At 71.5% G+C, this 55767-nt stretch carries 53 protein-coding genes and 1 pseudogene; 15 read left to right on the top strand and 39 right to left on the bottom strand.

Going from position 1 to position 55767, the window contains the following annotated elements:
- The first annotated feature begins 627 nt into the window (after positions 1-627).
- Positions 628-1272 (top strand): DNA alkylation repair protein, encoded by a 645-nt coding sequence (locus ABZ860_RS35725; protein WP_357229128.1) that lies wholly within the window; start codon positions 628-630, stop codon positions 1270-1272.
- 38 nt (positions 1273-1310) lie between these two features.
- Here the strand turns inward: ABZ860_RS35725 and ABZ860_RS35720 are convergent, their stop codons facing one another.
- From ABZ860_RS35720 to ABZ860_RS35705, 4 genes are all read right to left on the bottom strand, one after another.
- Positions 1311-5273 (bottom strand): trypsin-like peptidase domain-containing protein, encoded by a 3963-nt coding sequence (locus tag ABZ860_RS35720; protein WP_357229074.1) that lies wholly within the window; start codon positions 5271-5273, stop codon positions 1311-1313.
- On the bottom strand, positions 5260-5607 hold the full coding sequence (locus ABZ860_RS35715) for a CU044_2847 family protein (protein ID WP_357229071.1): 348 nt from the start codon (positions 5605-5607) through the stop codon (positions 5260-5262). The genes ABZ860_RS35720 and ABZ860_RS35715 overlap by 14 nt, the downstream gene beginning before the upstream one ends.
- A gap of 97 nt (positions 5608-5704) precedes the next feature.
- On the bottom strand, positions 5705-7132 hold the full coding sequence (locus ABZ860_RS35710; RefSeq protein ID WP_357229125.1) for a benzaldehyde dehydrogenase: 1428 nt from the start codon (positions 7130-7132) through the stop codon (positions 5705-5707).
- Between the two features lie 287 nt (positions 7133-7419).
- A complete protein-coding gene (locus ABZ860_RS35705) occupies positions 7420-8259 on the bottom strand; it encodes an IclR family transcriptional regulator (protein WP_357229068.1) in 840 nt (279 codons plus the stop codon).
- Positions 8260-8373: 114 nt separating this feature from the next.
- On the opposite strand from ABZ860_RS35705, the gene ABZ860_RS35700 reads away from it, so the two are divergent.
- Positions 8374-9864, top strand: coding sequence for an aldehyde dehydrogenase family protein (locus tag ABZ860_RS35700; RefSeq protein WP_357229065.1), 1491 nt, complete (start codon positions 8374-8376; stop codon positions 9862-9864).
- 107 nt (positions 9865-9971) lie between these two features.
- Here ABZ860_RS35700 and ABZ860_RS35695 read toward each other — a convergent pair whose 3' ends face one another.
- Positions 9972-10367: a RidA family protein gene (locus ABZ860_RS35695; RefSeq protein ID WP_357229122.1), complete on the bottom strand. Its 396-nt coding sequence runs from the start codon at positions 10365-10367 to the stop codon at positions 9972-9974.
- A gap of 133 nt (positions 10368-10500) precedes the next feature.
- On the opposite strand from ABZ860_RS35695, the gene ABZ860_RS35690 reads away from it, so the two are divergent.
- Positions 10501-11475 (top strand): WYL domain-containing protein, encoded by a 975-nt coding sequence (locus tag ABZ860_RS35690; protein ID WP_357229062.1) that lies wholly within the window; start codon positions 10501-10503, stop codon positions 11473-11475.
- Between the two features lie 52 nt (positions 11476-11527).
- On the opposite strand, the gene ABZ860_RS35685 is transcribed toward ABZ860_RS35690, so the two are convergent.
- The gene (locus tag ABZ860_RS35685) at positions 11528-12064 is read right to left on the bottom strand and encodes a TetR family transcriptional regulator (protein WP_357229059.1); all 537 of its coding nucleotides are present in this window, start codon (positions 12062-12064) and stop codon (positions 11528-11530) included.
- Positions 12065-12150: 86 nt separating this feature from the next.
- On the opposite strand from ABZ860_RS35685, the gene ABZ860_RS35680 reads away from it, so the two are divergent.
- The gene (locus ABZ860_RS35680; RefSeq protein ID WP_357229056.1) at positions 12151-13296 is read left to right on the top strand and encodes an FAD-dependent monooxygenase; all 1146 of its coding nucleotides are present in this window, start codon (positions 12151-12153) and stop codon (positions 13294-13296) included.
- A gap of 53 nt (positions 13297-13349) precedes the next feature.
- Here the strand turns inward: ABZ860_RS35680 and ABZ860_RS35675 are convergent, their stop codons facing one another.
- From ABZ860_RS35675 to ABZ860_RS35645, 7 genes are all read right to left on the bottom strand, one after another.
- Positions 13350-14918 carry a multicopper oxidase domain-containing protein gene (locus ABZ860_RS35675; RefSeq protein ID WP_357229053.1) on the bottom strand — a complete coding sequence of 523 codons (1569 nt, stop codon included), beginning with the start codon at positions 14916-14918 and terminating at the stop codon, positions 13350-13352.
- Complete coding sequence (locus tag ABZ860_RS35670; RefSeq protein ID WP_357229051.1) at positions 14915-15286, bottom strand: hypothetical protein; 372 nt, start codon at positions 15284-15286, stop codon at positions 14915-14917. Before ABZ860_RS35670 ends, ABZ860_RS35675 begins: the two co-directional genes overlap by 4 nt.
- Positions 15286-15843: a hypothetical protein gene (locus ABZ860_RS35665; RefSeq protein ID WP_357229048.1), complete on the bottom strand. Its 558-nt coding sequence runs from the start codon at positions 15841-15843 to the stop codon at positions 15286-15288. Before ABZ860_RS35665 ends, ABZ860_RS35670 begins: the two co-directional genes overlap by 1 nt.
- Positions 15844-15907: 64 nt before the next feature.
- Positions 15908-17254, bottom strand: a complete 1347-nt coding sequence (locus ABZ860_RS35660) for a carotenoid oxygenase family protein (RefSeq protein ID WP_357229045.1) — start codon at positions 17252-17254, stop codon at positions 15908-15910.
- A gap of 58 nt (positions 17255-17312) precedes the next feature.
- Positions 17313-19151, bottom strand: a complete 1839-nt coding sequence (locus ABZ860_RS35655; RefSeq protein WP_357229042.1) for an MFS transporter — start codon at positions 19149-19151, stop codon at positions 17313-17315.
- A gap of 149 nt (positions 19152-19300) precedes the next feature.
- A complete protein-coding gene (locus tag ABZ860_RS35650) occupies positions 19301-20728 on the bottom strand; it encodes an FAD-dependent oxidoreductase (protein ID WP_357229040.1) in 1428 nt (475 codons plus the stop codon).
- Positions 20729-20838: 110 nt separating this feature from the next.
- Positions 20839-22887 carry an AAA family ATPase gene (locus ABZ860_RS35645; RefSeq protein WP_357229037.1) on the bottom strand — a complete coding sequence of 683 codons (2049 nt, stop codon included), beginning with the start codon at positions 22885-22887 and terminating at the stop codon, positions 20839-20841.
- A 180-nt stretch (positions 22888-23067) separates the two neighbouring features.
- On the opposite strand from ABZ860_RS35645, the gene ABZ860_RS35640 reads away from it, so the two are divergent.
- The 3 genes from ABZ860_RS35640 (at position 23068) to ABZ860_RS35630 (ending at position 25455) form a co-directional block, all read left to right on the top strand.
- Complete coding sequence (locus ABZ860_RS35640; RefSeq protein ID WP_357229035.1) at positions 23068-23490, top strand: helix-turn-helix domain-containing protein; 423 nt, start codon at positions 23068-23070, stop codon at positions 23488-23490.
- Positions 23491-23629: 139 nt separating this feature from the next.
- A complete protein-coding gene (locus tag ABZ860_RS35635; protein ID WP_357229033.1) occupies positions 23630-24715 on the top strand; it encodes an LLM class flavin-dependent oxidoreductase in 1086 nt (361 codons plus the stop codon).
- Between the two features lie 23 nt (positions 24716-24738).
- On the top strand, positions 24739-25455 hold the full coding sequence (locus ABZ860_RS35630; RefSeq protein WP_357229031.1) for an NAD(P)-binding domain-containing protein: 717 nt from the start codon (positions 24739-24741) through the stop codon (positions 25453-25455).
- Positions 25456-25635: 180 nt separating this feature from the next.
- Here ABZ860_RS35630 and ABZ860_RS35625 read toward each other — a convergent pair whose 3' ends face one another.
- Positions 25636-27105: an MFS transporter gene (locus ABZ860_RS35625; protein WP_357229028.1), complete on the bottom strand. Its 1470-nt coding sequence runs from the start codon at positions 27103-27105 to the stop codon at positions 25636-25638.
- A gap of 128 nt (positions 27106-27233) precedes the next feature.
- On the opposite strand from ABZ860_RS35625, the gene ABZ860_RS35620 reads away from it, so the two are divergent.
- On the top strand, positions 27234-27590 hold the full coding sequence (locus ABZ860_RS35620; protein ID WP_357229025.1) for a helix-turn-helix domain-containing protein: 357 nt from the start codon (positions 27234-27236) through the stop codon (positions 27588-27590).
- 53 nt (positions 27591-27643) lie between these two features.
- On the opposite strand, the gene ABZ860_RS35615 is transcribed toward ABZ860_RS35620, so the two are convergent.
- The 8 genes from ABZ860_RS35615 to ABZ860_RS35580 all read right to left on the bottom strand — a co-directional run bounded on the left by ABZ860_RS35615 (position 27644) and on the right by ABZ860_RS35580 (position 33627).
- Positions 27644-27925 carry a hypothetical protein gene (locus ABZ860_RS35615; RefSeq protein ID WP_357229022.1) on the bottom strand — a complete coding sequence of 94 codons (282 nt, stop codon included), beginning with the start codon at positions 27923-27925 and terminating at the stop codon, positions 27644-27646.
- Positions 27926-28233: 308 nt separating this feature from the next.
- Positions 28234-28713 (bottom strand): hypothetical protein, encoded by a 480-nt coding sequence (locus ABZ860_RS35610; RefSeq protein WP_357229020.1) that lies wholly within the window; start codon positions 28711-28713, stop codon positions 28234-28236.
- 306 nt (positions 28714-29019) lie between these two features.
- Positions 29020-30114, bottom strand: a complete 1095-nt coding sequence (locus ABZ860_RS35605) for a glycoside hydrolase family 11 protein (protein ID WP_357229018.1) — start codon at positions 30112-30114, stop codon at positions 29020-29022.
- Positions 30115-30747: 633 nt separating this feature from the next.
- Entirely contained in the window at positions 30748-31269 is a 522-nt protein-coding gene (locus ABZ860_RS35600) for a GNAT family N-acetyltransferase (RefSeq protein WP_357229016.1), read from the bottom strand.
- 10 nt (positions 31270-31279) lie between these two features.
- Entirely contained in the window at positions 31280-32296 is a 1017-nt protein-coding gene (locus ABZ860_RS35595) for a sigma-70 family RNA polymerase sigma factor (RefSeq protein ID WP_357229014.1), read from the bottom strand.
- Positions 32293-32481: a hypothetical protein gene (locus tag ABZ860_RS35590; protein WP_357229012.1), complete on the bottom strand. Its 189-nt coding sequence runs from the start codon at positions 32479-32481 to the stop codon at positions 32293-32295. Before ABZ860_RS35590 ends, ABZ860_RS35595 begins: the two co-directional genes overlap by 4 nt.
- A gap of 76 nt (positions 32482-32557) precedes the next feature.
- Positions 32558-33295, bottom strand: a complete 738-nt coding sequence (locus ABZ860_RS35585) for a DUF899 domain-containing protein (RefSeq protein WP_357229009.1) — start codon at positions 33293-33295, stop codon at positions 32558-32560.
- Between the two features lie 26 nt (positions 33296-33321).
- Positions 33322-33627, bottom strand: a complete 306-nt coding sequence (locus ABZ860_RS35580) for a hypothetical protein (RefSeq protein ID WP_357229007.1) — start codon at positions 33625-33627, stop codon at positions 33322-33324.
- Positions 33628-34363: 736 nt separating this feature from the next.
- On the opposite strand from ABZ860_RS35580, the gene ABZ860_RS35575 reads away from it, so the two are divergent.
- Positions 34364-36091, top strand: a complete 1728-nt coding sequence (locus ABZ860_RS35575; protein ID WP_357229004.1) for an RICIN domain-containing protein — start codon at positions 34364-34366, stop codon at positions 36089-36091.
- Positions 36092-36235: 144 nt separating this feature from the next.
- On the opposite strand, the gene ABZ860_RS35570 is transcribed toward ABZ860_RS35575, so the two are convergent.
- Positions 36236-37369, bottom strand: coding sequence for a haloalkane dehalogenase (locus tag ABZ860_RS35570; protein ID WP_357229002.1), 1134 nt, complete (start codon positions 37367-37369; stop codon positions 36236-36238).
- Positions 37370-37679: 310 nt separating this feature from the next.
- Between ABZ860_RS35570 and ABZ860_RS35565 the strand changes: the two genes are divergently transcribed.
- The 3 genes from ABZ860_RS35565 (at position 37680) to ABZ860_RS35555 (ending at position 41073) form a co-directional block, all read left to right on the top strand.
- The gene (locus ABZ860_RS35565; RefSeq protein ID WP_357229000.1) at positions 37680-38330 is read left to right on the top strand and encodes a TetR/AcrR family transcriptional regulator; all 651 of its coding nucleotides are present in this window, start codon (positions 37680-37682) and stop codon (positions 38328-38330) included.
- Between the two features lie 410 nt (positions 38331-38740).
- On the top strand, positions 38741-39454 hold the full coding sequence (locus ABZ860_RS35560) for a hypothetical protein (RefSeq protein WP_357228998.1): 714 nt from the start codon (positions 38741-38743) through the stop codon (positions 39452-39454).
- Between the two features lie 338 nt (positions 39455-39792).
- Positions 39793-41073 carry an MFS transporter gene (locus tag ABZ860_RS35555; protein ID WP_357228996.1) on the top strand — a complete coding sequence of 427 codons (1281 nt, stop codon included), beginning with the start codon at positions 39793-39795 and terminating at the stop codon, positions 41071-41073.
- A gap of 47 nt (positions 41074-41120) precedes the next feature.
- Here the strand turns inward: ABZ860_RS35555 and ABZ860_RS35550 are convergent.
- From ABZ860_RS35550 to ABZ860_RS35480, 15 genes and pseudogenes are all read right to left on the bottom strand, one after another.
- Positions 41121-41231 (bottom strand): annotated as a pseudogene (locus ABZ860_RS35550) (SDR family NAD(P)-dependent oxidoreductase); the annotation flags it as partial.
- 48 nt (positions 41232-41279) lie between these two features.
- Positions 41280-42335: an alcohol dehydrogenase catalytic domain-containing protein gene (locus ABZ860_RS35545; RefSeq protein ID WP_357228994.1), complete on the bottom strand. Its 1056-nt coding sequence runs from the start codon at positions 42333-42335 to the stop codon at positions 41280-41282.
- Complete coding sequence (locus ABZ860_RS35540; protein ID WP_357228991.1) at positions 42332-42592, bottom strand: hypothetical protein; 261 nt, start codon at positions 42590-42592, stop codon at positions 42332-42334. Before ABZ860_RS35540 ends, ABZ860_RS35545 begins: the two co-directional genes overlap by 4 nt.
- Positions 42593-42654: 62 nt before the next feature.
- On the bottom strand, positions 42655-43026 hold the full coding sequence (locus ABZ860_RS35535) for an SgcJ/EcaC family oxidoreductase (protein WP_357228988.1): 372 nt from the start codon (positions 43024-43026) through the stop codon (positions 42655-42657).
- Positions 43027-43033: 7 nt separating this feature from the next.
- On the bottom strand, positions 43034-43750 hold the full coding sequence (locus tag ABZ860_RS35530) for an SDR family oxidoreductase (RefSeq protein ID WP_357228986.1): 717 nt from the start codon (positions 43748-43750) through the stop codon (positions 43034-43036).
- A gap of 178 nt (positions 43751-43928) precedes the next feature.
- Positions 43929-44840, bottom strand: a complete 912-nt coding sequence (locus ABZ860_RS35525; protein WP_357228983.1) for a LysR family transcriptional regulator — start codon at positions 44838-44840, stop codon at positions 43929-43931.
- Between the two features lie 51 nt (positions 44841-44891).
- Positions 44892-45518 (bottom strand): TetR/AcrR family transcriptional regulator, encoded by a 627-nt coding sequence (locus tag ABZ860_RS35520; RefSeq protein WP_357228980.1) that lies wholly within the window; start codon positions 45516-45518, stop codon positions 44892-44894.
- A gap of 170 nt (positions 45519-45688) precedes the next feature.
- A complete protein-coding gene (locus tag ABZ860_RS35515) occupies positions 45689-46543 on the bottom strand; it encodes an amidohydrolase family protein (protein WP_357228978.1) in 855 nt (284 codons plus the stop codon).
- Positions 46540-47655, bottom strand: a complete 1116-nt coding sequence (gene larC / locus ABZ860_RS35510; protein WP_357228976.1) for a nickel pincer cofactor biosynthesis protein LarC — start codon at positions 47653-47655, stop codon at positions 46540-46542. The genes ABZ860_RS35515 and larC overlap by 4 nt, the downstream gene beginning before the upstream one ends.
- Positions 47652-48317, bottom strand: coding sequence for a nickel pincer cofactor biosynthesis protein LarB (gene larB, locus ABZ860_RS35505; RefSeq protein WP_357228974.1), 666 nt, complete (start codon positions 48315-48317; stop codon positions 47652-47654). Before larB ends, larC begins: the two co-directional genes overlap by 4 nt.
- Positions 48314-48736 (bottom strand): RbsD/FucU family protein, encoded by a 423-nt coding sequence (locus tag ABZ860_RS35500; protein WP_357228972.1) that lies wholly within the window; start codon positions 48734-48736, stop codon positions 48314-48316. The genes larB and ABZ860_RS35500 overlap by 4 nt, the downstream gene beginning before the upstream one ends.
- Positions 48737-48738: 2 nt before the next feature.
- Entirely contained in the window at positions 48739-49995 is a 1257-nt protein-coding gene (gene larA / locus ABZ860_RS35495) for a nickel-dependent lactate racemase (protein WP_357228970.1), read from the bottom strand.
- On the bottom strand, positions 49985-50899 hold the full coding sequence (locus ABZ860_RS35490; RefSeq protein ID WP_357228968.1) for an aldo/keto reductase: 915 nt from the start codon (positions 50897-50899) through the stop codon (positions 49985-49987). Before ABZ860_RS35490 ends, larA begins: the two co-directional genes overlap by 11 nt.
- Entirely contained in the window at positions 50896-51633 is a 738-nt protein-coding gene (locus tag ABZ860_RS35485) for an SDR family oxidoreductase (protein WP_357228966.1), read from the bottom strand. The genes ABZ860_RS35490 and ABZ860_RS35485 overlap by 4 nt, the downstream gene beginning before the upstream one ends.
- Positions 51630-52478: a fumarylacetoacetate hydrolase family protein gene (locus tag ABZ860_RS35480; protein ID WP_357228963.1), complete on the bottom strand. Its 849-nt coding sequence runs from the start codon at positions 52476-52478 to the stop codon at positions 51630-51632. Before ABZ860_RS35480 ends, ABZ860_RS35485 begins: the two co-directional genes overlap by 4 nt.
- A gap of 163 nt (positions 52479-52641) precedes the next feature.
- On the opposite strand from ABZ860_RS35480, the gene ABZ860_RS35475 reads away from it, so the two are divergent.
- Genes ABZ860_RS35475 through larE form a run of 3 tightly spaced genes read left to right on the top strand, consistent with a single transcriptional unit; the run spans position 52642 to position 55514 of the window.
- Complete coding sequence (locus ABZ860_RS35475; RefSeq protein WP_357228961.1) at positions 52642-53934, top strand: L-fuconate dehydratase; 1293 nt, start codon at positions 52642-52644, stop codon at positions 53932-53934.
- Between the two features lies 1 nt (position 53935).
- Positions 53936-54646, top strand: coding sequence for a FadR/GntR family transcriptional regulator (locus ABZ860_RS35470; protein ID WP_357228958.1), 711 nt, complete (start codon positions 53936-53938; stop codon positions 54644-54646).
- Entirely contained in the window at positions 54639-55514 is an 876-nt protein-coding gene (larE, locus tag ABZ860_RS35465; RefSeq protein WP_357228955.1) for an ATP-dependent sacrificial sulfur transferase LarE, read from the top strand. The genes ABZ860_RS35470 and larE overlap by 8 nt, the downstream gene beginning before the upstream one ends.
- A gap of 120 nt (positions 55515-55634) precedes the next feature.
- Here the strand turns inward: larE and ABZ860_RS35460 are convergent, their stop codons facing one another.
- On the bottom strand, positions 55635-55757 hold the full coding sequence (locus tag ABZ860_RS35460) for an RICIN domain-containing protein (RefSeq protein ID WP_357229119.1): 123 nt from the start codon (positions 55755-55757) through the stop codon (positions 55635-55637).
- Positions 55758-55767 lie beyond the last annotated feature (10 nt).

The following is a 55767-nucleotide window of genomic DNA, read 5'->3' as shown; positions in this document are numbered from 1 at the left end:
CCAGTGGTGATTCGGATGCTGTCTGCGGATAAGGCACGCGGGCACGGGGACAAGGCCGGTGGCCTGTGGCAGCCGACGCGGAGCGGCGCGGCGACCCCAGCGGGACGCGAACGCCGGGAAAGGCCTTCAGCCGAGATGGGGACGGGCGCCGCCGCGGACGGCCTCCGGGCATCGGCAGTGGCCCGCCTCCCCCGATCGTCCCGCGGCGCTTCCGCGGCCGGATTCCGGCTCCGGGCCCGTGCGACGACGGATTGTTAGCGCTAACAATTTCCTTCCCGACGCTCCCTCAGCCCGATGGTGGTGAGCGGAGCAAATACGACACGCGCCGGCCGGTCAAGAACGCCGCGTTGCTCTCCCCGCAAGAGCTCCGCCTCACGCCCCGCCCAATCACCGCATACTCGTCCCGTCCCCCTTCGTACGCGCGCACCCGTCGCTGAAACGTTCAGCACCCGCGTCTCCGCGACGACCGTCGGCCAGGAACGCCGTACCGCACCGGGCAGATCAAGGAACCGACGGCCTACGAAGCCAAGCCCGGTCATCGAGTGCTCGTAGGCTGATCCCGCACCTGATGGACAGGAGGTTGACGTGGCCGAGACGACGCCGACCGAGATGTTGGCGGCCGAGGTGATGACCGAGCTGGCCGAGCTCGCGGACCCGAAGGCACGCGAGGTGAACGAGAGACACGGCGACGATCACGGGGTGAACCTCGGCAGGCTGCGCGCGCTCGCGAAGCGGCTGAAGACGCAGCAGGAACTCGCATGCCGGCTCTGGGCGACCGATGACACCGCCGCCCGGCTGCTGGCGATCCTGATCTGCCGTCCGAAGGCGTTCGAGCGTGACGAGTTGGACGTCATGCTGCGCGAGGCGCGCGCACCCAAGGTGCACGACTGGCTCGTGAACTACGTGGTGAAGAAGAACCCGCACTCCGAAGAGCTGCGCCTGGCCTGGTCCGCCGATCCCGACCCGGTGGTCGCGAGTGCCGGCTGGGCGCTGACCGCCGAACGCGTGACGAAGAAGCCTGAGGGCCTCGACCTCGCAGGACTGCTCGACGTCATCGAGGCGGAGATGAAGGACGCCCCGGACCGCCTGCAGTGGGCGATGAACCACTGCCTGGCTCAGATCGGGATCGAGCACGCCGAGCACCGCGCCCGCGCGATCGACATCGGTGAGCGCCTGGAGGTGCTCAAGGACTACCCGACCTCCCCGGGCTGCACGTCTCCGTTCGCGCCCGTATGGATCAGGGAGATGGTGCGCCGGCAGCACGACAAGTAGGAACGCGAACGTGCCCGCACCGCCGCGGCCGTGTGGAGTCAGGGGAGATCGTGGCGGAACTTCTGATAGGGCGTGCCGGGCATGTAGCGTTCCCACTCCTGCGGGGTCAGGTTCCTCGTCAGCCGGGCCCGCGCCTGCTCGATCAGCGTCTCCGCCCGCAGATCCCACACCCGGACCGTGTGGTCGCTGCAGCCCGTGGCCAGCCGGACCCCGCCGGGGTCGAACGCCACCGCGTACACCGCGTTCCCGTGGTAGAGCCGATGGGTCTCCTCAAGGGTCCTCAGGTCCCACACCCGGGCGGTGCCGTCGACGTTGCCGGTGGCGAGCCGGGCGCCGTGCGCGTCGATCGCCACCGCGTACGGGTCGACGCCCACGACCAGCCGGTACGCCTCCGTCCCCGTCTCCAGGTCCCAGACGCGGACGACGCCGTCCTTGCAGGCGGTGGCCAGCGAGCCGCCCCCGGGGTGGAACGCGACATCCTGCACACCCCGGGGATGGATGAACCGGCGGATCTCCCGGCCTTCGGGCACCTGCCACACGCGCACCACGTTGTGGCTGGTGCCCGTGGCGAGGCGGGCGCCGCGGCCGTCGAAGGCGAGCGAGGTCACGGTGGTCTCGGGCGTGCCGTCGTCGTCGCGGACCCAGGACTCGTCGCCGTGCACCAGGCGCACGACCTCCTGCCCCGTCCCGAGGTCCCACACCCGGGTGGTGCCGTCACTGGAGCAGCTGGCCAGCCACCCTCCGCCGGGGTGGAAGGCCACGCCGAGGACGATGCTGTCGTGGGGGAAGCGGTGCGTCTCACGCCCGGTCTCCAGGTCCCACACGGACGCGGCCCGCGTGCCGACGGCCAGGCGCGTGCCTGTGGGGTCGAACGCGACGGCCATCCCCTCGCCCGCGATCCTGCGTACCTCCGCCGCGGTCGCGAGGTCCCAGACCGGGACCGAGGTCTGGGCGGCCGCCGCCAGCCTGGCGCCGCCGGGGTGGAAGGCGACGTCGCTCACCCAGCGGTCCTCGACCGCGACGAACGTCTCCGGGCGCGCGGCGAGGTCCCACAGGCTGATCGTCCCCTCGTCGTCGCCGCTGGCCAGGCGCTGTCCCTCGGGGTCGAACGCCACGGCGTACACGGGGCTGTCGTGAACGAGGCGGTGCAACTCCTCGCCGGTGGACAGCTCCCACACCCGCGCCGTCCTGTCGGTGCTCGCGGTGGCGACGCCGACGCCGTCGGGGTCGAACGCCATGCTGAAGCTCACGGAGGCGTCGAAGGCGAGGCGGTGCAGCTCCTCCCCCGTGTTCAGGTCCCACACCCGGCTCACGCAGTCCGGACGGCCGTGCGTGTCGGCGCTGGTGGTCGCCAGGCGGTCGCCTCCCGGATGGAAGGCGACGTCGGTCACGGAGTTCTCGTGTTCCAGGCGGTGGCGCATGTCGCCGGTGGCCACGTCCCAGACCTGGGCCGTGCGGTCGAGCCCTCCGGTCGCGAGCAGGGTGCCGTCCGGACTGAAGGCGACGGCGTGGACCCGGTGAGGAATCTCCCTGACCTTCCTCGCCCGTGCCCCGCTCAGGTCCCACAGCGCCACGACGTGCTCGCTGCCGACGGCAAGCAGGTCGCCGCCGGGCTGGAAGGCCAGCGCCGTGACCTCTCCGAAGTGCGGGAGCCGGTGCAGCAGCCCTCCGGTGGCGAGGTCCCGCACCTCGGTGTCGTGGCCCATGGTGAAACCGACGGCGAGGCGGGCCCCGGCGGCGTCGAACGCGAGCCTCCTGACCTCCGGCATGCCCCTGCCCCTGCCCTTGCCGGTGAACCGGTGCAGCTCCCGGCCCATGCTGAGGTCCCACACCCGGGCGGTGCCGTCGGCGCCCCCGGCCGCCAGGATGTTCGCCCGCGGATGGAAGGTCAGCGCGCTCACGTAATCATCCAGGCCCTTGAAGCGGGAGAGCAGAACGGTGGACGCGGCCACCCTGCGGTGCAGCGCACGCTCGGCCTCGACGGTCGGGAAGCGGCGCAGCGAACAGATGTCGAGCAGCAACGCCTCCTCCATGCCGAGGTCCGAAGTGGCCACGGCCAGCTCGGCGCGGGCCGACAGGTGCAGGGCCTCGGCGCGGGCGGTCAGCTCCCGCCGGCGCCGTTCCTCTGCGTCCTGGGCGCGGCGGCTCTCCTCCACGAACGGGCGCACCCGCCGGGTGTCGTCAGGGTGAGAGGAGACCATCTCCTCCGCCCGGGCCAGCACCGGCCCGCGCAGCAGCAGGCTGGGATCCCGCCCGTTCTCCTGCCAGGCGGCCTGGAGCAGGGCGGTGGAGTGGCGCCATTCGCGGAACTCGTGGTCGTCGAGCAGCCATTCGCGCAGCCTGTCCCAGCCGCGCAGCAGCGCCTCGTGGGCGATCTCGACCGTCGGCTCCGCGCCCTGCCGGTTGACGGCGACGAGACGGTCGTGTTCCAGGCGCTCCACGACGGGCCAGTCCCCGGCACGCAGCTCGCCGCGGGCGACCGGACGGCCGACGTCCTCGGTGCCGGGCAGGACGAGGCCGGTCAGGACGCGGCGGGCCGCGGCCAGCTCGGCATCGGACAGGAGCGCGATGCGTTCGTCGGCGTACAGGGCCAGCGCGCCGGTGCCGCCGATGGTCTGGTACGACTCCAGCGTCAGCTCGCCGTCGCGCTGCGCCTCCCACAGCCGGGTCAGCGCGAACTGCAGCAGGGGGAGCTCACCGGGCCGGCCGCGGAAGTCGGCGCAGAGCCTGTCGACCAGCGACGGCCGGATCGTCACGCGCGGCGGTCCGGTCCGCAGCAACGGGCGGGTGATCGCCGCGCGCAGTTCGGGCTCCGACATCTGCCGCAGCGTCCGCGCGTGCCGGCGGACGTAGTCGCCGACCCGTTCGTGCGCCACGATGAGCGGGCCGAAGTAGTCGGCGCGGATGCTCATAGCGACCACCAGGCCGGGGCGCGGCTCTGGCTCCGCGAGCTCGGCGAGCAGGTCGAGGAAGCCCTCCTCGCTCGCGCGGGTCACCAGTTCCTCTCCCTGGTCGACGACGACGAGACAGCGGGCGAGCCCGGCCTGCCGCCGATGATCGCCGACGCAGCGGCGCAGCCCGAGCGTGCGGAGCCGGGCCGCCCCCTCGTCGGGGTCCTCGGACGGCCACAGCGCCCAGGCCAGCGCCCGCACGGGATGCCGTCCCGGCCGCATCCGCACCACTCCCGTGCCGCCCCCGGCCGTGAGCCTGGGCACCAGCCCGGCGTCGACGACCGACGACTTGCCGCTGCCCGACGGCCCCATCACGACGACGAGAGGCAGCCGTTCCGCGTCGGCGGCCAGCGCGCCGACGAACTCCTCACGGCCGAAGAACACCACCCGGTCGTCCGCCCCGAAGGCCCGCAGTCCGACGTACGGCGAGGGCGGCGGGCGGAAGAGCACGTCGGGCCACGAGCGTACGAGGACCTCGGGCCTGATGACGTACACGTCCTCGCGGCCGACGGCCTGGAGCATGCCGGCCACCTGGCCCGTCGCCCGGATCCAGACCGGGCCGCCGCTGAACCCCGCGCGGGCCGAGAACACCCCGCCGACCCGCTGGTCCACCTGCAGGCGCACCGCGTCGACCGCGCCCATCAGCTCGCCGGTCACGTGGCCGCCGGTCTCGCGCAGCGGCGAGGGTCCCCACATCTGCACGTCGGTGGGGGCGCTGCCCTCGTCCGCGAACGTCAGCGGCGTGACCGGTTCCGGCATGGGCTCGGGCAGCACCAGCCCGCACACGTCGGCGAGCTCGAAGTCCTCATCCGGGCGCGGAGCCCAGGCGGCGACCCGGGCGAGACGCACCACCTCGTCACCCGAGAAGGGGAAGCGCAGCCAGACGGGCCGGGCCGGGGGCGGCGCGACCTCGCGCTGATCGCGGCCCAGGGCGGTGTTGACCACGTGGGCGCAGGTCACCACCTGCCTGCTGCCGACGGCGAAGCCGAGCCCGATGGCGTGCTGGCCGCCGTCGAGGATCTGGACGATGGCGTGCTCAGGCCGGGGCATCGCCGTCCGCGGTCTCCTCCCACCGGGCGGTGACCGTGAAGGACGCCTCCGCCGTGCCCTTGGTGAAGATCACGCCGAGCTCGCCTCCCAGTGTCAGGCCGAACTCGATCTCCACCTCCTTCGGCGCGCGGAGCTGGGAGCGGAGCCTGGTCACGATGACGTCGAGCGCGGGACCCACCCGGTCGAACGCCTCCGCCAGCGACCAGCCCGCTTCCTGCAGCCTGCCGGCGGAGGCGAGCGTGACACCCGGACCCGGCTCGATCTCGGCTTCGATGAAGTGCTGCCGGCCGTCGGCGGCCGAATCCACCGGGATCCTGACGCGGACAGAGTCCATGCGGTGCGCCCTTCGGTTTTTAGGCGAACGCTAACGCAGACCGCCGGGACGCGACAGGCCTTCCTCCGGCCGGGTCCGCCTGCCCCGCGCGAGGCCGTCAGAAGGGATAACGCGCGGGCTCTCCTCGCATGGTGATCCAGCGGGTCTCGGTGAACGCCTCGATGTTCGCCGCGGCGCCCCCGAACCGGGACCCGGTGCCGGACGCCCGCACGCCGCCGAACGGCGCGTTGGCCTCGTCGTTCACCGTCTGGTCGTTGATGTGCACGATGCCGGTGGGGATGCGTTCCGCGACGGCGAGGCCGTGCATCACGTCGCGTGTCACGATGCCCAGCGAGAGCCCGTACTCGCTCGCCGCGGCCAGTTCTGCGGCTTCCTCGGGTGAGGACACACGGGTGACCGGCGCGACGGGACCGAACACCTCCTCGGCGAAGGCGGGTGCGGTGAGGGGGGCGTCGGCCAGCACGGTCGGCCGGTAGAACAGGTCCTCGTATGTTCCGCCGGACGCCAGTCTCGCGCCCTGCTCCACGCTCTGCGTGACCATGCGGTGGATCTTGTCGCGCTGTCCCGCGTCGACGACCGGGCCCAGCGCGACCGTGCCGGACTTCGGGTCGCCCACTGGGAGCCCGCCGGCCTTCTCCGCGAGCCGTTCCACGAAGTCGTCGTACAGCCGGGCGGAGACCAGGTGACGGCCGGTCGTCATGCAGATCTGCCCCTGATGGAAGAACGACCCCCAGGCGGCCAGGTTCACCGCCGCGTCCACGTCGGCGTCGTCGAGCACCAGCAGCGCGGAGTTCCCGCCGAGCTCCAGATGCGCCCGCTTCAGGTGCCGTCCCGCCAGCTCGCCGATACGGCGGCCCACGGGGGTCGAGCCCGTGAACGAGATGACCCGGATGTTCGGGTCGGTGACCAGGGCCTCGCCGACGTCGGCGCCACCGGGCAGCATCTGCAGGACACCGGGCGGCAGGCCGGCCTCCTCGAAGACGCGCGCCATGAGTGTGCCGCCGGTGACGGCGGTGCGGGGGTCCGGCTTGAGGATGACGGCGTTGCCGAGGGCGAGCGCCGGGGCGACCGAGCGGATGCCGAGAATGATCGGCACGTTGAACGGTGAGATCACCGCGACCACGCCCGCCGGCATCCGCCGTGCCATCGACAGCCGCGGCTGCTCCGACGGCAGAACCTCGCCGATCGCCCGGCCCGGCAGCGAGGCCGCCTCGTAGCACTCCTCCGCCGCCACGTGCAGCGCGAACCCGGCCATTCCCGGCACCGTGCCGACCTCGCGGACGTTCCAGTCGCTGATCTCCTCGGCGTGGCGCTGCCACAGGTCGCCGGCTCTGCGCAGGACGGCCGCACGCGCGGTGTACGGCATCGCCGCCCACTCCCGCTGGGCCCGGGTGGCCGTCTCCCCCGCCTCCGCCACGTCCTCGGGGGTCGCCAGCCCCATACGGCCGAGTTCCTCACCGGTGGCCGGTTCGACGACCGCGTAGTCGCCTCCCAGCCCGGCGGTCCACTCGCCGTTCTTGAAGATGTTTCCCTGCCAGTCGACCCCGTCGAGAAGTCCCACAGCGGTGTCCTTTCCTGTTCGTCCTCAGTGGCTCATGCGCGGAGTCGGGCTTGAGCACGTCGCCCTGACGGCTGTCCCGCGGCGCCGTGCCGGCCTGCCGGTGGCAGCGGCGGTCGGATGGGGTCGCGCGGCCGGCGACCGCGGTGCCGACCTCGGGGATGCCGGAAAGGTGCCCCGACCGTACGGTCCCGTCAGCACGGGAGCAACAGGGCGTCCCGGAAGTTCGAACGCGAATTCCTTGACCGGAACGACTATGCCTGCGGCCGGTGGCCGAGTCGCCGGGAGATCTCGGCCGCGGTCCGCCGCAGCGGGCTCTCCAGCCGCCCGGCCAGCGCCTCCACGGTGGTCGGCGCGAGGGTCAGGTACACCGCGACGTTGATCGCCGCCACCACGTCGCCGGAGCGGTCGCGCACGGGCGCGGAGAACGACCTCAGGCCGGGAGCCAGCTCCTCGTCGTTGACCGCCACGCCGCTCTGGCGCACCTTCGCCAGCGCCGCCAGCAGCTGCTCCCTGTTGGTGATCGTCTTGGGCCCGCGGCGGGCCATGTCGGTGTGGTCGAGGATCTGCCGCAGCGCCGCCGGGTCCTTGTGGGCCAGCAGCACCTTGCCCATCGAGGTGCAGTACGCCGGCAGCCGGGAGCCCACGTGCAGGTTGAGGTCCATGGCCAGGGCACTGCGCCGGCCGCTTCTCCTGCGGTCCACGTAGACGACGTCCGGGCCGTCGCACAGCCCCAGGCTGACCGTGAAGCCGGTCTCGTCGGCCAGCGCCTGTAGCAGCGGTCCGGCGACCCGGGTGAGCTCCATCGAGTCGATCGCCGCGAACCCGAGATCGACGGCACGCGGGCCGAGGAAGTATTTCTTGGTCTCCGGGTCCTGCTGGAGGTACTCCAGCACCGTCAGCGTGGCCACGTACCGGTGCGTCGTGCTCTTGTTCAGGCCGGCCGCGCGCGCCAGGTCGGCGATCCCCAGCACCGATCGGTTCCCGGTGAAGGCCGACAGGATGCGCAGGCCGCGCTCCAGGGAGACGGAGTGCGAGGCGGAGGGATCAGCCGTCACACGGCCGGCCCGGCGGGGAGCGTCCTCTTCGGTCACGCGGTCAGCATATTGCCATCGAGTTCCGGCTATCCGAACGCATTTGACCACCGGCCCGATTGCGTGAACGCTTTCTCGACCGTGCGGACGACGTGGGGAAGAGGATCGAGCCATATGACCGGAGCGGGGCGCGCCGGGAACGGGTGGCGCGGGGAGCGACTCGGCCACTTCATCGGCGGCGACTGGGTGGCCGCCGGCTCCGGCCGCACCTACCTCGACCACTCCCCGTGGTCCGGGGCGGCGCTCTGCGAGGTCGCCGCGGGCGACGCCGAGGACGCGCGCCGGGCGATCGAGGCCGCCCACGCGGCGTTCGGCGGCTGGGCCGGGGAGTCGCCCCGGCGACGCCAGCAGGTCTTCCTGCGGGCCGCCGACATCCTGGAGGGCCGCCGTGCGGAGGTCCTCGACGCCCTCGCCGACGAGACCGGGTGCGGCCGTCACTTCGGCGACGTCCAGGTCGACTTCACGCTCAGGCTCCTGCGACAGGCCGCCCATCTGGCCTATCGGCCCGTGGGGGAACTGCTGCCGTCGGACGTCGAGGGCACCCAGGCCATGGCCGTACGGCGCCCGGTCGGCGTGGTCGCGGCGATCGCGCCGTGGAACGCCTCGCTCACCCTGTCGGGACGGGCGATCGTCGGCCCGCTCGCCCTCGGCAACACGGTCGTGCTCAAACCCTCGGAGGAAGCCCCCTACACCGGAGGCGCGATCTGGGCCGAGATCCTCCACGAGGCCGGCCTTCCCGCCGGCACGCTCAACGTCGTCACCCACGCCCCGGGCGAGGCCGGCGACATCGGCGACGCGATGCTCGCGAACCCCCTGGTCAAGCGGATCAACTTCACCGGGTCGACGCCGACGGGGCGACGTCTCGCCGAGAAGGCCGGGCGGCGCCTCAAGCGCCTCGTGCTCCAGCTCAGCGGGCAGAACCCGCTCATCGTCGCGGGTGACGCCGAAGTCGGGTACGCGGTGGACGCCGCGGCCTACGGCGCCTTCGTCCACCAGGGACAGGTGTGCATGTGCGCCCGGCGCGTCTACGTCGAACGCCCGCTGGCGGAGGAGTTCGCCGAGCGGTTCGCGGCCAAGGTGGCGGCCCTGCCGACGGGCGACCCGCACGACCCGGAGACCGTCGTCGGCCCGGTCATCAACGAGTGGGCCCTGGCCCTCCTCGACCGCCGCGTCAACGAGGCCGTCGAACGCGGCGCCCGCGTCCTGGCCGGAGGGACACCCCGGCCGCCGTGCTATCCGGCCACCGTGCTCACCGACGTTCCCGACGAGGCCGAGATCGCGCACGGCGAGACCTTCGGGCCGGTCGTGATCCTGGAGGCCGTCGACTCGGCCGAGGAGGCGGTCGCCCGGGCCAACCGGTCGGATCTCGGCCTCGCCGCCTCGATCATCACCGGTGACAGCCGGCGCGGCCTGCGACTTGCGGCGAAACTGGACGTCGGCATCGTCCACGTGAACGACCAGCCCGTCAACGACGAGCCGCACATGCCGTTCGGCGGCGTCAAAGACAGCGGCTGGGGACGTTTCGGGCTCGGTTTCGCCGCCGAGGAGTTCTGCGAGCTCCAGTGGGTCACCGTACGCGACCAGGACCGGGCCTTCCCCTTCTGAGCTGTCACCACCGGCGGCGTTCCGCCGGCAACCCGCGCACTTCTCGTATCACGTCCTCTCAAGCTCGCCGCCTCCGGCAGCCCTCCGCCGGAGGCGGCAAGGCCGCATCACGCGACGGCGGTCCCCTCGAGCTCGACCATCAGGGCGGGGATCGCCAGCCGCGTCACCCCGAGCATCGTGGTGGACGGCGCCACCCCGGCGGCGCCCAACCGCGACGCCAGCACGCCGTAGTGCTCGAAGAGCCGATCGACGTCGGTGGTGTAGACGTTGAGCCGGACGAGGTTCGCGAGGGACATGCCGGCGCCTGCGAGCACGGCCTCCAGGTTGTCGAGGCTCAGCGCCAACTGCGCCGCCATGTCACCGGCATGCCGAGGCTTGCCGTCGCCGCCCATCGCGGTCTGCCCGGCGCAGTACAGGGTCCGGGCGTGCCCGGAGACGATCTCGCCCTGGTTGTATCCCAGCTCCACCGACCACGCCCACGGGTTGACCGCCGTTCGCTCCATTGCCACATCAGCTCCATTCGATTCGTCGACATGACGTACGTCGATCGGCTCGGTAGCCGCACTTCTTGTCGCGTTGATGAGCCTCGCAGCGAATCACGACATCCTGTGTCGTATATTTCGGTAACTTTCTCGCATGCGCGCCGACCGTCTGGTCTCGCTGGTGCTGCTGCTGCGGCAGCACGGCCGGCTGTCGGCGGCCGCTCTGGCCCGCGAGCTGGAGGTGTCCACTCGCACCGTGCTGCGCGACATCGAGGCGCTGTCCGCGGCCGGCGTCCCGGTCTACGCCGAACGCGGGCGGCACGGCGGCTTCGCGTTGCTGCCCGGTTTCCGGACCGAGCTCACCGGACTGAACCACGACGAGGCCCTTGCCCTGCTGGTCGCCGGATCGCGGCGCGGCGCGCAGGCGTTCGGCCTCGGCTCGGCGCTCGCTTCGGCGATGCTCAAGGTGGTCGACGCGCTGCCCGAGAGCTATCGGGACACCGCGGCCGGCGCGGCCGAGCGGTTGCTCATCGACCCGGAGACCGACCTCCTCTCGCGTCGGCTGGTCGACGAGGAGGTCCCTGACGCCATCGTGGCCGAGGTCCTGCGCGCGGTGTTCGCCGGGCACAAGCTGCAGATCCACTACGCGGCCGTGGACCGGACCCCGCAGTGGCGCACGGTGGACCCGATCGGCCTGGTCACCGTACGCGACCGGGGCTACCTGCTGGCCACGAGGTCCGGCGCGGACCGCACCTACCGGCTGTCCCGGATCTTGGCCGCCAAGGAGCTCGCCGAGCCCGCACAGCGACCGGACCGGGTGGATCTGGACCGGGCCTGGCAGGAACGCAGCACGCGGTTCCGGACCGGCGGCGACCAGGTCACCGTGCGAGTACGGGTGGACCCGGCGCGGCGGGAGGATCTGGTGGGCACCGCGCTGGCCGTCCGCGCCGAGGAATCCGGCTCGGACGGCTGGCTGCGGCTGGAGGTGACGTTCCAAGATCCGAGACACGCCGAATGGGCGCTGTGGCGGCTCGCGACGGACGCGGAAGCCCTGGCCCCTCAGTGGTTGCGCGACTCCCTGCGCGACCGCGCCGCCGCGATCGCCGCCCGCTACGGAGCCTCGTCCTGAGAGTCGTCGCTTGCGTGGCGGCGCGCCTTCGCCACCTGATGGTCCGGTGGTTTCACTCGGTGAGATAGCGCTGGACCGTGGGACTCAGCCAGGCCACGAGCTCCTCCTCCGTCGCCGCCGCCATCGGCGGGAATTGCAGGATGTAGCGGGACAGGGCCAGGCCCAGTAGTTGCGAGGCGACCAGGGAAGCCCGCAAGGGAGCGCGCTCCGGATCGCCGGTCAGGCCGATCACGAGCGGCATGACCTGACCGGCGAAGATCGTCCGCATCCGTTCGGCGGCGGCCTCGTTGGTCACGCCGGTGCGGAGCAGCACCTGCAGCCCTTCGTCGGCCTCCCACTTGCGCAGGAAGTGGCGGACCAGGCCGGCGCCGGCCTGGTCCGGCGCCAACTCGGGCAGTTCCAGGTCGAACTCGGCCGCGGCGGCGAACAGCTTCTCCTTGGTGCCGAAGTAGCGCATCACCATGGCCGGGTCGATCCGCGCGTCGGCGGCGATGGCCCTGATGGTGGCCTTGTCGTAGCCGTCGGCGGCGAAGCGTTCGCGGGCCGCGGCCAGGATCACGGCCTTGGTCTCGGCGGAGGATCTCCTCATGTCAACAACTGTAGGCCAACACGCGTTGACATTCCACTCGTGGCGGGCTTACGTTCATGCCAACAGCCGTTGACCAAGGAGGCGCCATGAACGCCGAGGTGCTCATCATCGGAGCCGGACCCGCCGGGCTCACCGCCGCGATCGTCCTGGCCCAGCACGGCCGTCAGGTCATGATCGTGGATGCGGAGGCGGAAGGCGCGAACACCTCCCGCGCCGCCGTCGTGCACGCCCGCACCCTGGAAGTCCTCACGCCGTACGGCGTGGCGGACCGGATGGCCGCGCACGGCATCCACACTCCGGTCTTCACCATCCGCGACCGCGACCGGGTGCTGGTGCCGGTGCCCTTCGACGGCCTGCCCACCGCCTACCCCTACACCCTGATGATCTCCCAAGCCGACACCGAGGCCCATCTGCTGGCCCGCCTGCACGAGCTCGGCGGCAAGGTGATCAGACCCGCCCGGGTGAGCAGCATCGAGCAGGACGCCGACGGCGTCACCGCCACCCTGGACGACGGGCAGCGGATCCGCGCCGCCTACCTGATCGGCGCCGACGGGCTGAACAGCACCGTCCGCCAGAGCGCCGGGATCGGCTTCACCGGCGGCACCTACGCCGAGTCGTTCGTCCTCGCCGACGTCCGCCTGTCCGGCGGGGTGCCGCAGAACGAGGTCGTCCTGTACTTCTCGCCCGCCGGGCTGGTCGTGGTCGCCCCGCTGCCCGGCGGCCTGCACCGCATCGTCGCCACCGTGGACGAGGCTCCCAAGGATCCCGGCATTCCCTTCGTGCAGCACCTGCTCGACACCCGCGGCCCCGAGGCCGAGCCCGCGCGGGTGCAGGAGCTGATCTGGAGCTCACGCTTCCGGGTCCACCACCGCATCGCCGACACCTACCGCCAGGGCCGCCTCCTGCTGGCCGGCGACGCCGCCCACGTGCACTCGCCCGCCGGCGGTCAGGGCATGAACCTGGGCATCGACGACGCCGTACACCTGGGCGAGACGCTGGCCCGGGTGCTCGACGGCGAGCCGGACAGCCTGCTCGACTCCTACGCCGCCACCCGCCGCCCGCAGGCCGAGCAGGTGGTCGCCCTCGCCGGGCGGCTCACCAAGCTGGCCACGGCCGCCGCCGGCCGCCGCGTCCTGCGCAACCTCATCCTCGCCCTGGCCGGCCGCGTCCCCGCCGTCCGCACCCGGCTGGCCTGGCAGCTGTCCGGCCTGAACAGGCGGCACGCCGCGTGAAGGCCCATCCCTGGGGCACGGCGAGACACCTCGGAGTCGTGGCACAGGTGGGCTCAGCCGACCTGGAGGGTGGCCATCATGGCCATGTCTTCGTGTTCGAGGTTGTGGCAGTGGGCGAGGTAGCGACCGCGGTAGGCGTCGAAGCGGACGGCGAGGTGGATCTGGTCGCCGGGGACCAGTTCCACGGTGTCCTTCCATCCCGCGTCGTAGGGGCCTGGCCCGGAGGAGCCGCGGCCGAGCACTCGGAAGAAGGCTCCGTGCAGGTGGAAGGGGTGTCGTTCGACGCTGAGGATGGTCCAGTGTTCGGTGGTTCCGAAGGCCGGACGCAGGTGCGGGACGGCCGGGTCGAAGGGCGTGCCGTTGATCTGCCACTGGGAGCCGTTGCGCGAGAAGACAAGGTGCCGGTGGGCTCCACGCGGGATGAGCGGTGGGAGATCGGACAGCCGGTTGGGGATCGCCGAGTCGTCGCCGGCTTTGCGTGTGATGTGGAACCGCATGACGCGGCCGGCGCCGTCGGCGCCGGCGAGGTTGACGAGGGTGACCGAGGAGCCGACGGCGTAGCGGGAGAAGTCGACGACGACGTCGAAGCGTTCGGCCGGGGAGATCCGAAGAGTGGTGTGGTGGACGGGGGCCTCCAGGAGGCCGCCGTCTCCGCCGATCTGGGTGAACCGGCTGTCCGCGGGTCCGTCGAGCCGTAGTTCGTAGCGCCGGGCGTTCGAGGCGTTGATCAGGCGCAGGCGGTATCGGGCGGCCGCGACCTCCAGGTACGGCCAGGGGGCGCCGTTGACGAGGATGACGTCGCCTTGGGCGCCGCCCATGATCGATTCGTCCATGCCGGGGGCGCCGAGCAGGGTCGGATCCGCGGCGGGGTAGACGAGCTGCCCGTCGGCGTCGAAGGCCCGGTCGCACAGGAGCAGCGGGATCTCGCGTTCGCCGCGGGGCAGCGGGAGCGCGTCGTCTTCGTCGTCGCGGACGACACACAGGCCGGCGAGTCCCTTCCAGACCTGGGCTCCGGTGAAGTCCATGCGGTGGTCGTGGTACCACAAGGTGGCGGCGCGCTGTCGCATGGGGAAGGCGTAGGCGCGCTGGTGGGTGCTCACCTGCGCGAAGGGGTCGTGCATCGTCTCGTGCCCGCCATGGCCGGTGTGGGCTTCGCGGCGGAGGCGACCGGTGGCGAGGTGAGCGAGGCTTCGGGGGTAGAGCAGGTCGGTGGGGAAGCCGTCCTGTGACGGTGGGGTGATCCCGCCGTGCAGGTGGGTGGCGATGGGGACCGGCAGCAGGTTGGTCTGGTGGAGGATCATCGGAGTGCCGGACCTGGCCTCCAGGTAGGTGCCGGGGAAGGTGCCGTCGTAGCCCCAGATCGTGGTGGCGTAGCCGGGCAGTATCTCGGTGGTCGTCTCCTTGAGGGTCATCTCGTAGTGGTCGCCGTCGGCGGAGGAGCGGACGGGGGCGGCCGGGACGGGTAGCGGCAGGGGCAGCGTGTAGGGCGCGGGAAGCCGTGCGGCGCTGGTGAGCGTGCCGGGGCCGACCGAGCCGCCGCCGCCCGCGCAGCCGGTGAGGACGGCGGAGGGCAGGGCGAGGGCGGCGGCCTTGAGAACGGCGCGGCGGGTGGGGCCGGTCATGTGCGGGCCTCCTCGGCCGGCCGGGCGGCGAAGACGAGAGGCAGCGTGGCGACGACGGCGGCGAACAGGCCGACGCCCAGGGGGATGTGCAGCCACAGGATGTGGTTCATGCCGGCGGTCAGCTGAACGATCTCCAAGACGAAGATCGCGGCCATGACGGGCAGGACGCGTCGTCCGGCCAGGCGCCTGCGCCGGGCGATGGCGGCCATGACGGTCAGGACGAGCGCGATGGTGGCGACGACGGCGGCGTTGTCGCCGTGGCTGCCGATGGCGTTGTCGCGGCCGGACAGGAACATGCCGGCGAGGATCGGCTGGAGGGCGTAGGCGAGGGCGTGGACGACGGTGGTGACGCGCAGGGCGATGAGCATCAGCGGGCTCCGCTCGCGCGCAGGGGGCGGCGGGCGGTGAGCTTGGCGGCGCCGAGGCCGGTCAGATAGCCGCAGGCCAGCAGGGTGAGCCCGGTGATGAGGTTGGGTTTGCCGACCATGCAGGCCAGGACGGCGGTGATGACGCCGGTGCGGGTCAGCACGGAGGTCCACAGGCGCGGATGGCGGATGCGGTCGGCGAGCGCGGCGGGCAGCTCGGTGTCGGCCTCGCGGGCGTCCTTGACCATGCGGCGCAGGTCCTTGCCGGTCAGCGGTTCGCCGAGCAGGACGAGGGCCGTCCAGCCGATGATCCCGGCGATGATCCAGCCTTCCCACGACCAGGCGGTGACGGCCAGGGCGAGGCCTGCGGCGAGGGAGCCGAGCCTGCCCCACACGCCGAAGGCGGCCGATGCCTCAAGGGCTCTCAGGCCTTCTCTGGCCTGCGAAGGGGTGCTGGCGCTGCGGAGCGCGAGCACGCCGATCCAGTCGGTGATGAGGCTGGCCAGGATGGCGAGGGCGGCGAGCAGGTGTGCGGCGAGGAGGATTCCGTCGAGGGACATGCGGGGCACTTTCGGGTGAGAAGGGGTGGGGGCGGCCCGGGAGGGAGCCGCCCCCGGTGGCGGGTCAGAGGTCGGCGTCGGGGATCCAGGAGCCGTGGATGCCGCCGGTGACGCGGCGGGGCAGGTGGACCGCGGCGACCTGGTCGAGTCCGGAGGCGTCCAGGACCAGCAGGCGGGAGGAGTCCTGCTTGAGGTCGGAGACGACGGTGAGGAGGTAGCCGTCGTCCTCGTTCGTCGCGCCGGCGGCCGGGACGAACACCGCCTCGCTGGGCAGCCGGGCGTCGCCGACCTGGTGGACGCGGCGGGCGCCGGTGCCGCGGTCGTACTTGACGACGCCGTAGCCGCCGTTGCCGTGCTGGTCGGGGAAGGAGATGGCGTACTGGTAGCGGTTCTCCGACCCCAGGTAGTCCTCGTTGAGGGTCGGGAACTCCACGGCGAGGTCGTCGATGATCCGCTCGTCGACGCAGCCGCGCTCCAGGTCGATCACCCAGCGGCGGGTGTAGGAGCGGGTGTTGGGCTCGGTGCCGCGGCCGGGCGCGCCTACCCACCAGTTCCAGGACAGCTGGAAGCCTTCGCGGTCGACGGTGGGGCCTTCCAGGACGATGCGGCCCTGGGCGTCTTCGTAGGCGTTGGAGGCGTGCAGCATGTTGCCGGGCTCGATGGAGAACCAGCGGATCTTCGCGGCGCCGTCGGCGGTGCGGGGCATGACGCCGATGCGCGAGGGCTGCTCGTCGCTCCAGCCGTAGGGGATGCCGGAGTGCTCGGCCGGGTCGAAGGTGACCGATCCCTCGACGAACACGACATGGTGGCGGGTGATCGCGAAGTCGTGCTTGAGGGACGCGGTCGCGCCGGGGATCTCGGCGGTGTGGACGATCTGGCCCTTGGCGTCGGCGATGTAGTAGATGAGGTAGGGCGGGAACGGCGAAGAGCCGAAGAAGTGCAGTTCTCCGGTGACCGGGTCGGTCTTCGGGTGGGCGGTCATGGCGCTGCGCAGCTTGCCGTCGAAGTCGTAGGCGCCGATGGTCTCCAGGTCGGCGTCGAGCTCGAAGGGGAAGTTGGCCTCGCACAGCGCCAGAAGGCGTCCGCCGTGCTCGATGACGTGGGTGCCGGCGGTGCTCGCGGTCAGGTCCGGGCCGTGCTCGGTCATGTAGGGGGCGCCGTCGAGTGCGGGGGTGCGCACCCACCGGTTGCGGTACCACTCGGCGCGGCCCTCGCGCAGCCGGATGCCGTGGACCATGCCGCTGCCCTTGAACCAGTGGGCGGGAGTGACGCCCGGCTTGGGGTTGTGGCTGTTGCGGACGAGCCGGCCGTTCAGCTCGGGCGGCAGGTGGCCCTCGACGGTCAGGCCGGTCGCGGTGATCTCGTCGACGGCGGGGGTGTAGTGACCGATCAGGTACGGCTTGGCGGTCATGGCGGTTTCCTCTTCTTCTTTGGTGTCGCGTGCTTGCGGTGCCGGGAGGCGGGTCGGGTCAGGCGGGCTGCTCGGCGCGGCCCTTGAGGGCGGCGAGCCAGGATTCGAGGGATTCGTGCAGGGCCTGGCCGAGTTGCTCGGCGGCGGCGTCGACCGGGGCGCCGCTCCAGGACTCCTCGGTGCGGACGGTGACGCTGTCGCCGTCGGCGGTGAAGGACCAGACGTGGATGCCGTCGATGCCGCCGGCCGGGCCGCCCCATACGATCCGCTCGCCGGGGACGACCTCGTAGACGGTGGAGGTGACCTCCAGGCCGTGGGTGCGCCAGCGGAAGGAGCTGCCGGGCTCGACCGGGCCGTTCAGGGCCGCCTGCTCGATGTCGGTGTTCCAGCTCGGCCAGGCGTCGATGCCGGTGTGCAGCGCCCACACCCTGTCGAGGGGGGCGTCGATGGTGGTGGACAGGCGGACGATCACCGGGGCGGTCTCGTCGATGGTGCGCATGGTGGTTTTCCTTCCGGGATCACGGGTGGTGCGGGTCAGGTAGGCGGCGAGCAGGGCGGTGCAGATGAGGACGGCGGCCGAGGCCGCGAACGCGGCACGGTAGCCGTCGGTGAGGGCGTGCGGGTGCGGCATGGAGGAGCGGGCGGTGAGCGATCCGGCGAGGGTGGCCAGGACGGCCAGGCCCACGGCGCCGCCGACCTGGCGGGTGGTGTTCACCAGCCCGCCGGCCAGGCCGGAGTCATGCTTGGCGACCCCGTCGAGGGACAGCTCGGTGAGCTGGATGAACGCGATGCTCAGGCCGATCCCGACCAGGACGCTCGGGCCGAGCACGTCGGCGAGGTAGGAGCCGCCGGTGCTGATCCGCGACAGCCACAGCATTCCGGCGGCCTCGGTGAGCAGGGCGGCCGGCAGCGCGCGGAAGGCACCGATGCGGGCGGTGATCCGGGGAGCCAGGGCGGAGCCGGCCATGACGGCGCCGGCGAGCGGGAGCTGGCCCAGGCCGGTGAGCAGCGGTCCTTCGCCGAGAACCTGCTGCTGGTAGAGCGGCAGGAAGAAGAACAGCGCGATCCACACCGACCCGAACAGGGTCATCAGGGTGTTGCCCGCGGCGACCCGGCCGCCCTTGAACAGCCGCGGCGGCACCAGCGGGTCGGGGTGGCGGCGCTCGGCGACCACGAACATCGCGCCGAAGACGGCGGCGAGCGCGAAGGCGCCCAAAACGGGCCCATCGCTCCAGCCCCGCTCCCGGGCCGTGGAAAGCCCCCACACCAGGCTCGTCAGGGACACGGTGATGGTGAGGGTGCCCGGCAGGTCGAACCGGCCGCCGCCTCGCAACCGGGGCTGCGGGGTGCCGGCCGCGACGGCCAGCAGGGCGGTGAAGGTCCCGGCGGCTACGGCGAAGAAGAGCGCCCGCCAGCCCCACGTCTGCGCCAGGACGCCACCCAGGAGCACCCCCGCGGCGCCTCCGGCGCCCGAGACCGCCCCCCACACCCCCAGCGCTCTGCCGCGCCCCGGCCCGGGAGGGAAAAGGTCCATCACCACGGCCAGCGCCGCCGGCGCGACGGCCGCCGCGCCCAGGCCCTGTACGGCTCGCGCCGCGATCAGCACGCCCGCCGACGAGGCGAGACCCGCCACGGCCGAGGCCGCACCGAACACCGCCAGGCCGCCCAGCAGGACCCTTCGGTGCCCCAGCAGGTCGGCGGCGCGCCCTCCGGCCAGCAGCAGCGCGCCGAACACCAGGCCGTAGGCGTTCACGACCCAGGTCGTGCCGCCGTCCGACAGGCCGGCGCCGTCGCGGATCTGCGGGAGCGCCACGTTGACGATCGAGTTGCCGAGCACGACGAGGAACTGCGCTGAGGCCAAGGCCGCGAGTGCCGCGCCCGTGGCTGTCTTACGCATGACCGACTCCATATCTGTGTGGGTGAACGCGCACTGGTGCGGCGGGAAAGAGGCGGGTTCGCGCCCCGCCGATGCGTCCGGCCCGATCCCCCGGCCCGGAGAGGTGGAAGCCGCGGTGCGGCGTCGGTGGAGGGAGCGCCCTCGGGGCGCTAGATCGCCTCCACGGCAGCCAGGACCTCGGCCCGTGCGGGTCCCGGCCGGGTCCGGCTCCCGCCGCCCGCCCCTGCGGCTTTGCCCCGCACCGCGAGGGCGGAGAACGCGGCCTCGGGAGTGGCCAGCCCACAGGCCACGTCGGCCATCGCGCGCAGCACGTCGGGGTCGGACAACTTGAGCGCGTCCAGGGTGTTGCCGATGTTCCAGCCCGGATCGTCGGTCTCGTACGGGCGGCCCGCGAGCAGCGCGTCGATCTCTGCCAGCCGGTGCGTGTCCCACCGGCGCAGACGCTGGTAGACCGGTGTGACCGTCTGTTCGGTGGCCTCGTCGAACCGCAGCGCCAGCTTGACCGCCTCCTGCGGTCCGGTCTCGCCGATCACGTCGCTCAGCAGCGCCGCATGCATCAGCCCTACCGACAGGCCCAGCCCGAACTGGGGGTCGGTGGCGGCCCTCGCGTCTCCCACGCTCAGCAGCCCGGTGACCACGGGGCTGCCCTCGACGACCGTCCGCTGGCTCCTGCTGTTCAGGCCCGACATCGCCTGGACGCCGGTGATGGGCTCGCCGTGCATCCGCTCGGCCAGCGCCGGGAACAGCGCCACGGCCCGCTGCCACGCCCGCACGTCGTGCAGGGCCCGCAGCGCGCGGTCCCTGCTGGAGATGATCAGGCCCAGCGACCAGGTGCCGGCATCGGCCGGGAGCACGATGGTGGACACCCCGTCGTGGTGGGCCAGCGGCCAGACCGGCGGCACGGGCGGTGTGCCGCCGGCGCCGCGGAAGGATCGCGCGTAGTAGACGAAGCCGGCCTCGGCCCGCTCGCTTTCGGGCGGCGGCCCGCCCAGCCGCGCCAGCAGCGCCCCCACGGGCGAGTTCCTCCCGGCCGCGTCCACCACCAGCGGCGCGAGGATCTCCTCGCCGTCCTGGGTGGTGACGCCGATGACGTGGGGCCGGCCGGGGATGTGGTCGGCGCCGGTCAGCAAGCCGCTCACCGTGATGTTGCGGCGGACGGCGAGCCCGGGCGTTCGCGCGGCGGCCGCGGCGAACGCGGCCTCCAGCACCGGCCGGCGGGCGGTGAGGGTGTCATAGCGTTCGTCGCCCGGACGTCGTCCGCCGATGGCGGGCAGGTTCCATGCGCCCGCGAGGATGTTGAGGGGCAGCGCGCCCAGCTCCCGCAGTTCGGTGATCACCCTCGGCAGAGCCGAGCGGAGCACGGCGGCGCCCGCGGGCAGCAGGATGTGCGGCTGGCGGAACTGGCTCACGCCCGGCCTGCGCCACTCCCGCCATGCCCGCCCGGCCACGTCCGGGCCGCCGGGGCAGGTGCCGTCCCGTTCCAGCACGGTGACGCCCAGCCCCTGCCCGGCCAGCGACATCGCCGCAGCCAAGCCGACCGGGCCGGCCCCGATCACGATCACATCCGGGCGTGGCATCGGACCTCCTACGAACTCGCCCTCCATCGGAGATCACTGTCGTCGGGGTCGTTGCTCACCTGCGAGACCGGCGGGTGCTCACCTGGTGCTCAATATGCGCTCATGTCGCTTCACGGATGAGGGACGGGCAGTGAGCGCTCGGCGGTCTCACGTTTCCACAGCAGCTCGCACACCCGCTCCAGCGCGCGGTGCAGATGCCTCCGGTACGTGCTGTAGGGGAGGCTGAGACGTTCGGCCGCGACCGTCTGGTTGGGCACCCGGTGGAAGTAGGTCGTGGCCAGGACCCGGTGAAGCTTGACCTCGCGCGGGTCGGCGCTCATGGTGTCGACGGCGTCGGTGAGCAGCTCGCGCAGCATCTGCACGGCGTGCTCGGCGCTGTACCCGGGCTGGATGGTGATCATCCGCGCCTGGCACAGCGGATTGGCCGCCAGGGCGTCGTGGCGGTGCCAGTCGCGCAGCGCGTCGCGCACGGCGGCGTCGAAATCGGAGCGCGTCAGCGTGGCGGACAAGGCGTCGACGGCGGGGGCGGGCACCTCGTCGGCGAGACCGCCCGGTTGGGTCCGGTCGAACCAGATCGACAGCGGCGTGATGCGCCAGTCACAGGCGAACAGCGTGTAGGTGTGCCCGTTGGGCCAGGCCAGAGAGGTGGCCTGCTCGTGGCCCAGATGCTCCATCAGCCTCCCCCACAGCTGCGGGTAGGGGCTGATGATGAACGACCAGGCCAGACCGGCCGAACGGATCCAGTCGGCGCAGATGCGCAGCTGCATCAGGTGCAGCACCGGGGAGACCTCGTAGTAGGCGGGCGGGTAGACGAGGAATCGGGCCAGCATCACGTGCTCGCCCGGACGCAGCGGGCTCGTGCGCGCCACGTGCTCCCACGCCTGCGCCAGCACCGGGTCAGCGGCCATCTCATCGGCGCGCGGCTCCGGCAGGCGCAGCCATGTCATGAACGCGGCCGGCTCGCCCGTCACCGTGTCGCGGTAGATCCAGAACGCCTCGGGCTGACGCTCCAGCCAGAAGGCCACGATCGCCGCGGACTCCGGCCCCTCGGCCTGCATGATGAGCCGCCTCACGGCGTCGTGGTCTCCCGGGTGCAGCGTGTCCTCGTGGAAGTCGCCCTCCCGCCGCATCTGGAAGTACGAGCCCATCGGCCCGTACCGCTTGAGGTAGCTGAGCTCGCGGATCGCCACGAGCGCTGCGGCCGGGGACGCGGTGCGGGCCTGCTCCAGCAGATGGTGACCGACGCGCCGGTGCATCTCCTCATACCCCTGCGGATCGCGCCAGCGCAGGTCGGCGTCGACCGCGTCACTGACCATGTCGTGCAGGAACATGCCCTGCCGGCCCCAGTCGGCGAACGGCAGGCGGCGCAGCCAGGTGAACATCTCGGCGCCCCGCTCGTGCCCGACCACCGCGCGCAACAGCCCCTCCGTGGTCGTCATCGCGTGCGCGGCGACCTCCAGGGCGAGCCGGTGCACCTGCGTGGGCACCTCCCCCACCAACTGCGAGAGCAGGACGGTGAGCACGTCCGGCGTCGGCGCCCAGCTCGCGCCGTCCCCGCCTACCGCGACGCTGGCGGCCAGGCTGAGTGCCAGGGGGTGACCGCCGGCGAAGCCGAGCACCTGCCCGCGCACGGCCGGTGCCACGTTCCGCAGCTCCAGCAGCCGCTCGGCCTCCGGCAGGTCGAGGTCGCCCAGCGGCATGACGGCCAGAAGCTCACTCCACGCCAGGCTGGAGGTCCAGGTCGGGCTCGGCCCCTCCCGGCCGGCCAGCACCACCAGGGTCTGCTGGGCAAGCGAGGGCAGGAACCGGTCGTGCAGCCACACCTCCAGCCCCTGACAGTGCTCGAACGCATCGATGAGCAGGACCGCATCCGCCGGAGCACCCGCGACCTCGGATTCGAAACCCGCCGGAGAAGGATCGATGAGCCGCCCGTTCACCTCGACGACGGGCCTGCCCGCGTCCCGGCTCTCATCCGCGAAGCGCCGCAGCAGCGTCGACTTGCCCACCCCGCCCGGACCGTGCACATAGATCACCGCAGGAGCATCCGCGCACCCGGCCAAGGCCTGACGGAAGACGGCGAGCTCGGTGGACCGGCCGACAAAAGCGCGTTCCCGAGCCCACCTCAGACGATCCGCCAAACTGCCCGATTCAGTGCTCACTGTCGCAATATACGGGTTGAGCTCGGCGCCATCTCCGGCCCGATGCTCCTGATGGATCAGCCAGAGGTCCGATGCGCCCCCTCTCCTGAGAGTTACTTTTGGTCACCGATGTACTTTTCGATATGCACGGACAGCACCACGACGTGGTCACCGTCAGGTGGCGGAGGAGGCGGGGGCCGCATGTCACACCAGGCCGAGGCGGACAGGGTGCTGCGTTCGTTGGGCAGGGCCTGCCTCGAGCACGACCCGGATGTTCTCCGATCCGTGCTGGACCGGGTCGGCGACAAGTGGAGCCTGATCCTCATCGGGCTGCTCGACAAGGGGCCGATGCGCTTCACCGAGTTGCTGCGCACGGCCCCCGGCATCTCCCGCCGCATGCTGACGCTGACGCTGCGCAGCCTGGAGCGTGACGGGCTCGTCAAGCGCGTGATCTATCCGGAGATCCCGCCCCGGGTCGAGTACGAGGTCACCCCGTTCGGGCGCACCCTGTCCGAGCCCGTCCTGGCACTCACCCGGTGGGCGGCCGACAACCAGGACACGATCCGCGCCAACCGCCACGCCTTCGACAAGGCGGCCGGCCTCGACTCCGACGATCTCGACTGAGGCCTGGCCGGTTCACCCCATGTGACCACGGTCCAATTGAAGTTACCGATCACCGGCGTGTAGCCAGTATCCGCAAGTCATCGAGGCCGGCGGCGCGCTCTGCTCCACGCCGCCGGCGCACGTACGGGAGATGATCGGTATGTCTGAGGTGACCGTCGGCAGGATCGAACACCCACGCTTCGAGCTGGGGCTCAACTCGTTCGGGGAGGTGGCGACGGACGGCGGGCGCGTGCTCGACGACGCCGAGACCGTGCGCCTGCTCGTGGAGGAGGCCCGGCTGGCCGAGGCGGTGGGGCTGGACGTCTTCAGCGTGGGGGAACACTACCGGGAGGGGCACAACGACTCCGCCACCCCGGTGCTCCTCGCCGCGATCGCCACCGCCACGCGACGCATCGGGCTCGGCACGTCCGTGACGGTGCTGAGCACGAACGACCCGGTCCGGCTGTACCAGGAGTTCTCCACCCTCGACGCGGTGTCCGATGGCCGTGCCCGGATCGTGCTGGGCCGCGCCTCCGCGACCGAGTCGTTCTCGCTGTTCGGCTACGACCTGGCCGACTACGAGCGGTTGTTCGAGGAGAAGCTCGATCTCTTCCTGCGGCTCGAACACGAGGAGCGGGTGACCTGGTCGGGCACCGTGCGCCCGCCGCTCACCGGGCAGCGGCTGCACCCCAGGATGCGGCCGGGAGGCATCCCCACCTGGATCGGCGTGGGCGGCAGCCCGGACTCCGTGCTGCGCGCCGCCCGTCACGGCCTGCCCCTCATGATGGCCGTCATCGGCGGACGGCCGCAGCGGTTCGCGAGGAACGTCGAGCTGTACCTCAAGGCGCTCGACCGCTTCGGCCGTCCCGAACTGCCGATCGGCCAGCACTCGCTCGGCCTCGTCGCGGACACCGACGAGGAGGCCGTCGAGACCTGGTGGCGATACTGGCGGCCCGTCGTCGAGGAACTCGCGGCCGAGCGCGGCTTCTACGCGCCGAACCGGGAGCGGTACGAAGCCGAGGTCGAGCACGGTGCGCTGTTCGTCGGATCACCCGAGACGGTCGCCCGCAAGATCGTCAGAATGGCCCGCGATCTCCACCTGAGCCGTTTCGATCTCAAGTACGACATCATGCACCTTCCTCGCGACGCCCGCGCTCGCACGATCGAGCTGCTCGGCCGTGAGGTCGCCCCGCGCGTACGCGAGCTGCTCGCGGCGGACCTCGCGACGGGCACGGTCCACGCGTGACCCGTCACCGACCTGGAGCGACCATGAAACCCCGCGACGTTCGCACCATCGGCATCCTCGGCGCCGGCAAGGTCGGCACCGTCCTGGCCCGCCTCGCCGTCGCGGCCGGCTACCGCGTCCTGATAGCGGGCTCCGGGGAGGCCGCACGGATCTCCCTTATCGTCGAGGTCGTCACGCCAGGGGCGGTCGCGGTGACCGCGGTGGAGGCCGCGTCCGAGGCGGATGTCGTGGTGCTGGCCCTGCCGCTCGGCAAGCATCGCAACCTCCCCGCCGAGGCGCTGCGGGGCAAACTGGTGCTCGACGCGATGAACTACTGGTGGGAGGTGGACGGGGTGCGGGACGACCTCACCGACCCGCGCACGTCCTCCAGCGAGATCGTCCAGGCGTTCCTGCCTCATGCCCGGGTCGTCAAGGCCTTCAACCACATGGGCTACCACGACCTGGAGGAGAGCGCCCGTCCCGCCGGCGCTTCCGGCCGCCGCGCGATCGCCTTCGCCGGAGACGATCCGGACGACGTCGAGGTGGCCGCCTCGATCGTGGACGCGCTCGGCTTCGACCCGGTGATCGTCGGCCCGCTCGCCGAGGGCGTCCGCATGGAGCCGGGGACGGAGCCGTTCGGCGCGAACGTCGAGGCGGCCGAACTGCGCGCCCTGCTCGACCGTTTCCCCGAGTCGCGGCGCGGCCGCGAGGTGCTCCGCGCGCGCGGCGGGATGACGTCGTCACCCCATTCGACGCCCTGACCGGCGCGTGAGGGCGCGGAGGAGACCGGCCTGGCGACGAAGCACGTCCTCCCCCGCACCGCCGGGCGCGACCAGGCCGGCGCCTGCATCCCCTGCGGGCAGCACCGGCGGACACGGCCGGAGCACCTTGCGCCATGCCGGATGCTCTGGCCGTCGCCGTCGTACGCCGCGCTTGTGCGGTCAACCGGCCGCGTGGGACTCGTCCCGTTGCGGGGTGGCCGGGATCCGACGGATGAGGCGCGGCAGAGTGAGCGTGCTCAGGATGCCGGCGATCATCACGGCCGCGGTGAGCAGGACGACGAGGAACTCGCCGTCCGCGGTGGCGGCGCGCAGGGCCTCGCCGGCCTTGCCCTCGACGCCGATGTCGGCGATGACGGTGAAGACGGCCAGGCCGATGGCGTTGCCGATGTTGAGCGCGGTGGAGGCGATGCCGTTCGCCACGCCCTGTTCGTGGCCGGCGGTGCCGCTGGCGGCGGCGATCCACATGGCGGTCCAGACGATGCCCTGGCCGAGGCCGGAGACGATGAGACCGGGCACCAGCAGGCCGTAGCCGGCCTCGGCGTCGAAGCCGAGGGCGAGGACGGCGGTGCCCACCACGCCGATGGCGAAGCCGATCAACAGCGTGGCCCGGGTGCCGATCCGTGTGGCCAGGCGCTCGCCGCTCTGGGTGCCGCCGGCGATGGCCAGCGAGGGGATGAGGAAGGCCAGCCCGGTCTGCAGGGCGCTGTAGCCGTGGACGCTCTGCAGCAGCACGGTGAGGAAGTACGGCAGGACGCCGAAGGTCGCCATGTAGATGAAGGTCACCAGCATGCCGACGGTCAGGCTGCGGTTGCGGAAGAGCCGGAAGGGCATGAGCGGGTCGGCGCTGCGCGCCTCGACCAGTGCGAAGATCGCCAGGAGCGCGACGGCCAGCAGGAAGGCGGCGATCACCGGGAGGCTGCCCCAGCCCAGTTCGGGTCCCTCGACCAGAGCGAAGACCAGCAGGGTCGATCCGGCCGTGACACTCAGCGCCCCCGGCATGTCGAACCTGCGCCGTTCCCCTCTGGCCGGGTCGCGCGGGATGACGGCCAGGGCGGCCAGTGCGACGAGCCCGGCCAGGGGGACGTTGACGAAGAAGACGGCGGGCCAGCCGAAGTTCTCGGTGAGCAGGCCGCCGAGCAGTGCGCCGATGGTGAGCCCGCTTGCGCCGGCGCCGCCCCAGACCGCGAGCGCGCGGTTGCGTTGCGGGCCTTCGGCGAACAGGTTGTTGAGCAGCGCCAGCGTGGAGGGCAGCAGCAGTGCGCCGCCGATGCCCTGGACGGCGCGGGCGACGATGATGACGGCGGGAGTGGTGGCCAGCCCGCCCGCCAGCGAGGAGACGGCGTACAGGGCCAGGGCGAGCACGAAGACGCGGCGGCGGCCGAGCAGGTCGGCCGCCCGGCCGCCGAACAGCAGGAAGCCGCCGGCGAAGACGACGTAGGCGCTGACCACGAGCTGCTGGGTCTGGCCGGGGAAGCCCAGGCTGGTGCCGATCTGAGGGAGCGCGACGAACACGATGTTGAGGTCGAGCGAGTAGATGAGCTGAGCCAGGGCCAGCAGCGCCAGGGTCCAGCCCTGTCGCGGCGTGACCCCGCCTGTGGATCGCGCGGGCGGCGCGGAGGTTGCGGACATGGATCGCCCTTCGGAGGGAGCCGGTGACGGGCATGCGAAGCCCGCCGACAACTGTACGCATATCTACGTACGGTCGTACTATGGCACACCGAAGGACGACCGTTCGACAATTTCGGTACAGTGGGACCGTGGCCTATCGTCATCCCGACCGCGACCAGATCCGGATCGCAGACGTGCTGTCGGCGTTGGGAAACGGCGTACGCCTGGCCGTCGTACGCCTGCTCGACGCGGGCGGCGAGCACAACTGCACCAGCGTCCTGAACACGCTGGGGATCAGCGCGAAGTCCACCATGACCCATCACTGGCGGGTGCTACGGGACAGCGGCGTCATTTGGCAGCAGCCCTCGGGCCGGGAGAACCTGCTCAGCCTGCGGCGCGAGGATCTGGACGCCCGCTACCCCGGGCTGCTCGACGCCATCCTGTCCGGCGCCGTCCAGGACGAGACGGTCGAGGCGGACCGCGAACGGCTCCGCTCCGGCGCCTGAACGCCGCATCGGACAACGGATGCCCGGCGTCGACGGCGCTCGCGCGGGACCGTTCAGGTGGTCGTGACGGCGCCGGTCAGCGTGCTGATGGCCGCGCCGAGGATGTGTTGTTCGTCGTCCGGCAACCATCGGGCGGCATGCACCATGTGCAGGGCCGTGGTGAGCCGTACCCGGTCGTCCTCTGTGCCGAGATCAGTCAGATAGGCGGGCAGCATCAGGCCTAGGGCCTTGAGGTCGCCGCGTTCGCAGAACCTGGCGAACAGAGCCGTCAAGAGAGCGTCGGCGTCCCGCGACCGCGACGCCCCGGTGGAGCGCGGTCCCTCGGCGATCGCCACTCGGGTCCAGCCGGCGTACTGCCCCGGCGGAACCTCGTCGATGTGGCCGGCGGCTTTCGAGCGCCGGCTGGGCCGACGCCGCGGCCTCCCGAGCCCTTCTGGCGTGTTCTTCCAGAACGGCGAGGGCGTCCTCGCGAGCGCAGCCGAGCACCACCGAGGCGTCGGTGAGCGGAATCCCGGCTTCGCGGAGCCGCCGCACGAGGACCGCGCGGGCAAGCAGCTTGAAGGCCGAAACGGTGCGCCGTACTCCTGCCCCACCCGGCGGCGCGGAGGCAGGGCGTGGGCAGGCTCGGCCTCGGCGGGCGACGTCAGCCGACGCGAGTCAGGTCCATGGTCCAGTTGATGCGCCAAGTGGAGCCGTCGTCATAGGAGAACGCCTGCTCCCAGTGCGCGGTGTCCGGGCTCGGAGTCGTCCATTCGAACCGGATCTTCACCGCGCGGCCGCCCAGGACATCGTCACAGAAGAACCGGCCGCGGCCGTCGTCGAAGGACCCTTCGACAGGGGGATCCAGGTGCCCCGGCCTGGTGCTGGAGGCCCACCAGATTCGCCAGACTCCGGCTTCGGGGTCGAACTGGCGCAGGGTGAATCCCTCAAAGGTGTCGTTCCAGATCCGGTCGACGTGCCCTAGGCCTCCCAGGATCGGTCCTGCCTCGGCCGTCGCGTCGAACTCGATCCACTGCCGGCACGCCGGGTCGGTGACGTCCACGAGCTTGCGGTTGCGCACCCGCCAGCGGCCGAAGATGAAGTCGAAGTCGGCGCGCCCGTCGGTGGGCATGGTGGTGCTCATGTCACGTCCTCGGTAGTAAGTCGCCGCGATCAATCGACAGCGGCGGACAACGCGTGGGCGGACGCATCGTACGGCTCGGCACTGACATTCTCGCGGGACCTTGATGATCTTCGTCGGGAAACGGTGCGCACGTCTCGGCCGCCTCGACCCGCTCTGTGCTCACCGTGCTCGAGACCGTCTCCCGAGGGCGGCCTCCGCGAAGCCCCACGTGCCCGTGAACGCGGGCCGGTGCGGCGAGGGAGCGGGGCCCGAGGGCGCCCGCTCCCCGCTCGCACGTCGCCGCGCCGTGACGTACGGTCGTGCCGGTCAGCCGGTGGTGCAGGCCGAGCCGTTGAGGCTGAAGGCCGAGGGGTTGGGGTTGCTGCCGGAGTAGGTGCCCTGGAAGCCGAACGAGGTGGTGCCGCCGGGGGCCAGCGAGCCGTTGTAGGACACGTTGCGCGCGGTCACCGACGAGCCGCTCTGGCTCACCGTGGCGTTCCAGGAGTTGGTGATCTGCTGGCCGCCGGAGAAGGACCAGGCCAGGGTCCAGCCGTTGATCGTGCCGCTGCCGGTGTTGGTGATGGTCACGTCGGCGGTGAAGCCGTTGCTCCACTCGTTCTTCGAGTAGGAGACGCGGCACGCGCCGGTGCCTCCCGGCGAGGAGGGCGAGACCGTGGGCGAGGGCGAGACCGAAGGCGAAGGGCGGGGAGAGGGCGACGGCGAAGGATCGGTCGTGCCGCCGATGGTGATGTTGGAGCTGCCGCTGCTCTGGTAGCCCTCGGTGGCGAGGATCTGGTAGTCGTGGCTGCCCAGGTTCATGCCGTAGCGGGCCCAGGCGTCGAAGTGGTTGCCGACCGTGATGGTGCCGCCGGTCCTCTTCTGCTGGCGGACGCTCCAGTACTGGTTGAAGGTCTGGTTGCCGTCGATGGAGGGCGCGTTGTAGCGCGTCGTCTCATAGATGTCGTAGGTGCCGCCGTCGGAGGTGACGGTGCCCTTGTACGTCCCGGTGGGCCGGTAGGTGCCCCAGTTGTCGACGATGTAGTACTCCACCAGCGGGCTCCGCGTCCACCCGTACAAGGCCAGGTAGGCGTTACCCGAGGGGTTGAAGCTGCCTGAATAGCTCACGGTCCTGCGCGCACCGGGTTTCCAACCCTTGCCGGCGACGAAGTTGCCGGTGTTGCGCCAGGAGGTGCTGTAGTTGCCGCCGGACCCCAACTCCATGGAGACCGTGCCCTGGCTGTCGGTCCAGAACGAATAGAAGTATCCGTTGTTGGTGCCGGTCTGGTTCGTGGTGACGGCGGCGTGGGCGACGCCGGGCAGCAGCGCCACGGCGGCGGCCAGCGCCACGGCGCAGACACGGCCGATCAACAGCCGCACACCACCGCGCCCGCGGCTTCTCATCCGGACGGGAATGTGAATCATGTATGTGCTTCCTCCTCAACGGGCCGACGGCGGCCGGGCACCGTGATGCCGACGGCCGGAGTGACGGCCACCGCGCGCCGGCGTCGCACACCACGGCGGAGGCCGGCCGGTCGTGACCCGGCCGCCGACCTGAGGACCATGTCGCGGTTCGCGGCCCGGATCGACAGTGGTCGAGGCCCTTCGTACGGGCGAAATTATCGGACAGACGGCGAAAGTGTCGGGCCGCGCTTGCGGGGCTGTCAACGACTCGCGTAAAGCCGCTTCAGTCAGGAGGGTGGTCTCGGCGGATCGTTCCTGGTCAGAGGCGATCGACAGTAGGGCGGGCACCGGCGGAGGCGATGAAAGTTACGCGGAAACCCGCCGGCATGGCCGGAGGAACCCGCCGACACGCCCTGATAGGACTCCTCGCGCCTCGTGAGATCTCGCGATGTCCGACACTCCAGACGGAGAGGCGGCCGATACTTTCGCTACTGCAGCGATAGTTTTCATGAGCAGCCGGGCACCGGAGCTCTCCCTCCCCGGTGCGGTCCCGGAGCCCGGGTCGCGTGATGCCACCCTCGCCTGGGCAGCGGAATCGCACGGCATCGACCGCTGGACGTCCGCGTGGTGAAGTCGGCCGGCGCGGTCTGGTCGTCATAGGCCGGGGCCGGACACGGTTCGCTCGAGCTCCACGAGGGCGAGCGGAGGGCCCTCGCCGAAGTCGTGGTCGTGTCGCCTGCCGGTCTCGCCGAAGCCGTTCTTGGCGTAGAAACGGCGCGCCTGAGCTGAATCGCGAAGCGTCCACAGATGCACGCGGTCATGGCCGGCCTCCCGCAGCCGGTCCACGGTGGCGGTCAGCAAGGCCGCCGCGAGACCGCTGCCCCAGACGTCCGGGTGAGCGAAGAAGGCGTGGATCTCCCCGAGACCGGGGCGGGAGGAGGAGGCCCCGAAGCGGGCGAAGGCTCCTGGACGATCGTCCAGGAGCGCGAGCAGAACGCCGTCCTTGCCCTCGGCCAGGACGGCGTCCCACTTGGTGCGCCGCTCCTCGATACCGGCGGCGGCGACCTTCGGCGTGCACAACGGGCCGTGCGAGATGCCCCAGGAAATCGCGTGGATCTCGCCGAGGACGTCCCCGTCGCCGGGCCCCGCGTCGCGGACCGTGATCATTCCCTCCATGGAGGAGACTCTATGCGGTGGCGTCGAGGGCCGGCGGCAGTCCGCACGGCCCGAACAGGCCGGCGTCGAGGAACGCGACGACCCGGGCGACACCGGCGGCGGTGACGGTGAGGACCTGAAGGGCGTGTGCGCGGTACACGCCGTCGCCGTCGCGAGAGTAGGACCCGAACGCCGGCTGCCCGTTCACGCTCGTCGGGACCATCCGCTGCTCCCCCGCGGCCAGGATCCTGGCCGCGAGAAACCGGAGGACCGTCTCCCTCCCCGCGAACCACGTGGGGATCGGCGGCATCTCCCAGACCGCGTCGTCGGTCAGCACCCCCGCCAGCACGCCGGCGTCGGCGCTCTCGAACGCCGCGGCGTACCGGTCGAGCAGCGCCCGCCGGACCGGGTCGGCCGGTTCCGCGATCCCGTCCTGGGTGGGGGCGATCTGGCTGAGCTGGGCCCGGGCGCGCTGCAGGGCGCTGTTGACCGCGGCGGTCGTGGTGCCGAGCAGGCCGGCGACCTCGCTCGCCCGCCAGGCCAGCACGTCGCGCAGGATCAGCACCGCCCGCTGCCGGCCGGACAGGTGCTGCAACGCCGCGATGAACCCGAGCCGCATGGTCTGCCTCGCCTCGACGACGGCGGCCGGATCGGCCGGGGCCGCGCCGAACAGCGCGTCGGGGGCGGGTTGCAGCCACGGCACCTCCGCCGACCCGGGGCGCGGCGGCTCGTCCGGGTGATCGCTCGGGCCGCCCAGGCCGGACGGCAGCGGGCGCCGGCCGTTGCCCTCCAACGCCTTGAGACACGCCCGGGTCGCGATCCGGTACAGCCAGGTGCGCAGCGAGGAGCGCCCTTCGAAGCGGGCGTAGCCGCGCCACGCCTGCAGGTAGATCTCCTGGAGCACGTCCTCGGCGTCGTGGATCGACCCGAGCATGCGGTAGCAGTACGCCAGCAGTTCGCGCCGGAACGGCTCGCTCCGCCGGACGAACTCCTCGTCGGGCGTGCCGGTCACCGTGGACGCCGTCCGCGTCATCGTCGTTTCACTCATCCCATCGGCCAGAACATCGTGGCCATCGCCGCGGCCATGAGAGCGTGCGCCACATGGGAGATCCTTTCCGCGGCGCCCGGCGCCGCCCCACCTGAGCCGGGCCGCACTCCACGGATCAGGAACCACGCCGCCGTGCCCACGAGCACGAGGATGAGCATCCACCTGAGGGTCAGGGACTCGATCATTCCAGGACTCCCGTGTTCGAGACGGACGGGTGACGCCCCCTGGCGAGGCGTCACCCAAGGTGCCGTCGGCGTCTGCTCAGTGATGGTGGGCGTGGTGGGAATGGTCCGCCCCGCCGTCGTACGTGTCGTGGTAAGGGAACTCGTCGACGTAACGCCGCCGGCCCAGGGGGGTCAGGTCGAGGTAGTGGTAGGTGCTCAGCATGACCTCCGCGCCCCGGCCGTACGTCGAGTAGGTGTGGAAGACGCTGTCCTCGTCGCGGACGAAGACGCTGATGCCCTGGGCGTCACCGTGTACCGCGTACCCCAGGCCCTCCCGCTCCAGGGTCGCCTTGTCCTTGTAGTTGTACTGCACCGGCGCGACGGCCTCGTCGTTGGTGACGTGGAAGTCGTAGTTGAAGTCGCTCCCGGCCGAGGAGTACCAGGGGATGGCCCACCCCATCCGCGCCTTCCACCTTTCGATCTTGGCCAGGGGTACGCGGGAGACGAGCGCCAACGTCGTGTCGCTGGCGTGCAGGTGCTCCAGCCGGCCCACGTTGTCGACCGCGAACGAGCAGCTCGGGCAGCCGTCCTCCCAGTCCTCGTTCCACATGAAGTGGTACACGAGGAGCTGACGGCGGCCCTCGAACAGGTCGACCAGGCGGGCCGTGCCGGCCGGGCCTTCGAAGACGTACTCCTTGTCCATCCTGACCATCGGCAGCTCTTGGCGCCGCGCGGTGACGGCGTCCTGCGCCCGCATGGCGTCCTTCTCCTGCTCCAGCAGCTTCAGCCGCGCCGCCAGCCACTCGTCGCGTGACGCCGTCCGTGGGAGAGTCATCGTCTTCTCCTTCTGCTGGGTACGGGTCATGACCGGAACAGGCGGTAGGAGCCGACCAGCGTGGCGCCGGCACTGACCGGCGGGACGGCCATGCGACCGGCCGCGCCGTGCTGGAACTCGGCGAACGCCGCCGACCGCCGGAGCGGGTTGTCGTCCCCCTCGACCAGGGCGACGTGCACGAAGCCGACGCCGTCGGCCAGGCGGAACGCCCCGTAGCGCAGCCCCTCCGGGGCCGTCTCGTTCAGCTCACGGAACACGCGCTCCACCAGCCGCTGGTTCTCCGCCGCCGCGTCGGCGCGTGTCTCGTAACGCACCACCACTGCCTCGCTCATCTGGACGACACTCCTCATCCGCCTGAAGTCACACCGGAAGCGGCCGCACCGTTCTCCGGCCGTCTACAGGTACAGAGGCGCCACGTGGAAGAAATTCATCGGCCTGACGCGAATGACGTCGATCCGCCGGCCCGTTCGCATTCCCGGCGGAAAGGCAGACGCACTGCGGCGAGGGATGGTCTCGGTCAGATTGCCGCCGATCGTGCTGAGCGGCGACCGTGGTGTCGTTTGGCGCGGGAATCGAGGCCCTGGACGGCGTCGGGGACCCGCCGGCGCGTCTCGGGAGGCCTACGTCCGGTTCGGCTCAGAGCCTTCGACGGTGTTTCCGCACTGACACCGGCCGATGCGGCGCCGTCGCCGAGCGTGGTGCTCGCCCTCGTGATCGTACGGTCCGGCATCCGGCGCACGCAATCCTTTGCTCTTCGTTTCAACTGCGGTCATGGTCCGCAGCTTTCCTACTTGGGCAATCGTGTTCGGGCGCAAACTCATCTGGCTGACAGCCTTGACGGCCAGACAAGTTCATCGTACGTTTCCGGCTCGGAAAACCTTTGCGCACAGTTGCCCAACCCGGCTTGTGCGCTGCGTCGTCGTGACCGCCGCACAGGCACCTACCCGATCGCCGGTACCCGTGGACGCGGCCCCCGGCGGCCGGCGTCGAGCCACCCTCGTCGCCGGCCGGCGACCCCCGCAGTCCGCTCCGCGGACAACACCCCCCGACCTCCTCAGGAGAGACGCAGTGAAGACGACCAGACCCAGAGCCAGGCAGGCCGCCGCCCTGCTCACCTCGCTCGCACTCACCGCGGCCGGCGCGACCCTCGCCGCCGCTCCCGCCGACGCCGCCGCGAGTGCCGCGACCACCCTGGTGGTCAACGCGAACCAGCCCTTCCGCCCGGTGACGCATGTGGCCAGCGGCTCGCTGTACGGCCTGGCGGACGCGACGAACCCGTCGGACAACCTCGCTCAGGCCATCAAGCCGAACACCTTCGTCCAGAAGCCGCAGGGCGGGCAGCAGCAGCCGACGGGTGACATCCTGACCGTCGCCCCGAAGGCGGCCAGGGCCGGTGCGAAGCTCGTGAACCGGCTGTCCGACATCTACGCGGGCTGGCCGTACCAGTTCAGCTGGAACAACTGGTTCAGCCTGGTCGACCAGCAGATCGCCCAGGTCAAGGCGTCAGGCGTCACCCTGGCCGCCTACGAGCTGTGGAACGAGTCGGACAACACCTGGAAGTCGGCCAACGGCACGTACGAGGACTTCTGGACCCGGACCTACCGCGAGGTGCGGGCGAAGGACCCGACGACCCCGATCCAGGGGCCGAGCTTCTCGGACAACATCAGCGACATGGACAACTTCCTGCGGAACGCGGTCGCGACCAACACCGTCCCTGACATCATCGCCTGGCACGAACTGATCAGGTCGTCGAAGATCGCCGGTGACGTCGCCACGGTCGTCAACCTCGAGAAGAAGTACGGCATCAGCCCGCGTCCGATCGCCATCGAGGAGTACGCCGCTCCGTCCGAGGTCGGCGTCCCCGGCGCCTTGGTCGGTTACATCGCCAAGTTCGAACGGCTGGGCGTCCACGACGCCGAGCTGGCGTTCTGGAACCAGTCCGGCACGCTCGGCGACCTGCTCACCGGCCGGGGCGGCTCGCCCAACGGCGCCTACTGGCTCTACAAGTGGTACGCCGACATGAGCGGCAACATGGTGACGACCACCCCGCCCGCGCAGACCGGCATCGACGGCGCCGCGGCGATGAACAGCGCGGGCAACCAGCTCAGCGTCATCGTCGGAGGCGGCTCCGGCGACAGCGCCGTGGCGATCAACGGGCTCGGCTCCTTCGGCGGGACCGTCCACGTGAAGGTCGAGTACACCCCCTCGCCCGGGCGTACGGTGGCCGTCTCCGGGCCCAGCACCCTGGCCGAGTCCAACTACACCGTGACCAACGGCTCCGTCACCGTGCCCATCCCCGCGATGAACGCCACCTACGGATACCACCTGGTCGTCACCCCGGGCAGCGGCAGCGGCGACCCCGGCACCTCGCTGGCCGGGTCCTACCAGATCAAGAACGTGAACAGCGGCCTCGCCCTGGACACGCAGAACTCCGGGACCGCCCAGGGCACCCTGGTCGACCAGGCCACCCCCTCGTCCGGCAACACCCAGACCTGGACGCTCGTCGACAGCGGCTCCGGCCTCTACAAGATCGTCAACAGGGCCAGCGGGCTGGTCCTCGGCATCACCAACATGAGCACCAGCAACGGCGGGACGGCCCTGATCTGGGGCGACAGCGGCACCGCCGACCATCTGTGGTCGTTCGTCCCGGACGGGAGCGGCCACTACAAGATCCGCAACTACAACAGCGGTCTGCTGCTCGGCGTCAACGGCATGAGCAAGTCCTCCGGCGCCCAGGTCCTCCAGTGGGAGGACAACGGCACCGCCGACCACCTCTGGACTCTCACCGCCCGCTAGAGGGCGTAGGGAGCTGAGATCACGCTGCTGCGCCTGCGGCTCCGCCGGAGCAGCCGAGGACGGTCCGCTGAGGAGTGGTCCGGGATCGAGTCTCACCCGCCCCCGGGCGGGAGAGACTCGATCCCGGACCGGTCGCGACCGGCCCTACCGCGTCGACTCGATGAAGCCGTTGACGATCGCGGCGAGTCTGGGTCCCTGGTCTTCCTGCACGAAGTGGCCCGCGTCGGCGATGGTGGTGTGCGGCCGGCCCTGGGCGCCCGGAATGCGCTCGCGCAACCACCGGTCGGGAGAGGGGACGGCGTAGCTCGGGTCGTCGGTGTTCGGCGCCTGCGGCAGCAGGATCACGTGGTCGCTGAACGCGCACAGGAACGGTATGGACAGTGTCTGCAGCACAGCCCACGCGTTGCGGTTGGGAACGGTGGCCTCGTCCCAGGCCGTGATGGGCACCAGGAGGGGGAACTGGCGGGCGCCCTGCCGATAGGTCTCGTCCGGGAACGGCGCATCGTATCCGGCCTTCGCCGCCGGACCGAGCTCGCTGATCGTGCCCGCCTCGACGACGGATCCGGCGTCGAACGGGTCAGCCCGCTGACTGTACTGCGTCCACGCGTGGAAGGCCCGGCCGACGTCCTGGTCCCCCGTGGGCAGATAGGTGTTCGTCGCCACCACGCGGCGGAACCGGCCAGGATGTTCGGCCAGCAGCCGCAGCCCCAGCAGGCCACCCCAGTCGTGGCACACCATGGTCACGTCGACCAGGTCGAGCTTGTCGAACACCGCTTCGCGCAGCCAGTCCACATGACGCTGGTAGGTGTACGCGAAGCGGGACGCGGGCTTGTCGGAGCGGCCGAAGCCGACCAGGTCGGGGGCGATGCAGCGATGCCCGGCGGCCACGAGCGGCGGGATCACGTGCCGGTACAGATAGCTCCAGGACGGCTGCCCGTGAAGAAGCAGGATCGTCTCCCCTGACGGCTGCACCGTGCCGGCCGGCCGTTCGTCGACGTAATGCATCCGCAGCCGCACACCGCTGCCGTCGCCGGCGTCGACATGGACGTAGTGCGGCTCGAACGGGTAGTCGGCCAGGCCCTGGAAGCGGGACTCCGGCGTACGCAACACCTTCATGTGGGAGGCCGGTGCCGATTGCGGCCGCCCGTCAGGCGCCGGGGACGGGAATCGGAGCAGACCGCTCGCCGCGGCGGCGGTCCCGACGCCGAGCATGTGGCGGCGAGTCAGGAAGGCCGGCGCGGGAGCGTCGTCACGGTCGTCTGGGCGATTTGCGGTCATCGTATTCCTCGCTGTCGTTGCCGATCCGTCGGCCGGGTGGGCTGGCGGGGCCGTACCCGACCGGGATGCCGTGCACGATCGATGCGATCGAGGCGGGGCTCGGGCTTTCAGCCGGCGATGGGATCGGCCAGCTTCGCCATGTCCTCGTGAGGCCGATCAACCGCCAACTTGAACACTGATGTTCAATTTCTGACGCTACCACCAAATCGAACAGATGCGTTCGACTTAGCGTCCTCGCAGCGCGGCGGCAACGCGAACTAGACTGTTCGAGTTGCTCGACGACGTCGGCTCAGGAAGCACAGGAGCGGAAATGGCAGCCACACCGCGCGGCGCCGGTGACAGGTCGCGGTCCGCGCAGCAGCCGGCGGCGCAGGCCGAGCGGCGAGCCGACGCCCGGCGCAACATCAGGGCCATCCTGGACGCGGCCCAGGTCTGCCTGGCCCGCGACGCCGACGCCAGCGTCGCCGACATCGCCAAGGCGGCGGGGGTCGGCCGGGTCACGCTCTACGGGCACTTCAAAACCCGGGCGGATCTCGTCGACGCCGTCCTGACACGCACGATGGAGCAGTCCGACGCCGCGCTCGACGCGATCGACACCGCCGGCGACCCACGTCAGGCGCTGACCCGGCTCGTCGGCGCCTCATGGCAGATCGTGCACCAGCTTCACTCCGTGCTCCAGGCCGCCCAGCGCGAACTGCCCCCGGAGCGGATCCGGGCCGTCCACGACCGGACCCTGCACAGGGTGCAGACGATCATCGATCGCGGGCGGGGCTCCGGCGCCTTCCGCGACGACCTGCCCGCGAGGTGGCTCGTCACGACCGCGTTCAGCCTGATGCACGCCGCGGCGGAGGACACCGCCGCCGGCAGGCTGGACGCCGACGACGCCGCACGGGTCGTCTCGGCGACGCTGCTCGCCGCCCTCACCGCGCCCGGTTCGGCCGTACCCACCCCGGCCCTGTAACCCCGACGTCACCGGTCCGCCCTGGTCGCGTACGCCGACGCCGCGACCACGCGGCTCGGCGCGGCCTCCGCCAGGCGACATCTCAAGGCGCCGGATCTCCTCACCACCACGCCGCGACCGCACACGCCTCTTTCCGGCGTGCGCCCGCTCAAGCCGAACATGCATGTACGGATTAGGTGCTAGCCTCAAAGTCGAACATAGTTGTTCGAGTTAGTTCGCGACTCGGCGACGCACCCGGGGTCGCCGTCCCGTCACCGCGGCCGCCGACGACCTGACCGGCGAGCCGGCGCCGCACTGAGCGCGTTCGTCGTGCCCGCGGGGGCGGCACCCGCCGGCGCGGCGCCGCGATCGCCCCGCCGAGCCGCGCACCGGACGCGCACCCCGACGCAACGAGATCCAGGAGAACGACGATGAGTAGCCACCGCTCGGCGCGCGATGACGCCGGCACGACGACACCGCCCCGGCCCCTCCCCCACCACGACGCCGAGGACGACACCCGGCACGTACGCATGATGGTGAAGCTCACCGCGATGATCGGCGGCCCGTTCTTCCTGCTCACCGTCGTCCTGCACCCGGCCCGCGACGGGCACGACATCGCGGCGGGCGCCCAGTGGTACGCCTTCACCCATTCGATGGAGGCGATCAGCCTGCTGATCCAGGCGACCTGTCTGGCCGGTGTCCTGGCTCTGGTCATGAACAGGTTCGGTCCGCGCGGAGTATCCACGCTGTACACCGCCCTGACCGGGACCATGCTCTGGTTCGGTTTGATCGTCTTCGACGGCGGCCACAACCCGGTGACGGCCAAGTACGCGCCCGACCTCGTGCACACCTCCAAGGACATCGACATCGAGGGCGGCATCATCGTGCTGGCCGCGAACATCGTCTTCCCCCTGGGATACGTGCTGCTCGCCCTGCTGCTCAACCGGCACGGACAACGTCGGACCGGCCTGCTCCTGGGATTCGGCGGCGTCGTCTACGCGATCGGCGGAACCGCGTCCCTGTTCGGTTTCGGACCGCACTCGGTGATCACATCCGTCGTCGAGATCATCGGCGCCGCCCCGTACGCGTTGGGCTACGTGCTGCTCGGCCGCGCCTTCGGACGGGCCCGGCACCTCTCCGCCTGACGCCCTGGCGAAGCGGCAGCGACGCGTGACCCTCGTCACGTATCAATCCGAACACTGGTGTACGAGTTAGTGCTAGAGTCCAACTCGAACACAGTTGTTCAGGTTATTCGGGCCCTACCTGTAGGGAGGTGAATTTCCATGACCTTGCTCCCCAAGGGCTGGTTCCCTGATGCACAGGCATGACCCAAGAAGTTGATCTCAGTCCGGCTCGGTCACGAGATCGTCGTGCCGGGTCCGAGGGCAGGATGCCACGGCAGGTCTTGCCGCCCCTCGGACCCGGCTTCGGCGCCCGCGGACACCTGCTGTGACCGTCATGACAGGGAAAAGCGAACCTCCGCATGGCAGACCCCTCCTCCACGACCGAGTCGCAGGACGCCTCGGCGGTCCCCCGGAGCCGAGCACGTGTCAAAGCCGGATACGGCGCCGTGTTCGCGGTCAAGGAATTCCGGGCGATTTTCACGGCCCATGTCCTTTCCATGCTGGGAAGCGTCTTCGCCGACGCCTCGCTGGCCGTGCTGGTATTCCGGCAGACCGGTTCGGCGCCGCTGACGGCGCTCGTCTTCGCCCTCGGCTTCCTGCCCTACGCTCTCAGCGGGATCCTGCTCTCCGGCATCGCCGACCGATACCCCGCCCGCCGGGTGCTGGTGGCCTGCGACCTGCTCTCGGCCGGCTGCGTGACCTTGATGGCCGTTCCGGTGACCCCGCTCGCGGTGGTGTTCGTCCTCCGCTTCGCCGTCTCGATGATGTCGCCGTTGTTCACCGGCACCCGGGCGGCGAGCCTGGCCGACATCCTGCCGGACGACGTGTACGTCCTGGGCCGCTCGCTGGTGCGGATGGTCTCGCAGGGGTCCCAGATCATCGGCTACGGACTCGGCGGATTGGCCCTGGTGTGGCTGTCACCCCGCACCGCGCTGTACGTGACCGCCGGCACCTTTCTCGGTTCCGCGCTGCTCCTGCGTCTGGGCACCCGCGGCCGCCCGGCCCGGGCATCGGGGGGCGCGGCGATGATGCGCGCTTCGATCGTCTCCGCCCGGCGGTTGCTCGGCGTCCCCCGGGTCCGCGCGCTGCTGCTGATGTGGTGGATCCCGCCGATGTTCTTCATCGTCGCCGAAGGAACGGCCGCGCCCTTCGCGGACGCCGCGGGTGCGGGCTCGGCGGGGTTCGGGCTCCTCATGGCCGCGATGCCCGCGGGGACCGCGATGGGCGAGGTGCTGGCCGGCATCCTGCTCGGGGCGGCCGCTCGCGAGCGGATCGCACTGCCGCTGGCAGCGGTGTCGATGCTGCCGATGGCGGCGTTCGCCGTCCATCCGCCGTTGCCTCTCGCGGTCGCGCTCCTGTTGCTCACCGGGCTGTGCGCCGCCTACACACTCGGCATGGACCAGTGGTTTGTGCAAGCGGTGCCCGCGACGGTGCGGGGCAGCGCCATGTCCCTGCTGGGCGCGGGGCTCATGACCCTCCAGGGACTCGGCGTGACCGCCGGCGGCGCCATCGCCGCGTTGATCCCCCCGTACGCGGTGATCTGCGGAGCCGGCGCGGCCGGAACGGCCTGCCTGCTCGTCATCCTGCGATCGGTGCGCGCGACGCGGACGACGGCGCCGGCCACGGACGCGGACACGTAGACGCGGGACCCCGCCGTGCCCTGCCAGGAGGTGACGAAGGCGTCGACGGTGCCGCGGACGGCGAGAGTGACGTCGGCGCCCGCCTTGGCCAGTGCCCGCGCGGTCTCCACGCCGATTCCCGACGACGCCCCCGTCACGATGGCCTTCTTGGCGGACAGGTCGACGCCCTCGACGGTTTCCTCGGCGCTCGTGGCCGGTCCGATGCCTCATCTGCTCGGGTCGAGGACGACGCGGAAGCGGGCGCCGCCGTTGATCATCCGCTCGTAGGCCTTGGGCGCCTCGCTCAGCGGGAACACCTCGTTGCGGGAGCGGATGCCATGATCGAGGACGAAGCGCAGGTTGTCCTCGTTCTCGATCGCGGTGCCGGTCAGGCTGCCGCGGACGACGTGCTCACCGAAGATGAGGTCGCTCGTGCTCACCTGGATCGGATCGGGGGCGGCGCCGACGACGACCAGTTCGCCGCGCCGGTCGAGCCCCCGCACCAGTGGCGACATCGAGGCGCCGGACGCGGCGGTGGCCACGATGACCGCCGCCCCGCCCAGTCGTTGCAGGGCGGCGCCCGGATCGGTCCGGGTGCTGTCGATGTAGTCGTGGGCGCCGAGTTCGGCGGCGAGGCCTGCCTTGGCGGCGCCCCGGGCGACGGCGACGACCCGATGGCCCAGCGCGCGGGCGTACTGGATGCCGAGGTGGCCGAGGCCGCCGATGCCTTGCACCGCGACGAGCGAGCCGGGCCGTGCGGACGCCGAGATCAGCGCGTTGTACATGGTCAGGCCCGCGCACAGCAGCGGCGCACCGGCGAGGGGATCGAGACCGGGCGGGATCCGCACGAGGCCCGTAGCCCGCGCGTAGACCACCTCGGCGTAACCGCCGTCCACGCTGGTGCCCGTCCGCGGCTGGTCCGAGCAGTTGACGAAGTCTCCGCGCCGGCACGCCTGGCACGTGTTGTCCTGACCGCCGAGGAATCCGACGCCGACGCGGTCGCCGGGCCGCCACGCCGGGTCGACGCCGTCGCCGATGGCCTCGATGACGCCGACGATCTCGTGGCCGGGCACGATCGGCGTCGAGGGGTCGGGCCGCAGCCCTTCGACGGCGAGGACGTCGGTGTGGCAGATGCCGCAGGCCTCGACCCGGATCCGTACCCGGCCGGGTGACGGCTCGTGCCGCTCGCGTTCGGCGAGGGCGAACCGCCGCTGCCCGGTGACGGTGAAGACGCGGTAGGCGGAGGCCTGGCCGGCGGCGGCGTGCTCCGTGGAGGCGCTCATGCCGGCAGCTCGCTTCCGGCCTGCTCGCGCACGAGGTGGTCGGCGTACCAGTCCGGCCAGTTCGGGTCCTCGGCGCCGAGGCGGGCCTCGTGCTCGCCGTGCGCGACCGCGGCGCGGCGTAGCGCTGCGGCGAGGTCGGCGGCGGAGGCGAAGGTGGTGGCCGAGGGGTCCAGCCGTCCCGGCAGCCGGGTGGTGACCTCCTGCAGCACCCAGCCGTTGCCGTCCGGATCGCTGAACGCTTCGAGTTTCATGTCCATGATTCGCGCCTCCTGCGCTTGTGACGAAATGCCGGCGTGACGAGCTCGCGATACGCCGCTCCTCAGTCGAGCCGGGAGACCTGGTAGTGGGCGATGCGCCAGCCCTCCTCGGTCCGCTTCACCAGCACGCCGAGATGGACGTGGAGGGTGGGCCGGTCGGTGAAGGAGAAGCCGACGGCCAGGTAACCGAGGACGAGGTCGTCGGCGAGGGCTCTGGATTCGACGATGCGGTACGCGGCGGTCAGCCCGGCCGGCTGGGAGTCGTAGTAGGCGGCGACGCCCGGCCTGCCGACGCTGTAGGGGCGCAGCCCCTGGAAGATCGCGTCCTCGGTGAACAGGGCGGCGACCTGCTGCGGCAGATGCGCGTCGACGCCGGCCCGCCACCGGTCCAGGACGTCCCGCAGGATCGCCTCGGTGTCCGTGTCGGTCTTCATCGGATGCTCAGTGGCCGGCGCTCATGCCGCCGTCGACGTGGAGGATCTCACCGGTGACGAAGGGCGCGTTCTCCAGGAACAGGACCGCGTCCACGACGTCGCCCGGCTCGCCCATCCGGCGCACCGGGTGCAGCGCGGCCAGCGCCTCGTGGGTCTCCTCGGGGTGCATGGGCGTCTTGATGGTGCCGGGTGAGACGGCGTTCACCCGGACGCCACGCGTGGCGTACTCGATGGCCAGGGACTTGGTGGCCGACTGCAGGCCGCCCTTGGTCAGCGAGGCCAGCACGGACGGCACCCGCGCGTCGGCGTTGTCGACCAGGCTGGTGGTGATGGTGACCACGTGACCGCCGCCGCCCTGCGCCAGCATGCGGGTGATGGCGAGCTGGGTGATGTGGAAGAAGCCGTCGAGGTTCACCCCGCGAACGGCGGCGTAGTCGCCGAGCGTGTAGTCGGTGAACGGCTTGGCGACGAAGATGCCCGCGTTGTTGACCAGCGTGTCCAGGCGGCCGAATCGCTCCACCGCCGCGGCGACCGCGCGCTCTGCGGTGGCCCGGTCGGCGACGTCGCCCTGCACGGTGACGACGTCGGGATCGGTCGAGGGCGCGATGGTGCGCGAGACGGCGACGACGGCGTAGCCGAGCTTGCGGAAACCCTCGACCACGCCGGCGCCGATACCCTGCGACGCGCCCGTGACCAGAGCGACCCTCTGCTGCTGAATGCTCATGATGACTCTTCTCCCGCCTCTTCACGGCTGGCTAGTAGACGATCGGTCGTCTATCCGTAAGTGAAGTTAGGCAGCCGACGAGGAGAAGTCAAAGCCGGGCCGGGACCGGAATCCTCCTAGCTGATAGGCAGAACCTCCTAGCAGTGACGCGCAAGGAGGTCCGGCGGGTCGAGAGCGGTCAGCGCCGGTGCGGGTCGTCCTCGGGCAGCCAGGCGTCCGCGCCGTGGATGCCGAAGTCGTCGTCGGGACGCAGGGCCCGCACGACGTCCAGCACCGAGGTGCGGTCCTCACCGCGCCGCCACACCAGCGACCAGGTCCAGTACACCTCCGGCGCGACGACCTGCCGCCGCACCAGGTCCGGCGGCAGCGGCGCGGTCTGACCCTTAGGCGAGTTGATGACCGGACGGCGGCAGCGACGCACGTGGTCGAAGAACGCCGGGCCGGTGATGCCGCCGTCGGAGATGCGCACCGCGCGGGCCCCGGTCCGGCCGGCCAGCTCCTCGGCGTAGACGTTCCACGACGACCAGGAGGTGAGGTCGTCGTCGAGCAGGACGCCGGTCTCCGCGGCGGGAACGTCACCGGTGTCCTGGCCGGTGGCCACCGCGTACAGCCGGTCGGCGCCGATGAGCTGCGCGCGCAGGCCACGTTGCTCCAGGTCGCGGCCGCGCACCCAGCACACGGCGAGATCGAGACCGCCGTCGGCGACCCGGGCGACCTGGGTGTGCGAGGGCGCGACCCAGGCGTCGACGTGCACCTGGGCCACCGCCGCCGTGCGGGCGCCCAGGTCCGGCGGGAGCCAGTTCACGTAGCCGAGCCGGACCGGCTCCGAGCCGGACAGCCGGCGGGCCCGGTGCCGCAGCTCGTCGGCGCGCTCCACCAGGGCCCGCGCGTCGGCCAGCAGCGCGGCCCCGGCCGGGGTGAGGGACACCGACCGGCGATCCCGGTCGAACAGGCGCACGCCCAGATCACGTTCCAGCGCCTTGATCTGCTGGGACAGCGAAGGCCCGGCGATCAGCATCCGGCCGGCGGCGCGGCCGAAGTTCAGCTCCTCGGCGACCGCGACGAAGTATCGCAGTTGGCGCAGCTCCACACCGTCATGCTACTGAGGCCGGTGAGAGGCTACGCCTACCAGCGGGGGAGGTCAGAGGCCGACGGCCACCTCACCGGGCGCCGGCGCGTCGGCGCCGAGCAGCGCCAGGCAGCCGGCCCACAGGGCCCCCATCCGCTGCGGGTCGTTGTAGAGCTTGGCGAACAGCACCTGCCCCTCCAGCTGCGCCACCACCGACCGTGCGGCCTGCCGGGTGTCGGTCACCCTGGCCTCTCCCCTGGCGACGGCCTCGACGATGACGGCCTCGATCATCTCGACGTGCGCGTCGAAGATCTCCTGCAGCCGCGCGCGGATGGCCTCGGTCTGGTTGCTCAGCTCCAGCGTCAGGTTGCCGAACAGGCACCCCGCGACGCTGCCGCAGCTGCGCTGCCCGCTGCGGATGGTGGCCTCCGTCGCCTCGAACAACTGGCGCAGCCGCTGCAACGGCGGCGCCTGACCGGCCAGGATCCGCTTCCAGTCGCGCTCCTGGGCGGCCCAGTGCTCGTCGATCACCGCCAGAGCCAGCGCCTCCTTGGAGGCGAAGAAGTAGTAAAAGCTGCCTTTGGGCACGCCGGCCGCCTTGCAGATCTCGGCCACACCCAGGGCGGAGTAGCCGCGCAACTCGATGAGCGACCGCGCCGCGTCGAGGATCTTCTCCTTGGCATCGCTGGTCCGTCCCATACCACGAGTGTACGACCGGTCGTCTAGTAGAGATCCGACCGGGCGCACGTGCGTTCGAGCGCGAGGCGAGTGCCGCGCTCGTGGCGGCCGCTCAGGATGTACACGTGCCGATCTGCGCAGAGCTCGTCCTGCGGAATCCCCTCACCGGAGCCGTCGTACGGGGGCTGCGTTCACCCGTCCAAACGGTAGGTCCGTGCTGCCGTCGCTCCCAGTACGGCGTCGCGTTCGGCATTCGACAGTCCGGCGTGGACGAGCAGCTCCCGCACGGTCTCGGCCCAGGTGGGCAGAGAGCCCGCGAGCAGGCAGACCGGCCAGTCGGAGCCGAACATCAGACGCTCGGGTCCGAACGCGTCGAGCGCGACGGCGGTGTAGGGCTTCAGGGCCACCGCGTCCCAGTCGTCCCAGGTCGCTTCCGTGATCAGGCCGGAGAGCTTGGCGGTCACGTTCGGCTCGGCGGCGAGCTCACCGATCAGGCCGGCCCAGGGTTCGAGCTCTCCGGACGCGATCGGCGGTTTGGCCAGGTGGTCCAGGACGAAGTTCAGTTCGGGCACGGCCCGGACGGTCTCGATCGCGGCGGGCAGCTGGTGGGGCAGGACGAGCAGGTCGTAGACGAGCCCGGCCGCCGCCACCTGCCGCAGCCCCCGGCGTACCTCGTCACGGGTCAGCCATCGCGGGTCGGGCTCGCCCTGGACGAGGTGACGGATGCCGCGCAGCAGGTGCCCACCGGGCGACGCGGCCAGCGCGGCGAGCTCGTCGGCGAGGTCGGGCCTGGTCAGGTCGGCCCAGCCCACCACTCCGGCCACGGTCCCGGTCTCGGCGGCCGACGCCAGGAACTCTCGCGTCTCCTGCGCGTCCGGCAGGACCTGAACCAGGACGGACTTGCCGATTCCCGCACGCGCCGCGGTGGAGGCGTGGTCGGAGAGGGTGAAGTCCCGGCGGATGGGCGCCATCTCCGGCGGCTCCAGCCACGGCTGCGGGCGCCGGGACAGATCCCACACGTGATGGTGTGCGTCGATGTAGGTCACAGCGCGTCAAGAGCCTCTCGTGAAAGTTCTCGCAGGGATTTCCCGGTCGTCTCGGCGAGACGGACCAGGTCGTCGTGCTCGGGCTTGGCGCCCCACGGCCCGTGCTTGATCCGTACGGGCTGACCGTGCAGTTCCACCGTCTCGAAGTGCCGGGGCAGCGCGACCTTGTCGACCATGACGCGCCGCAGTCCGAGGCTGCCCGTCTCCGTGAAGAGCAGCTGCTGCAGAGGGTCGGCCAGCTCGGGGGCGGCCAGGACGTGCAGGATGTGCGCGGGGCGGCCCTTCTTCATGACAGCCGGCGTGATCCAGGCGTCGGCGGCGCCCGCGCGAAGAGCGCGTTCGATGACGTGTCCCAGCACCTCACCGGTGACATCGTCCAGGTTCGTCGAGAGGACGACCTGCCGGCCCAGGTCGTGGACGGGCGCGCCGAGGACGGCCACGGTCACGTTGGGCCGGTCGGGGAGAACGCGCGTGCCTGCGCCGTACCCCGTGGCCTGGAGCGTCATCTCCGGCGCCGGGCCGTAGACCGTGCCGGCGGCGCGGAGCAGCGCCGCGCCTGTGGGCGTGACCGCCTCTCCCGCCTCCCCGCCGCGCACTCGTGCGCCCTTGAGGAGCGCGAGCGTGGCGGGAGCCGGGACGGGCAGCACGCCGTGCCTGGTCTTCACCGTGCCGCCGCCCAACGGCAGCGGCGCCGAGTGGACCCGCGTCACACCGAGGTCGGCGAGCGCCGCCGCGCAGCCCACGATGTCGATCAACGCGTCATGCCCGCCGAGCTCGTGCAGGTGCACCTCGGCGGCCGGCACTCCGTGCAGGGCGCCCTCGACCTCGGCGATCGCGGTCAGCGCCGCCTCGGCGACCGGCAGGCCGGTCCTGGCCGCCATCGCGATGAGTGTCGAGGCGGGACGCTCGGTGGCATCGTCGGTCACCTCGACGCGAACGCGGGTGGCGGACAGCGCACCGGTGCGCACCCGTTCGGCCTCGAGCCGCCAGCCGGTCAGGCCCGTCGCGGCGACCGCCCGGCGTACGGCGTCCAGAGAGGCGCCCGCGTCCAGCAGCGCGCCGAGCAGCATGTCGCCCGCCACACCGGTGAACGGATTCAGGTAGAGGATCATCGTCGGATCCTCGTGAGGCGGTAGGCGGCGAGCGCGGCACCGAATCCGGAGTCGATGTTGACCACGGTCAGCCCCGCCGCGCACGAGGTGAGCATGGCCAGCAGGGCCGTCACGCCCTCCAGCGCGGCGCCGTATCCGGTGGAGGTGGGCACCGCGATCACGGGCGTCTCGACGAGACCGCCGACCACGCTGGCCAGCGCGCCCTCCATGCCAGCGACCACGATCACGCTGTCGGCCGCGCGCAGGTCGTCGGCGGCGGCGAGCACGCGGTGCAGCCCGGCCACCCCGACGTCCCTGACCACGATGGTCCGCAGGCCGAGCGCGGAGGCGACGGCCGCCGCCTCGGCCGCGACGGGGCCGTCCGCCGTTCCCGCCGTGACCACGGCCACCGTGTGCTCGACCGGCCGCGCCGGCCGCCAGACCAGCAGCCGGGCGTCCGGGTCGTACGCGCCGCCGGGGACGAGCGCGCGCACCTCGGCGGCCGGGTCCGGTTCGACCCGGGTGACCAGGACGGGGCCGCTGTTGCGGCCGAGCAGAGCGGTGACGATCCCGGCGATCTCGCTCACCCGCTTGCCCGGGCCGTACACCACTTCGGGCAGCCCCTGGCGCGCCTCCCGGTCCAGGTCGACGCGCGCGTAACCAAGATCCAGCGACCTGCTCATACCGGGACGATATATCCGACGGTCAGCAGAAGGTTGGCGTAGAGCCGGTCGTCGCCGGTCGCCACCGCGAACGCGACGTCCGGTTGTTTCGCGGCCTCGTAGAAGCCGGGCCGGTCCAACGCCTCGATGGACAGGTCCGGGCCGAGCAACTCCCGGTAGCGGGCGAGCACTTCGGGCTCGCCGCCCTCGTCGGGGCGCATCGAGTGCACCGACTCCAGCGGAACGGCGTCCACGAGCACCTCCAGGACGTCGTCCACGCGGACCATTCCGGGCCGGAGATTCAGGTGGATCACCGGGGCGCCCGGCCGCACGTTGGTGGCGTGGGCGTAGTTGGCGTCGGCGAGCAGGATGCGCGATCCGTGGCCGGTGGCCGCGAGCGCGGACAGCAGCGGCGGGTGGATCAGGGGGTAGCGGAGCACGGTCACTCTCCGGCGAGGTAAGGGATGGTCATGGGGCCTTCCGGCAGGACGCAGACCCGTCCGGGCAGGGCGCTGACCGTGGCGGCGATGTCGCCGGTCTGCTCCAGGTGGGCGGCGGCGAGCTCGGCGTCGCCCAGGTAGGACGTGTGCATGATCACATGGGCGTGCCGCTGGATGCGGGCCTGGATCTGGACCTGCCACTGGTCGGGCACGGTCTCGGTGCGGCGGGAGATCTCCTCGAACAGCGCCTCGGGAGAGGCGGCGGAGGTGAGCACGTCCCGGTAGGAGCCGTGGTCGGGGAAGCCGTCCCGGCACTCGGCGGCGCAGATGATGGTCCCGCCGGGTTTGACGACCTGGGCCGCGGCGCTCATCCCCTTGACCGACTGGTACAGGTTCTGGTCGAGCGGGAAACCGGCGTTCGTGGTGATGACCACGTCGAAGGGCTCGCGCACCGGGCGCATCGCGGCTGCGCGGGCGGCGGCCGTGGCGGCGGCGTGCATCGGCAGCAGGTCGCCGCCGAAGGCCCGCACGATTTTCTGTTCCCGGTTGAGCACGACGTCGAGGGCGAAGGTGACGCCGGTCGCGGCGGCGATGGCGCGGACGTCGTCGTGGACGGGATTGCCCTCGATGACACCCCAGGTGGCCCGGGGGTCGCCGATCCGGGCCGCGTCGTGCAGGGTGAGCACGGTCTCCAGGGCGGCGAGCCCGGGCGCGACCAGCTTCGGGCCGCCGGAGAACCCGGCGAAGAAGTGCGGCTCGACGAAGCCGGTCGTGATGCGCACGTCGGCGTCGGTCCACTCCCGGTTGAGCCAGACCGGTACGTCCTTGCCGTGGCGGCCCATCCACCTCAGTGACGAGGCGTCGCGCGCGTCGTGGTTGACGATCCGTACGGCGTCCACGATCTCGTCGCCGAACATCGCGCGCAGTTCGGCGTCCGTGTTGCCCCGGTGGGTGCCGGTGGCCACCAGGATCACGACGTCGCCGGTGTCGACGATCCCGTCGAGCTCGGCCAGGATCGCCGGGATCATCAGGTGCCGCGGCTGGGGTCTCGTGCCGTCGCAGGCGGAGATCGCCACCGTCTGGCCGGGGCGCACCCGCTCGCGCAGCGGCGGGCCCGCGACGGGTTCGCGCAGGGCCCGGCGCAGTTCGGCGGCCTCGTCCGTCACGGCGGGCCGGGCGACCGGCGCGATGACCGTGGTCCGGTCGTCCGGCAGCTCCACGGCCAGGCCCTCGGTGCCGTAGGCGAGGTCAACCCGCATGCTCGAGCTCCTCCCACAGGTCCTCGGGGATGGCGGAGGCGGCGAGGTCGAGGTCCTCGCGAATCTCCTCCGCGCTGCGCGCGCCGATCAGAACGGTGGTGACGGCCGGATGCCGGTGGGGGAAGCGCAGCGCCGCGGCGGGCAGCGGCACGCCGTGCGACGCGCAGATCCGCCCCAGCTCTCGGGCCCGCTCCAGCACGGCGGGCGGGGCGGTGTCGTAGTCGTAGGTGGTGCCGCCGGCGAGGATTCCGCTGTTGAAGACTCCGCCGGCGACGACGGCGACACCGCGCCGTTCGCATTCGGGCAGCAGTTCCTCGGCGGCGGAGCGGTCGAGCAGCGTGTAGCGTCCCGCGACCAGGACGGCGTCGAGATCGGTCTCGCGGACGAACCGGGTCAGCATCTCGGCCTGGTTCATCCCGGCGCCGATCGCGCCGATCACCCCCTGGTCGCGCAGCTCGGCCAGCGCCGGGTACGCCTGACCGGCGGCCTGCTCCCAGTAGTCGTCCGGGTCGTGGATGAACACCAGGTCGAACCGGTCGAGCCCGGTCCGCCTCAGACTGTCGTCCAGCGAGCGCAGCACCCCGTCGCGGCTGTAGTCCCGCACCCGCACCAAATCGGTGCGGCCGGGGAACCCCTCCTCCTCGCCCCGGCCGGGGACCAGCACCCGGCCCACCTTCGTGGACACCACCGCCTCGGCTGCGGCGTCTTCCGGCAGGCCGCGCAGGAATCGTCCGAGCCGCTCCTCGGCCAGGCCGGTCCCGTAGTGCGGGGCGGTGTCGAAGTAGCGGATCCCGGCCTGCCACGCGGCGGCCATCGCCTCCTCGGCCTGCTCCTCGCTCACCGGGGTGAACAGCCCGGCGAGCGGCGCGGTGCCGAGCCCGTACGGCCCGAGGGAGAGCCTCATGGCGTCACCGGCCGCAGCCGCAGTCCGGACATCCCGCCGTCCACCGCCAGCTCGATCCCGGCCGTCGAGCCCGCCCGCGGACTCGCGAGGTAGGCCACCGCATGGGCGACCTCCTGCGCCGTCACCAGGCGGCCGTGCGGCTGCCGCGCGCACAGCGCCGCCCGCTCTGCCTGCGGATCGGGGGCGGCGTCCAGCAGCCGCCCGACCCAGGGGGTGTCGACGGTGCCGGGGCTGACGCAGTTGACCCGGATGCCCTCGCGGATGTGGTCGGCCGCCATCGCCCGGGTCAGCGCCAGCACCGCCCCCTTGGACGCCGAATACAACGCGCGCTGCGGCAACCCGGCCGTGGCGGCGATCGAGCAGGTGTTCACGATCGCCGCGTGCGGCGACTCGCGCAGGTGCGGCAGCGCCGCCCTGCTCACGCGGGCGATGCCCACCACGTTCAGGTCGAGCACGCGCAGCCACTCGGCGTCGTCGTTGTCGGCCACCGTGCCCTGCGCGCCGATGCCCGCGTTGTTCACCAGCACGTCGATCCGGCCGTACCGATCCGCCACCGCCGCCACCGCCGCCCGCACCGACACGTCGTCGGTGACGTCACAGACGAACTCGGTGTCCTTCAGGTCCAGCACGGCGACCCGGGCACCGCGGGCGGCCAGCTCCTCGGCGACCGCCCGGCCGATGCCCGAGGCCCCTCCGGTGACGATCGCCACCAGACCGCCGAACTCCTCCGTCATGCCTGTCCCATTCGCTGGCGCTGGCGGCCCAGGCCGTCGATCTCCAGCTCCACCACGTCACCCTCCCGCAGGTAGGCCTGCGGGCCACGGCCCAGCGCCACCCCCGCCGGTGTGCCGGTGTTCACCACGTCGCCCGGCTCCAGCACCATGAACTGGCTGAGGTACCAGATCACGTGGTGCACCCCGAAGATCTGATTTTTGGTGTCGCCGTTCTGCCGCAGCTCCCCGTTCACCCACAGCCGCAACCCCAGCGTCTGCGGATCGCCGACCTCGTCCGCCGTCACCAGCCAGGGACCAAGCGGGTTGAACGTTTCACACGACTTGCCCTTGTCCCACTGGCCCCCACGCTCGTTCTGGAACTCCCGCTCCGACACGTCGTTGGCGATCGCATACCCCGCGATCACCTCCGCCGCCGCCTCAGGGGATTCCAGGTATCGCGCCGTACGGCCCAGGATCACCGCCAGCTCGACCTCGTAGTCGGTCTTCACGCTGCGCCGCGGCACCAGCACCTCGTCATCGGGCCCGATGATCGTGTTGGATGCCTTCATGAACACCACCGGCTCGGCGGGGATCGCCGCCCCCGTCTCCTCCGCGTGATCGGAGTAGTTGAGCCCGATACAGATGATCTTGCCGGGCCTGGCGACCGGCGCGCCCACCCGCTCATACGGCCCCACCTCGGGCAGCCCGCCCTCCGCCAGGGCCGTCCGCACCCGCTCGACGCCTCCACCCGAGAGGAACGCGCCATCGATGTCGGTGGTCAACGACGACAGGTCGAGAATCCGGCCGTCGGGCGCGAGCACGCAGGGCCGCTCCTCGCCAACCGGTCCCACTCTCAGCAGCTTCACGATCGCCTCTTCCGATATTCACCCGATCTATGAGCATGCCGAGCCTGCCACAAGAGTCAGCGGGAAGTAAAGCCACTGCCTGTTCTCAGCGAGTTCGGCTTGACCTGCCCCACTTCAAGCACGTACCGTCCAGGCCGTATTCATCGGATTAATTGGAGCCTCTATGCCGACCATCACCTCTGTGGACGTGATCGACGTCCGGTTCCCGACCTCCGCGACTCTCGACGGTTCGGACGCGATGAACCCGGACGGCGACTACTCCGCGGCGTACGTGGTGCTGGAAACCGACGATGGCGATCTGGCGGGGTATGGTCTGACGTTCACGATCGGGCGGGGCAACGACCTGTGTGTGGCCGCCGCCCGGCAGATCGGGGCGCGGCTGGCCGGACGCGACGTTGACGAGCTGGCCGGCGACCTCGGCGGGCTCTACCGCGAGATCATGGCCGACAGCCAGATGCGCTGGCTCGGGCCGGAGAAGGGCGTGGTGCACCTGTCCGCCGCGGGCGTCCTCAACGCGGCGTGGGACCTGGCGGCCCGCCGGGCCGGCAAACCCCTGTGGCGCTTCGTTGCCGACATGACGCCCGAGGAGCTGGTCGCGGCCTGCGACTTCCGTTACCTGTCCGACGTGCTGACCCCCGCCGAGGCCGTGGAGATGCTGGCCGCGCTCGCTCCCACCCGCGAGGAGCGGATCGCCGAGCTGGCCGAGCACGGCTATCCGGCCTACACCACCACCCCGGGCTGGCTCGGCTACGACGACGGAAAACTGCGCCGTCTGTGCCGCCAGGCCGTCGCCGACGGCTGGACCCATGTCAAGCTCAAGGTCGGCGCCAACGTGGAGGACGACGTCCGCCGCCTGTCGATCGCCCGGGAGGAGCTCGGCGACCGCACGCTGATGATCGACGCCAACCAGGTGTGGGACGTGCCCCAGGCCATCGAGTGGGTCAACCGGCTCGCGCCGTACGAGCCGCTGTGGATCGAGGAGCCGACCAGCCCCGACGACGTCCTCGGCCACGCGGCCATCCGTAAGGCGATCGCGCCCGTCGGCGTCGCCACCGGCGAGCACGCCCACAACCGGGTCATGTTCAAGCAGCTCCTGCAGGCCGGGGCGATCGACTTCTGCCAGATCGACTCCTGCCGGCTCGCGTCGGTCAACGAGATCGTCCCGGTGCTGCTCATGGCCGCAAAGTACGGCGTGCCCGTCTGCCCCCACGCGGGCGGCGTCGGCCTGTGCGAGCTGGTCCAGCACATGGCCGTGGTCGACTACGTGTGCGTGAGCGGCAGCCTGGAGAGCCGCGTGCTGGAATACGTCGACCACCTGCACGAGCACTTCACCGACCCCGTCCGCATCGAAGGCGGCCGCTACCGCCTGCCCGAGGCGCCCGGATACAGTGCCCGCATGTACCCCGAATCGGTCGCCGCCCACCGCTACCCCGACGGCGACGCCTGGAGGCGATGACGTGGGCGCTGTCGAGACGGTCATCGACACGATCAAGCAGATGATCATCGATGGCCAACTGCGCCCCGGCCAGCGGCTCCCGATCGAGAAGGACCTGGCCGAGCAGCTCGGCGTCGCCCGCAACACCCTCCGGGAGGCGGTGCGCGCACTGACCGCGATGCGGGTCCTGCAGACGCGGCAGGGCGACGGCACCTACGTCACCAGCCTGTCCCCCGGCCTGCTGCTCGACGGGATGAGCTTCGTCGCCGACCTCCACCACGGCGAGGAGGCCGGGCACTTCCTGCACATGCGCAGATTGCTGGAGCCCGAGGCCACGGCCCTCGCCGCGCCGAGGATTCCCGAACCCGACCTGGCCCGGCTGGGCCACCTGCTCGACGAGGCCGAGCGCCTGGCCGACAAGGACCCGGTGGACCACGAAGCGCTCGTCGCCCTCGACCACGACTTCCACACCCTGATCGCCTCGCACTGCGGCAACCCCGTGCTCGCCGCCGTCATCCAGAACATGTCCGGCCGCACCGTGCGGGCGAGGATCTGGCGCGGTATGACCGAACCCGGCGCGATCCAGCGCACGCTGGCCGAGCATCGGGCCGTGTACCGCGCCCTGCTGGGCCGGGACCCCGAACGAGCCCGCCTCTACGCCGCCATGCACGTGCTCGGCGTCGAGGAGAGCCTGACCGGCATGCGCTCGTTCGGAGGTGCCGGCGGTGAGTGACCTTCCCGCTTCCGCGACACCGAGGACGGGCGCGGCGACCGGCGCGGACGCGGTGGTGACGAGTGCCGCCATGGACCGGCTGACGGCCCGGCTGCGCCAGGAGAGCGCCCTCGTCGTCGCCTATTCCGGCGGCGCCGACTCGGCGCTCCTCGCGTTCGCCGCCTCCCGGGTGCTCGGCACGCGGGTCCTGGCCGTCACCGCGGTCTCCCCCAGCCTGGCCGCCTCCGAACGTGCCGCGGCCCGCGGTTTCGCCCGGCAGTACGGCGTGCCGCACCTGGAGGTGTGCACCGACGAGGCCGACCGGCCCGAATACGCCGCCAACGGCCCCGACCGCTGCTACCACTGCAAGTCGGCGCTGTTCGACGCCCTCGCCCCGCTGGCGGCCGCCATGGATGCGCGGATCGCCCTGGGCACCAACCTCGACGACCTCGGCGACCACCGGCCCGGACAGCGGGCCGCGGCCGAGCGCGGAGCCGTCGCCCCGCTCGTCGACGCCGGTCTGACCAAGGCGGACGTCCGCGCGCTCAGCCACGAGCTCGGGCTGGTCACGGCGGACAAGCCCGCCGCGCCCTGCCTGGCCTCCCGGGTGAGCTACGGCGACTCGGTCACTCCCGAGGTCTTGAAGAGGATCGAGGAGGCCGAGGCCGCGCTCCGCCGCCTCGGCTTCGCCGTCTGCCGTGTCCGCGCGCACGCTCAGGGCACGCTCGCCCGTGTGGAGGTGCCCGCCGCCGACATCCCCCGCGCCGGCGAGCTGCGCGAGCACATCGACAAGGCCGTACGCGGAGCGGGCTTCACCTTCTGTTCGCTCGACCTGGCCGGCTTCGCCTCCGGACGCCTCAACGCGCTGCTCCCGCTGATCGTCGAGTAGGACGGCCCGGCTCCAGTAGGGGCCAGGTGGCGACTTCCCCGCGCGATCGTGCCGCCGCCGCTGAGGCGGCGAGCCGCGCGGCCCGGGTGCTCGCAGCATGCGGGCCGCGCGGCGAATGGTTCAGACCGCGGTGATGGTCCACTGGTTGTTGGTGTTGCTGTTGGGCGTCCACATGCCGACGGCGGAGCCGGCGGTGGTGTAGCCCATGCCGTCGAGGGACGTCCCGGTGCCGCGGTTGACGATCTGGTAGCGG

The organism is Microbispora sp. NPDC046973 (genome assembly GCF_040644495.1).
GTDB lineage: Bacteria > Actinomycetota > Actinomycetes > Streptosporangiales > Streptosporangiaceae > Microbispora.
Note: the sequence above shows the minus strand (reverse complement) of the source record. Positions and strands in the feature narration are given on the sequence as shown.

What these genes read in the sequence shown, in the direction of transcription:
- ABZ860_RS35660 (WP_357229045.1), bottom strand. Translation starts at nt 17,254, where the DNA reads ATGACCGCCAAGCCGTACCTGATCGGTCACTACACCCCCGCCGTCGAC.
- ABZ860_RS35630 (WP_357229031.1), top strand. Translation starts at nt 24,739, where the DNA reads ATGAAACCCCGCGACGTTCGCACCATCGGCATCCTCGGCGCCGGCAAG.
- ABZ860_RS35655 (WP_357229042.1), bottom strand. Translation starts at nt 19,151, where the DNA reads ATGCGTAAGACAGCCACGGGCGCGGCACTCGCGGCCTTGGCCTCAGCG.
- ABZ860_RS35580 (WP_357229007.1), bottom strand. Translation starts at nt 33,627, where the DNA reads ATGAGCGAGGCAGTGGTGGTGCGTTACGAGACACGCGCCGACGCGGCG.
- ABZ860_RS35490 (WP_357228968.1), bottom strand. Translation starts at nt 50,899, where the DNA reads ATGAGGCTCTCCCTCGGGCCGTACGGGCTCGGCACCGCGCCGCTCGCC.
- ABZ860_RS35560 (WP_357228998.1), top strand. Translation starts at nt 38,741, where the DNA reads ATGAGTAGCCACCGCTCGGCGCGCGATGACGCCGGCACGACGACACCG.
- ABZ860_RS35690 (WP_357229062.1), top strand. Translation starts at nt 10,501, where the DNA reads ATGCGCGCCGACCGTCTGGTCTCGCTGGTGCTGCTGCTGCGGCAGCAC.
- ABZ860_RS35640 (WP_357229035.1), top strand. Translation starts at nt 23,068, where the DNA reads ATGTCACACCAGGCCGAGGCGGACAGGGTGCTGCGTTCGTTGGGCAGG.
- ABZ860_RS35595 (WP_357229014.1), bottom strand. Translation starts at nt 32,296, where the DNA reads ATGAGTGAAACGACGATGACGCGGACGGCGTCCACGGTGACCGGCACG.
- ABZ860_RS35590 (WP_357229012.1), bottom strand. Translation starts at nt 32,481, where the DNA reads ATGATCGAGTCCCTGACCCTCAGGTGGATGCTCATCCTCGTGCTCGTG.
- ABZ860_RS35585 (WP_357229009.1), bottom strand. Translation starts at nt 33,295, where the DNA reads ATGACTCTCCCACGGACGGCGTCACGCGACGAGTGGCTGGCGGCGCGG.
- ABZ860_RS35635 (WP_357229033.1), top strand. Translation starts at nt 23,630, where the DNA reads ATGTCTGAGGTGACCGTCGGCAGGATCGAACACCCACGCTTCGAGCTG.
- ABZ860_RS35565 (WP_357229000.1), top strand. Translation starts at nt 37,680, where the DNA reads ATGGCAGCCACACCGCGCGGCGCCGGTGACAGGTCGCGGTCCGCGCAG.
- ABZ860_RS35715 (WP_357229071.1), bottom strand. Translation starts at nt 5,607, where the DNA reads ATGGACTCTGTCCGCGTCAGGATCCCGGTGGATTCGGCCGCCGACGGC.
- ABZ860_RS35555 (WP_357228996.1), top strand. Translation starts at nt 39,793, where the DNA reads ATGGCAGACCCCTCCTCCACGACCGAGTCGCAGGACGCCTCGGCGGTC.
- ABZ860_RS35700 (WP_357229065.1), top strand. Translation starts at nt 8,374, where the DNA reads ATGACCGGAGCGGGGCGCGCCGGGAACGGGTGGCGCGGGGAGCGACTC.
- ABZ860_RS35540 (WP_357228991.1), bottom strand. Translation starts at nt 42,592, where the DNA reads ATGGACATGAAACTCGAAGCGTTCAGCGATCCGGACGGCAACGGCTGG.
- ABZ860_RS35475 (WP_357228961.1), top strand. Translation starts at nt 52,642, where the DNA reads ATGCCGACCATCACCTCTGTGGACGTGATCGACGTCCGGTTCCCGACC.
- larC (WP_357228976.1), bottom strand. Translation starts at nt 47,655, where the DNA reads ATGATCCTCTACCTGAATCCGTTCACCGGTGTGGCGGGCGACATGCTG.
- ABZ860_RS35610 (WP_357229020.1), bottom strand. Translation starts at nt 28,713, where the DNA reads ATGAGCACCACCATGCCCACCGACGGGCGCGCCGACTTCGACTTCATC.
- ABZ860_RS35685 (WP_357229059.1), bottom strand. Translation starts at nt 12,064, where the DNA reads ATGAGGAGATCCTCCGCCGAGACCAAGGCCGTGATCCTGGCCGCGGCC.
- ABZ860_RS35720 (WP_357229074.1), bottom strand. Translation starts at nt 5,273, where the DNA reads ATGCCCCGGCCTGAGCACGCCATCGTCCAGATCCTCGACGGCGGCCAG.
- ABZ860_RS35675 (WP_357229053.1), bottom strand. Translation starts at nt 14,918, where the DNA reads ATGACCGGCCCCACCCGCCGCGCCGTTCTCAAGGCCGCCGCCCTCGCC.
- ABZ860_RS35665 (WP_357229048.1), bottom strand. Translation starts at nt 15,843, where the DNA reads ATGTCCCTCGACGGAATCCTCCTCGCCGCACACCTGCTCGCCGCCCTC.
- ABZ860_RS35725 (WP_357229128.1), top strand. Translation starts at nt 628, where the DNA reads ATGACCGAGCTGGCCGAGCTCGCGGACCCGAAGGCACGCGAGGTGAAC.
- ABZ860_RS35570 (WP_357229002.1), bottom strand. Translation starts at nt 37,369, where the DNA reads ATGACCGCAAATCGCCCAGACGACCGTGACGACGCTCCCGCGCCGGCC.
- ABZ860_RS35485 (WP_357228966.1), bottom strand. Translation starts at nt 51,633, where the DNA reads ATGACGGAGGAGTTCGGCGGTCTGGTGGCGATCGTCACCGGAGGGGCC.
- ABZ860_RS35545 (WP_357228994.1), bottom strand. Translation starts at nt 42,335, where the DNA reads ATGAGCGCCTCCACGGAGCACGCCGCCGCCGGCCAGGCCTCCGCCTAC.
- ABZ860_RS35530 (WP_357228986.1), bottom strand. Translation starts at nt 43,750, where the DNA reads ATGAGCATTCAGCAGCAGAGGGTCGCTCTGGTCACGGGCGCGTCGCAG.
- ABZ860_RS35520 (WP_357228980.1), bottom strand. Translation starts at nt 45,518, where the DNA reads ATGGGACGGACCAGCGATGCCAAGGAGAAGATCCTCGACGCGGCGCGG.
- ABZ860_RS35680 (WP_357229056.1), top strand. Translation starts at nt 12,151, where the DNA reads ATGAACGCCGAGGTGCTCATCATCGGAGCCGGACCCGCCGGGCTCACC.
- ABZ860_RS35605 (WP_357229018.1), bottom strand. Translation starts at nt 30,114, where the DNA reads ATGATTCACATTCCCGTCCGGATGAGAAGCCGCGGGCGCGGTGGTGTG.
- ABZ860_RS35650 (WP_357229040.1), bottom strand. Translation starts at nt 20,728, where the DNA reads ATGCCACGCCCGGATGTGATCGTGATCGGGGCCGGCCCGGTCGGCTTG.
- ABZ860_RS35625 (WP_357229028.1), bottom strand. Translation starts at nt 27,105, where the DNA reads ATGTCCGCAACCTCCGCGCCGCCCGCGCGATCCACAGGCGGGGTCACG.
- larA (WP_357228970.1), bottom strand. Translation starts at nt 49,995, where the DNA reads ATGCGGGTTGACCTCGCCTACGGCACCGAGGGCCTGGCCGTGGAGCTG.
- ABZ860_RS35695 (WP_357229122.1), bottom strand. Translation starts at nt 10,367, where the DNA reads ATGGAGCGAACGGCGGTCAACCCGTGGGCGTGGTCGGTGGAGCTGGGA.
- larB (WP_357228974.1), bottom strand. Translation starts at nt 48,317, where the DNA reads ATGAGCAGGTCGCTGGATCTTGGTTACGCGCGCGTCGACCTGGACCGG.
- ABZ860_RS35535 (WP_357228988.1), bottom strand. Translation starts at nt 43,026, where the DNA reads ATGAAGACCGACACGGACACCGAGGCGATCCTGCGGGACGTCCTGGAC.
- ABZ860_RS35600 (WP_357229016.1), bottom strand. Translation starts at nt 31,269, where the DNA reads ATGGAGGGAATGATCACGGTCCGCGACGCGGGGCCCGGCGACGGGGAC.
- ABZ860_RS35670 (WP_357229051.1), bottom strand. Translation starts at nt 15,286, where the DNA reads ATGCTCATCGCCCTGCGCGTCACCACCGTCGTCCACGCCCTCGCCTAC.